The organism is Pedobacter sp. Leaf41 (assembly GCF_001422545.1).
Lineage (GTDB): Bacteria > Bacteroidota > Bacteroidia > Sphingobacteriales > Sphingobacteriaceae > Pedobacter.
This window is the reverse complement of the sequence record NZ_LMLE01000012.1, coordinates 1-57,671: the sequence shown is the minus strand read 5'-3', so window position 1 is coordinate 57,671 and position 57,671 is coordinate 1. Positions and strand designations below refer to the sequence as shown.

At 37.2% G+C, this 57,671-nt stretch carries 54 protein-coding genes (1 of these 54 running past the window's edge); 27 read left to right on the top strand and 27 right to left on the bottom strand.

What is annotated here, in order from left to right:
• From kbl to ASE92_RS19815, 4 genes are all read left to right on the top strand, one after another.
• Positions 1 to 175, top strand: the 3' portion of a protein-coding gene (gene kbl, locus ASE92_RS19830; RefSeq protein WP_056851870.1) for a glycine C-acetyltransferase. 1,013 nt of this gene lie to the left of the window's left edge; only the last 175 of its 1,188 coding nucleotides appear in the window; the start codon falls outside the window, past its left edge; the stop codon is at positions 173 to 175.
• Positions 176 to 324: 149 nt separating this feature from the next.
• On the top strand, positions 325 to 1,365 hold the full coding sequence (gene pheS, locus ASE92_RS19825; protein WP_056851869.1) for a phenylalanine--tRNA ligase subunit alpha: 1,041 nt from the start codon (positions 325 to 327) through the stop codon (positions 1,363 to 1,365).
• A gap of 2 nt (positions 1,366 to 1,367) precedes the next feature.
• Entirely contained in the window at positions 1,368 to 1,775 is a 408-nt protein-coding gene (locus ASE92_RS19820; protein WP_056851868.1) for a hypothetical protein, read from the top strand.
• The gene (locus ASE92_RS19815) at positions 1,775 to 2,350 is read left to right on the top strand and encodes a TetR/AcrR family transcriptional regulator (RefSeq protein ID WP_056851867.1); all 576 of its coding nucleotides are present in this window, start codon (positions 1,775 to 1,777) and stop codon (positions 2,348 to 2,350) included. Before ASE92_RS19820 ends, ASE92_RS19815 begins: the two co-directional genes overlap by 1 nt.
• Here ASE92_RS19815 and ASE92_RS19810 read toward each other — a convergent pair.
• The 4 genes from ASE92_RS19810 to carA all read right to left on the bottom strand — a co-directional run bounded on the left by ASE92_RS19810 (position 2,347) and on the right by carA (position 6,481).
• Positions 2,347 to 3,027 carry a hypothetical protein gene (locus tag ASE92_RS19810; protein ID WP_056851866.1) on the bottom strand — a complete coding sequence of 227 codons (681 nt, stop codon included), beginning with the start codon at positions 3,025 to 3,027 and terminating at the stop codon, positions 2,347 to 2,349. The two genes, ASE92_RS19815 and ASE92_RS19810, sit on opposite strands and share 4 nt — an antisense overlap.
• A 156-nt stretch (positions 3,028 to 3,183) precedes the next feature.
• Positions 3,184 to 4,260: an ABC transporter permease gene (locus ASE92_RS19805; protein ID WP_056851865.1), complete on the bottom strand. Its 1,077-nt coding sequence runs from the start codon at positions 4,258 to 4,260 to the stop codon at positions 3,184 to 3,186.
• Between the two features lie 143 nt (positions 4,261 to 4,403).
• Entirely contained in the window at positions 4,404 to 5,168 is a 765-nt protein-coding gene (locus ASE92_RS19800) for an ABC transporter ATP-binding protein (protein WP_056851864.1), read from the bottom strand.
• A 200-nt stretch (positions 5,169 to 5,368) separates the two neighbouring features.
• Positions 5,369 to 6,481, bottom strand: coding sequence for a glutamine-hydrolyzing carbamoyl-phosphate synthase small subunit (gene carA / locus ASE92_RS19795; RefSeq protein WP_056851863.1), 1,113 nt, complete (start codon positions 6,479 to 6,481; stop codon positions 5,369 to 5,371).
• Positions 6,482 to 6,790: 309 nt separating this feature from the next.
• On the opposite strand from carA, the gene panB reads away from it, so the two are divergent.
• The 3 genes from panB (at position 6,791) to ASE92_RS19780 (ending at position 8,997) form a co-directional block, all read left to right on the top strand.
• Entirely contained in the window at positions 6,791 to 7,606 is an 816-nt protein-coding gene (gene panB / locus ASE92_RS19790) for a 3-methyl-2-oxobutanoate hydroxymethyltransferase (RefSeq protein WP_056851862.1), read from the top strand.
• 136 nt (positions 7,607 to 7,742) lie between these two features.
• Positions 7,743 to 8,429 (top strand): RluA family pseudouridine synthase, encoded by a 687-nt coding sequence (locus ASE92_RS19785; RefSeq protein ID WP_056851861.1) that lies wholly within the window; start codon positions 7,743 to 7,745, stop codon positions 8,427 to 8,429.
• A gap of 151 nt (positions 8,430 to 8,580) precedes the next feature.
• Complete coding sequence (locus ASE92_RS19780) at positions 8,581 to 8,997, top strand: hypothetical protein (RefSeq protein ID WP_056851860.1); 417 nt, start codon at positions 8,581 to 8,583, stop codon at positions 8,995 to 8,997.
• A gap of 47 nt (positions 8,998 to 9,044) precedes the next feature.
• Here the strand turns inward: ASE92_RS19780 and ASE92_RS19775 are convergent, their stop codons facing one another.
• The 9 genes from ASE92_RS19775 to ASE92_RS19735 all read right to left on the bottom strand — a co-directional run bounded on the left by ASE92_RS19775 (position 9,045) and on the right by ASE92_RS19735 (position 21,962).
• Positions 9,045 to 9,509 (bottom strand): hypothetical protein, encoded by a 465-nt coding sequence (locus tag ASE92_RS19775; protein ID WP_056851859.1) that lies wholly within the window; start codon positions 9,507 to 9,509, stop codon positions 9,045 to 9,047.
• 119 nt (positions 9,510 to 9,628) lie between these two features.
• The gene (locus tag ASE92_RS19770; RefSeq protein ID WP_056851858.1) at positions 9,629 to 11,071 is read right to left on the bottom strand and encodes a glycoside hydrolase family 30 beta sandwich domain-containing protein; all 1,443 of its coding nucleotides are present in this window, start codon (positions 11,069 to 11,071) and stop codon (positions 9,629 to 9,631) included.
• Between the two features lie 151 nt (positions 11,072 to 11,222).
• Positions 11,223 to 12,647: a RagB/SusD family nutrient uptake outer membrane protein gene (locus tag ASE92_RS19765; RefSeq protein ID WP_056851857.1), complete on the bottom strand. Its 1,425-nt coding sequence runs from the start codon at positions 12,645 to 12,647 to the stop codon at positions 11,223 to 11,225.
• A gap of 11 nt (positions 12,648 to 12,658) precedes the next feature.
• Complete coding sequence (locus ASE92_RS19760; RefSeq protein ID WP_235527403.1) at positions 12,659 to 15,514, bottom strand: TonB-dependent receptor; 2,856 nt, start codon at positions 15,512 to 15,514, stop codon at positions 12,659 to 12,661.
• 349 nt (positions 15,515 to 15,863) lie between these two features.
• Complete coding sequence (locus ASE92_RS19755) at positions 15,864 to 17,765, bottom strand: 7TM diverse intracellular signaling domain-containing protein (RefSeq protein ID WP_056851855.1); 1,902 nt, start codon at positions 17,763 to 17,765, stop codon at positions 15,864 to 15,866.
• A 61-nt stretch (positions 17,766 to 17,826) separates the two neighbouring features.
• The gene (locus tag ASE92_RS19750; protein WP_056851854.1) at positions 17,827 to 19,131 is read right to left on the bottom strand and encodes a HAMP domain-containing sensor histidine kinase; all 1,305 of its coding nucleotides are present in this window, start codon (positions 19,129 to 19,131) and stop codon (positions 17,827 to 17,829) included.
• Positions 19,132 to 19,236: 105 nt separating this feature from the next.
• A complete protein-coding gene (locus ASE92_RS19745) occupies positions 19,237 to 19,914 on the bottom strand; it encodes a response regulator transcription factor (protein ID WP_056851853.1) in 678 nt (225 codons plus the stop codon).
• A 108-nt stretch (positions 19,915 to 20,022) separates the two neighbouring features.
• Positions 20,023 to 21,222, bottom strand: coding sequence for an aspartate aminotransferase family protein (locus ASE92_RS19740; RefSeq protein ID WP_056851852.1), 1,200 nt, complete (start codon positions 21,220 to 21,222; stop codon positions 20,023 to 20,025).
• Between the two features lie 29 nt (positions 21,223 to 21,251).
• Positions 21,252 to 21,962, bottom strand: coding sequence for a LytTR family DNA-binding domain-containing protein (locus tag ASE92_RS19735; protein WP_056851851.1), 711 nt, complete (start codon positions 21,960 to 21,962; stop codon positions 21,252 to 21,254).
• 254 nt (positions 21,963 to 22,216) lie between these two features.
• On the opposite strand from ASE92_RS19735, the gene ASE92_RS19730 reads away from it, so the two are divergent.
• The 4 genes from ASE92_RS19730 to ASE92_RS19715 all read left to right on the top strand — a co-directional run bounded on the left by ASE92_RS19730 (position 22,217) and on the right by ASE92_RS19715 (position 26,718).
• Complete coding sequence (locus ASE92_RS19730; RefSeq protein ID WP_157255802.1) at positions 22,217 to 22,513, top strand: hypothetical protein; 297 nt, start codon at positions 22,217 to 22,219, stop codon at positions 22,511 to 22,513.
• A 60-nt stretch (positions 22,514 to 22,573) separates the two neighbouring features.
• On the top strand, positions 22,574 to 23,326 hold the full coding sequence (locus ASE92_RS19725) for a GLPGLI family protein (RefSeq protein ID WP_056851849.1): 753 nt from the start codon (positions 22,574 to 22,576) through the stop codon (positions 23,324 to 23,326).
• Entirely contained in the window at positions 23,327 to 24,085 is a 759-nt protein-coding gene (locus ASE92_RS19720) for a GLPGLI family protein (protein ID WP_082455137.1), read from the top strand. It abuts the gene before it with no gap.
• A gap of 68 nt (positions 24,086 to 24,153) precedes the next feature.
• Positions 24,154 to 26,718 (top strand): TonB-dependent receptor, encoded by a 2,565-nt coding sequence (locus tag ASE92_RS19715; RefSeq protein WP_056851847.1) that lies wholly within the window; start codon positions 24,154 to 24,156, stop codon positions 26,716 to 26,718.
• 31 nt (positions 26,719 to 26,749) lie between these two features.
• Here ASE92_RS19715 and ASE92_RS19710 read toward each other — a convergent pair whose 3' ends face one another.
• From ASE92_RS19710 to ASE92_RS19670, 9 genes are all read right to left on the bottom strand, one after another.
• Positions 26,750 to 27,190: a hypothetical protein gene (locus ASE92_RS19710; RefSeq protein ID WP_056851846.1), complete on the bottom strand. Its 441-nt coding sequence runs from the start codon at positions 27,188 to 27,190 to the stop codon at positions 26,750 to 26,752.
• A 6-nt stretch (positions 27,191 to 27,196) separates the two neighbouring features.
• Positions 27,197 to 27,847 carry a hypothetical protein gene (locus tag ASE92_RS19705; RefSeq protein WP_056851845.1) on the bottom strand — a complete coding sequence of 217 codons (651 nt, stop codon included), beginning with the start codon at positions 27,845 to 27,847 and terminating at the stop codon, positions 27,197 to 27,199.
• A 33-nt stretch (positions 27,848 to 27,880) separates the two neighbouring features.
• Positions 27,881 to 28,441, bottom strand: coding sequence for an RNA polymerase sigma factor (locus ASE92_RS19700; protein WP_056851844.1), 561 nt, complete (start codon positions 28,439 to 28,441; stop codon positions 27,881 to 27,883).
• Between the two features lie 156 nt (positions 28,442 to 28,597).
• Complete coding sequence (locus ASE92_RS19695) at positions 28,598 to 29,557, bottom strand: transketolase family protein (RefSeq protein WP_056851843.1); 960 nt, start codon at positions 29,555 to 29,557, stop codon at positions 28,598 to 28,600.
• Positions 29,558 to 29,629: 72 nt separating this feature from the next.
• Positions 29,630 to 30,475 (bottom strand): transketolase, encoded by an 846-nt coding sequence (locus ASE92_RS19690; protein WP_056851842.1) that lies wholly within the window; start codon positions 30,473 to 30,475, stop codon positions 29,630 to 29,632.
• Between the two features lie 57 nt (positions 30,476 to 30,532).
• A complete protein-coding gene (gene bcp, locus ASE92_RS19685) occupies positions 30,533 to 30,997 on the bottom strand; it encodes a thioredoxin-dependent thiol peroxidase (protein WP_056851841.1) in 465 nt (154 codons plus the stop codon).
• A 352-nt stretch (positions 30,998 to 31,349) separates the two neighbouring features.
• Positions 31,350 to 33,083: a M23 family metallopeptidase gene (locus ASE92_RS19680; protein ID WP_056851840.1), complete on the bottom strand. Its 1,734-nt coding sequence runs from the start codon at positions 33,081 to 33,083 to the stop codon at positions 31,350 to 31,352.
• A gap of 3 nt (positions 33,084 to 33,086) precedes the next feature.
• On the bottom strand, positions 33,087 to 33,698 hold the full coding sequence (locus ASE92_RS19675) for a fumarylacetoacetate hydrolase family protein (protein WP_056851839.1): 612 nt from the start codon (positions 33,696 to 33,698) through the stop codon (positions 33,087 to 33,089).
• 72 nt (positions 33,699 to 33,770) lie between these two features.
• Positions 33,771 to 34,301, bottom strand: coding sequence for a T9SS type A sorting domain-containing protein (locus ASE92_RS19670; protein ID WP_056851838.1), 531 nt, complete (start codon positions 34,299 to 34,301; stop codon positions 33,771 to 33,773).
• 179 nt (positions 34,302 to 34,480) lie between these two features.
• Here ASE92_RS19670 and ASE92_RS19665 point away from each other — a divergent pair, with 179 nt between their 5' ends.
• Together ASE92_RS19665 and ASE92_RS21240 are read left to right on the top strand one after the other, a co-directional pair.
• Positions 34,481 to 36,439 carry a KUP/HAK/KT family potassium transporter gene (locus ASE92_RS19665; RefSeq protein WP_056851837.1) on the top strand — a complete coding sequence of 653 codons (1,959 nt, stop codon included), beginning with the start codon at positions 34,481 to 34,483 and terminating at the stop codon, positions 36,437 to 36,439.
• Between the two features lie 3 nt (positions 36,440 to 36,442).
• A complete protein-coding gene (locus tag ASE92_RS21240; protein ID WP_157255801.1) occupies positions 36,443 to 36,601 on the top strand; it encodes a hypothetical protein in 159 nt (52 codons plus the stop codon).
• Between the two features lie 57 nt (positions 36,602 to 36,658).
• Here the strand turns inward: ASE92_RS21240 and ASE92_RS19660 are convergent, their stop codons facing one another.
• Positions 36,659 to 37,207, bottom strand: a complete 549-nt coding sequence (locus ASE92_RS19660; RefSeq protein WP_056851836.1) for a transposase — start codon at positions 37,205 to 37,207, stop codon at positions 36,659 to 36,661.
• Positions 37,207 to 39,153 carry an amino acid permease gene (locus ASE92_RS19655; RefSeq protein ID WP_056851835.1) on the bottom strand — a complete coding sequence of 649 codons (1,947 nt, stop codon included), beginning with the start codon at positions 39,151 to 39,153 and terminating at the stop codon, positions 37,207 to 37,209. Before ASE92_RS19655 ends, ASE92_RS19660 begins: the two co-directional genes overlap by 1 nt.
• 283 nt (positions 39,154 to 39,436) lie before the next feature.
• Between ASE92_RS19655 and ASE92_RS19650 the strand changes: the two genes are divergently transcribed.
• Complete coding sequence (locus ASE92_RS19650; RefSeq protein WP_056851834.1) at positions 39,437 to 40,660, top strand: MFS transporter; 1,224 nt, start codon at positions 39,437 to 39,439, stop codon at positions 40,658 to 40,660.
• A 524-nt stretch (positions 40,661 to 41,184) separates the two neighbouring features.
• Here the strand turns inward: ASE92_RS19650 and ASE92_RS19645 are convergent.
• The 3 genes from ASE92_RS19645 to yihA all read right to left on the bottom strand — a co-directional run bounded on the left by ASE92_RS19645 (position 41,185) and on the right by yihA (position 44,527).
• Positions 41,185 to 42,891 carry a M3 family oligoendopeptidase gene (locus tag ASE92_RS19645; RefSeq protein ID WP_056851833.1) on the bottom strand — a complete coding sequence of 569 codons (1,707 nt, stop codon included), beginning with the start codon at positions 42,889 to 42,891 and terminating at the stop codon, positions 41,185 to 41,187.
• 91 nt (positions 42,892 to 42,982) lie between these two features.
• The gene (locus tag ASE92_RS19640) at positions 42,983 to 43,840 is read right to left on the bottom strand and encodes a UbiA-like polyprenyltransferase (protein WP_056851832.1); all 858 of its coding nucleotides are present in this window, start codon (positions 43,838 to 43,840) and stop codon (positions 42,983 to 42,985) included.
• 63 nt (positions 43,841 to 43,903) lie between these two features.
• Entirely contained in the window at positions 43,904 to 44,527 is a 624-nt protein-coding gene (yihA, locus tag ASE92_RS19635; protein ID WP_056851831.1) for a ribosome biogenesis GTP-binding protein YihA/YsxC, read from the bottom strand.
• Between the two features lie 251 nt (positions 44,528 to 44,778).
• Between yihA and ubiE the strand changes: the two genes are divergently transcribed.
• The 13 genes from ubiE (at position 44,779) to murI (ending at position 56,696) form a co-directional block, all read left to right on the top strand.
• Positions 44,779 to 45,510 carry a bifunctional demethylmenaquinone methyltransferase/2-methoxy-6-polyprenyl-1,4-benzoquinol methylase UbiE gene (gene ubiE, locus ASE92_RS19630; RefSeq protein ID WP_056851830.1) on the top strand — a complete coding sequence of 244 codons (732 nt, stop codon included), beginning with the start codon at positions 44,779 to 44,781 and terminating at the stop codon, positions 45,508 to 45,510.
• The gene (locus ASE92_RS19625; RefSeq protein ID WP_056851829.1) at positions 45,507 to 46,304 is read left to right on the top strand and encodes an outer membrane beta-barrel protein; all 798 of its coding nucleotides are present in this window, start codon (positions 45,507 to 45,509) and stop codon (positions 46,302 to 46,304) included. The genes ubiE and ASE92_RS19625 overlap by 4 nt, the downstream gene beginning before the upstream one ends.
• A 93-nt stretch (positions 46,305 to 46,397) precedes the next feature.
• The gene (locus ASE92_RS19620) at positions 46,398 to 47,159 is read left to right on the top strand and encodes an SDR family oxidoreductase (RefSeq protein WP_056851828.1); all 762 of its coding nucleotides are present in this window, start codon (positions 46,398 to 46,400) and stop codon (positions 47,157 to 47,159) included.
• A gap of 88 nt (positions 47,160 to 47,247) precedes the next feature.
• The gene (locus ASE92_RS19615) at positions 47,248 to 47,694 is read left to right on the top strand and encodes a GatB/YqeY domain-containing protein (RefSeq protein ID WP_056851827.1); all 447 of its coding nucleotides are present in this window, start codon (positions 47,248 to 47,250) and stop codon (positions 47,692 to 47,694) included.
• A 195-nt stretch (positions 47,695 to 47,889) separates the two neighbouring features.
• A complete protein-coding gene (locus ASE92_RS19610) occupies positions 47,890 to 48,654 on the top strand; it encodes an alpha/beta fold hydrolase (protein ID WP_056851826.1) in 765 nt (254 codons plus the stop codon).
• A complete protein-coding gene (locus ASE92_RS19605) occupies positions 48,654 to 49,316 on the top strand; it encodes a CBS domain-containing protein (protein WP_056851825.1) in 663 nt (220 codons plus the stop codon). Before ASE92_RS19610 ends, ASE92_RS19605 begins: the two co-directional genes overlap by 1 nt.
• 7 nt (positions 49,317 to 49,323) lie before the next feature.
• Positions 49,324 to 50,205 carry an NAD kinase gene (locus ASE92_RS19600; RefSeq protein WP_056851824.1) on the top strand — a complete coding sequence of 294 codons (882 nt, stop codon included), beginning with the start codon at positions 49,324 to 49,326 and terminating at the stop codon, positions 50,203 to 50,205.
• A gap of 2 nt (positions 50,206 to 50,207) precedes the next feature.
• On the top strand, positions 50,208 to 51,011 hold the full coding sequence (locus ASE92_RS19595; protein WP_056851823.1) for a DUF6089 family protein: 804 nt from the start codon (positions 50,208 to 50,210) through the stop codon (positions 51,009 to 51,011).
• Positions 51,012 to 51,030: 19 nt separating this feature from the next.
• Complete coding sequence (locus ASE92_RS19590; protein WP_056851822.1) at positions 51,031 to 51,771, top strand: isoprenyl transferase; 741 nt, start codon at positions 51,031 to 51,033, stop codon at positions 51,769 to 51,771.
• A gap of 153 nt (positions 51,772 to 51,924) precedes the next feature.
• The gene (gene bamA, locus ASE92_RS19585) at positions 51,925 to 54,468 is read left to right on the top strand and encodes an outer membrane protein assembly factor BamA (protein ID WP_056851921.1); all 2,544 of its coding nucleotides are present in this window, start codon (positions 51,925 to 51,927) and stop codon (positions 54,466 to 54,468) included.
• 99 nt (positions 54,469 to 54,567) lie between these two features.
• Positions 54,568 to 55,098 carry an OmpH family outer membrane protein gene (locus tag ASE92_RS19580; protein WP_056851821.1) on the top strand — a complete coding sequence of 177 codons (531 nt, stop codon included), beginning with the start codon at positions 54,568 to 54,570 and terminating at the stop codon, positions 55,096 to 55,098.
• Between the two features lie 58 nt (positions 55,099 to 55,156).
• A complete protein-coding gene (locus tag ASE92_RS19575) occupies positions 55,157 to 55,735 on the top strand; it encodes an OmpH family outer membrane protein (protein WP_056851820.1) in 579 nt (192 codons plus the stop codon).
• 142 nt (positions 55,736 to 55,877) lie between these two features.
• On the top strand, positions 55,878 to 56,696 hold the full coding sequence (murI, locus tag ASE92_RS19570; protein WP_056851819.1) for a glutamate racemase: 819 nt from the start codon (positions 55,878 to 55,880) through the stop codon (positions 56,694 to 56,696).
• Positions 56,697 to 57,671 lie beyond the last annotated feature (975 nt).

The following is a 57,671-nucleotide window of genomic DNA, read 5'->3' as shown; positions in this document are numbered from 1 at the left end:
GTTTGCGGCAAAAATGTTGGATGAAGGCATTTATGTGATCGGATTTTTCTATCCTGTAGTTCCACAAGGTAAAGCCCGGATTCGTGTGCAGCTCTCAGCAGGTCATGAGCAACACCACTTGGATAAAGCCATTGCTGCTTTTACAAAAGTTGGTAAAGAATTAGGAGTGATTTAACTTCTATAAGTTTTATATGATTTAAGAAAGCTGCTTAATTGCGGCTTTTTTTGTTTTGAGTTCATTTTCTTTTATAATGATATTGTAAACTGATTATTTGAACCCGTTATCACTTAAAATTTTAGATTATTTGCCGTATATTTGAAGCCATGTTGCAGGATAAAATAACACAATATTCGGAAAAGATAAATGCTTTCGTAACAGAAAAGGCTGACGAACTGGAGCAATTTCGTATCAAATATTTGGGCAGTAAAGGAATTATCAAAGAAATTTTTGAAGAATTCAAAACTGTCTCAACTGAAGAAAAAAGATCATTAGGAAAAGTTTTAAATGAGTTTAAACAACTTGCCGAATCTAAATATCAAACTTTAAAAGAATCTACAGAAAGTAATAGCTCAAAAACTGAAGACGTTAGTCTTGATTTGACGTTACCAGGTGAAGGATTTGAAATCGGATCTCGTCACCCGCTGGCTTTAGTGCGTAGGGAGATTGTAGAAATTTTTGCTAAACTAGGTTTCACCGTTGCCGAGGGGCCGGAGATTGAGGATGACTGGCACAATTTCTCTGCCTTAAACTTTCCTGAAGAACACCCTGCGAGAGATATGCAGGATACGTTCTTCATTAAGAAAGGCGGCGAAAAAGGTGATATCGCTTTACGTACACATACTTCATCTGTTCAGGTGCGGATGATGGAACAAGGGCAACCGCCTTTCCGTGCCATTATGCCAGGAAGAGTTTACCGTAACGAAGCCATTTCTGCAAGAGCGCATTGCTTTTTTCACCAGATTGAAGGTTTGTATGTAGATGAAAATGTGTCGTTTGCTGATTTAAAGCAAACCTTATTTTATTTCGTTCAGGAATTGTACGGTGAAGGTACTCAGGTACGTTTCCGTCCGTCATATTTTCCATTTACTGAGCCATCTGCCGAAATGGATATCTCTTGTACCATTTGTAAAGGTGCAGGTTGCAATATGTGTAAGTACAGCGGTTGGGTAGAAATTTTAGGTTGTGGAATGGTAGATCCAAATGTATTGGAAAACTGTGGCATCGACTCGAAAAAATACAGTGGTTTTGCCTTTGGTATGGGAATAGAAAGAATTACCAATCTGAAGTATGTGATTAAAGATTTACGTCTTTTTTCAGAAAACGATGTTCGCTTTTTAAACCAGTATAAATCTGCCTTGATTTAATTATGAGGTATCTGTTTAGTATTGTGTTCGTGTGTTTTCTGTTTGTAAGCTGCGGCAAAGAAGAAAACTTTATTCCCGATGTACCGGTTAATTATAATGTTACCCTGGTAGAATTCGGAATAAAAGCAGTGAACAATGTACTATTGGTTCCAAATAATGGAATAGCAGGTTTGGTGATCGTTAGAACTCCACTTGGTGGTTTTGTAGCTTTCGATCGTTGTAGTACCGTAAATCCCGATAGCAAATGTAAAATTGTTCCCGATGATAGTGGTTTAACAGCTACCGATCCATGTTCGGGTGCAAAATTTTCTCTTCTCGATGGTACGCCACAAAAAGCACCAGCCGAGAAGACTTTAAAAACATATAGTGTGTCTTTACAAGGCAATACTACAATTAACGTCAGAAATTAATGGAAGCTGAAAAAATTAAAGAAACAGTAAAAAAAGCTGCCAAAGAACTTTTTAGGAAATATGGTTATCACAAAACAAGTGTTAACGAAATTGCCAAAAAAGCAAGGATAGCAAAAGCAACCATTTACAAATACTTTGAAAGTAAGGAGCAGGTTTTAGATAGCATCTTAATGGATTATCTGGATCAGAACCTGCATGAAATAATCAACAATAAGGTAAGCTACGGCTCGGAAGAGGAGCACCTTAAAGCGTTGGTGATGAAAACCAGCAGGCTTTCATTCACTGCCTGCAATGAATTTATCGGTTGGGATTTTGTACGGGAGAATGCCAATTCGCAAGAGTTTTTAAAGCATTTATCTGATCAGCTGGAGGCACTTTTATTAGCAGCTTACCTGGAGCTTGAGACCTTTAAAAACAATCCTGCAAGGAGAGAGGGTTTAGCATTTCTACTTAAAGCGAGTAAAAGCATTGTTTTCTCTTTCGCTTTTACCTCGGTAAGCGATTCTGATGTTCGCAAAAACTTTGTTAGTTTTCAAAAAGAAATACTTCCATTTTTGGTTAAGGCAGCACTCTAGTTTACTGAATAGTAATCCTTGGCTTTATATTTCTGTACAGTGCGTTGTGTTTTGCCATTCACTACTTTCGTTGTAATTACGGTAACGTCATCGCCAATGCTAGAATCTTCAATTACCGACGAAACTTCGGTGACAAGGTTTTTTTTATCAATGCGGTAACTGATCGTTTGCTGGTAGCAGCAACCGTTTTTCTGCTCAACGCTGAGTAGCTTATCTTTCTTATCAATACCAAACATTCCCAGGTTTTCACTCGCCAGCTTGGTTAATTCTTTACTTAATAAGAATTTGTTGTTGGTCGCCAGATAAATATCATAAGATGGACTCATGTACAGCCCTTTACTTCCATTTCGTATCGCTAAATCTTCAATGCCATCGAAATTAAAATCACCAAAAATCAGCGGACTTTGATACTTTCCCAAATCGAGCCAGCCTATTTTTGCGTCTTGGTTGCCATTGAGGCTAAAATCTAAATCAGGAGAGCGAAATGTTTCCAATTCTTTATCTGATATTTTATCATATAAAATGATGGTTGCCTTGCCTCCGCATACATCATTTTCGCATTCAGCAACAAAAATTTTAGCTTTGTATTGGTTAGAACTATTGTTAGCCAGGAATTTAAATTGAGCGCCTGCTTGAAAAGAACTCAGGAAAAGGCAAAAAATGAATAGGTTTTTCATAAAGCAATTTTGCCAAAAATACGCTATTGCTAAGTGCTTAAAAGTTAAAAAAGGTTAAGAGGATGTTCTCCTAATCTTTCATCAAAGGCAGCTGAGTAAATTTTCGTTCACTATGAAAATAGATAGCTTATTAAGAAATGTGATCTACCTCTAATTTTATTCCCACTTAAATACCTTCACCGCTATTGCATAAATTACAATTCCCCAAATCAAAAGAATCATAATCTGGAATTTCACATCCCATAAACCAGCGCCTTCAAAAGCTACCTTTCGCATTGCATCATTCAGATACGTTAAAGGCAGCGCCCTGCTGATAGGTTGCAACCACGTTGGAAAGGCTTCGATGGAAAAAAATGTTCCTGATAGCAAAAATTGGGGAAGGGTAACAATGTTAGAAATAGGAGGCACCATGCTTTCGCTTTTGGCAATGCCTGAGATGATAAAACCAAAACCCATAAATACAATGATGCCCATGGTAGCTAATATGAGCATATTGACGACTGTGATCGCACCATGAACCAAGGTGAAGCCAAAAAAGAAATGGCCCAATAATATGATAAAAACTGCACCAATTAGCGCAAAACCTATCCTTGCAATCCCTTCGCCAATAACGATGCTCGATCTTTTAACAGGGGTAGCAAAGAAACGTTTAATTACAAGTGTTTGGCGTAAACTTAAAAATACGAATGCCGTTCCGAAAACTCCTGTGCTTAACAATGAAAAGCCTAACTGCCCCGGCAAAATAAAATCGATGGTTTTATATTCTCGCCCGGTGATGGTGCTTTCTTTTATTTCGGCTACTGTGGGTTTTAAAGTTTTATCGTAAAAAACATTATTTAATACCGATTTTAAAATGCCACCTTTATCTCTTGAAGCTGATGTATATACCACATTCACGGAGTATGCTGCGCTGTTCACTTTTCTGTGAACATCAATCATGGCATCGATATTTCCCTTCTCCAGTAATTTATTAAAATCCTCTTGGGATTTGTCTTTGACCAGTCTGATCATGCCTGTCTTTGCAAGCATTGAAATAACGGGATTATCAACGTCCGATCCCGGATTAACCCCGACATCTATTCTCGTTCCACCACCGCCTAAAAACCCAAATACCAAAATAAAAATCAAAGGAAAGGCAAGGGTAAAAACCACCGCAGATGGACTCCGCATAATGGAACGGAAACTTGCTTTCGCTAATGCTAAGGTAGCAGTAGTATTGCTGTATTTTTTCATTTACTATTTATGATTAATAGTGATTTTACTATTTTTCTTAAACCCGATTTTAGTGGCAGCTCCCGATGAAAATCGGGATTAAAACGTAAAAAGGGAGTAACATTAATTTGATTACTGTAATTTCTTTACAAAAAAAAATATTATTATTCTCTCCACTCTTTTCCAGTCAGGTTGATGAATACATCTTCCAAATTGGCTTTTTTAACTTCCTTTTTACGCTCGAAACCACTGTTCACCAATTGGTCAATTAAGTTATCTGGTGTGTCCAAAGCGATTATCTGCCCTCGTTCTACGAAAGCTACACGATCGCAAAGCTGCTCAGCCTCATCCATATAATGGGTGGTGATGACTACTGTAGTTCCGGCATCTCTGATTTCCGTGATCAAATCCCAAAGATTTCTCCTCGCCTGAGGATCCAGGCCCGTGGTAGGCTCATCAAGAAAAATAATTTTTGGCTGATTGATCAGCGTTGTTGCAATGGAAAACCTTTGTTTTTGGCCCCCAGATAAAGCTTTGTATTTCGCTTTTGCTTTATCCTGAAGGTTTACTTTTTCCAGCATTTCCATTGGTTTAATATTTGCACCATACAAACCAGCAAAAAGCTCTATCAACTCAATAAGGTTCAGGTTTGGATAATAACCTGCCGCCTGTAACTGCACACCAATAATCTGCTTTATTTCCTGTGGATTTTTATCAACTGAAAAGCCATCAACTACAATTTCTCCTGAGGTTTTAGGTCTTAAGGTCTCAATGATTTCCAGCGTTGTTGTTTTACCAGCACCGTTTGGTCCAAGCAAACCGAAAATTTCATTTTCATAAACTTCAAAACTTAATCCCTGAACGGCCACGAAATCATCATACTTTTTTACAAGATCTGTAACCGTGATGATGGCTTTTTTTGTTTCCATATTGCGAATGTAAGGAGCTTTAAACGAATTAGAAATGAATTTTTAAGAACTTTTTGTAAAATGTTTCCAGGATAATGGAACAACCCAATGCGGGTTCCGTTAAAAGCAAATCTGCGAATCTTCAGCTTTAATTTGAGCCGCAGATTCGCAGAATTTAATATTTCGCTATAGTCTTTAAGCTTTTTCTTTTCAGCTTTAAGCTACCAGGTTAACTCACCTTTCATTACGTTTACAAAATCATCAAATAAGTAGCGGGAATCATGTGGGCCTGGAGAAGATTCTGGGTGATATTGTACCGAAAATGCCTTCTTCCCTTTTACACGAATCCCCTCAATAGATTTATCGTTCAGGTTTACGTGTGTAATTTCTACTTTATCTGAGTTTCTCACTTCATCCGGAATTACACCAAAACCATGGTTTTGAGAAGTTACCTCGCAGTGATTTTTAATAATGTTTTTAACCGGGTGGTTTAAGCCACGGTGGCCGTTAAACATTTTCATGGTTCCGATTCCGTTCGCTTCAGCCAATAATTGGTGACCTAAACAAATACCAAACAATGGTTTATCTTCTGTTAATATTTCCTGAATTGTTTCTACGGCATAAGGCATTACTGATGGGTCGCCAGGGCCGTTTGAAATAAAATAACCATCCGGATTGAATTTTTCCATTTCAGCAAACTTAGTTTTAGCAGGGAAAACCTGAACATAAATATCACGGTTTTCGAAGCTGCGAAGAATGTTTTTCTTAATACCAAGATCAAGAGCAGCAACTTTTAAGCTTGCCTCTGGATTTCCGTAGAAGTATGGCTCTTTTGTACTTACCTGAGAAGAAAGCTCTAAACCTTCCATAGATGGTACTTCCGATAATTTCTTTTTTAATTCATCAAGATCTGTAATTTCTGATGAGATAATGGCATTCATTGCGCCTTTATCACGAATGTGGCGAACCAAAGCACGGGTGTCAATATCAGAAATAGCTACTAAATTGTCGTTCTGGAAATAATCCTGAATAGATTCTGTAGCTTGTTTACGACTGTAAACAATATTATAGTTTTTGCAAACCAAACCTGCTATTTTAATAGAGTCCGATTCAATTTCCTCTCTTTGGATGCCGTAATTACCAATGTGGGAATTAGTGGTTACCATGATCTGGCCAAAGTAACTTGGATCAGTAAAAATCTCCTGGTATCCTGTCATCCCGGTGTTAAAACAAATTTCGCCAGTAGTGGTGCCAATTTTTCCAGCAGCTTTGCCGTAAAAAACTGTGCCATCGGCCAGTAATAAAATCGCAGGTAACTTGGTGTAGTTAGTCATGGTAATTACAATATGGATTTTGATTTAAAAAAGAGTTGAAAAAAGGATGTCTCTCGGCAATTGAGCCGTATTTGCTTGGGGCAAAAAAAGATGAATAAATCCCTTTCATTTCGGGGTACAAAGATAGGGTTTAACATTGTAAATGTAAAGAAAAATATGAAATAGGTTTGAGGTGTAAAGTTGAGAACGTAAAGCTTTGGGCACAACTACCGGCCAGCTTTCATTTCTCGCAGCTTTGGTCTTTTAGCTTTGCGCTTCGGCCTCTTTTTAAAGAAAAAACGATACTTTTGAAACAGCAAAATAAAACCAATGTCAGTACATAAAGAAATCAAAAGAATAACCACGCACATTTTGCAGGAAATGAAACAGCGTGGTGAAAAAATATCAATGCTTACGGCTTATGATTATTCCATGGCTACCATTTTAGATGATGCCGGATTGGACGTACTATTGGTTGGAGATTCTGCTTCTAATGTAATGGCCGGGCATGAAACAACTTTACCCATTACGCTAGATCAAATGATTTATCATGCCGCATCGGTAATCAGGGCTGTTAAACGTGCTTTCGTAGTGGTAGATCTTCCTTTTGGTTCTTACCAGGGCAATTCTAAAGAGGCCTTAAATTCTGCGATCAGAATCATGAAGGAGTCGGGTGCACACGGTGTGAAGCTGGAAGGGGGCGAAGAAATTATCGAATCCGTTCAACGCATTATCACTGCAGGAATTCCGGTTATGGGGCACTTGGGTTTAACGCCTCAATCTATTTATAAATTTGGAACTTACACCGTGAGAGCCAAAGAAGAGGAGGAAGCAAATAAATTAAAATCTGATGTATTGGCGCTTCAAGCAGCTGGTTGTTTTAGTATTGTTTTAGAAAAGATTCCCGCTGCACTTGGTAAGGAGGTTTCTGAAAGTTTACATATTCCTACTATTGGTATTGGTGCAGGTTCGCATTGCGATGGCCAGGTTTTGGTCGTTAACGATATGATTGGTTTAACCAAGGGTTTTAAACCACGTTTCCTGCGTCAGTATCTAAATCTATACGAAGAAATTTTAGGTGCCGCACAATCCTATATCCGCGATGTAAAAGCTAACGATTTTCCTAACGATAAAGAACAATATTAAGTTCGGATTTGGGCGTTTTGAGTTTTGAGTTCCAGCTTCAAACAATTAAGCAGCTAACCGATTAACTAATAAATTTTCGCAATAGACGATTTGCTTATCAAATGAACTAATGACGGATGAACCAATGAACTAGCCGATGCCAATCACTGAAAAAGACATACTTTTTGAAGATAACCATCTCATTGCCATTAATAAACGAGCAGGAGATATCGTTCAGGTGGATGAAACCGGCGATGAACCCCTGGATGAACAGGTAAAGAAATACATTGCAAAAAAATATAATAAGCCGAACGGTGCCTTTTTAGGTGTGGTGCATCGTTTGGATAGACCGGTTAGCGGCGTAATTTTATTTGCCAAAACCAGTAAGGCTTTAGAGCGCATGAATGCTGCTTTCAAAAATCGCGAAGTAAAGAAAACTTATTGGGCCGTTGTAAGAAATAAACCCGAAAAGGAAGCTGCTACGCTAATTCACTGGCTGATTAAAAATCCACAGAAAAATGTGGTTACTTATTATAAAAATGAAGTAGCCAATAGTCAAAGAGCAGAACTTTCTTACCGCTTAATTGGAAATTTAGATGGTTATTATCTTTTAGAAGTTGATCCAATTACGGGCCGATCGCACCAAATCAGGGTTCAGTTATCTTCGATGGATTGCCCGATTGTAGGGGATAACAAATATGGTTATCCACGAGGTAGTCGCAAAGGAAGCATCTGCCTTCATGCACGCAGGTTACAGTTTTTGCACCCTGTAAAAAAGGAGCCGGTAAACATTTTCGCTAAATTACCTGTTGACGGATTTTGGGAACGTTTCGAAAATATGTAATTCAGTATTGGTATTTTTTTCCCCATTTAAGGTCACGAAATCCCCATGATATTTTATTGTCATTGCCAATAGCTATTCAAAGCTGCCTTAGGAAGTTTAAAATGTTTGGCATTGTTTTTTGCATAGGTTATGCAAAGCAAAACCAAATAATATGAAAAAAACATTTTTATCAATTGCGGCAGTTGGCCTATTAGCTGCAACGCTTGTTTCATGCGAAAACACAACCAAAACAACAAAGAGCAGCGATACTATGGTTGTTCGTGGAGATACAACAGTAAAAACAACAGTTAAAACCGAAGAACTAAAATCTGATGTTCCATCTTTTTCGAGTGATGAAGTGAATAAGGGTTTAGCGGAATATGCTAAGCTGAAAGATGAATATATTGGCGCATTAAAAAGCAAAAACGAAACACAGGTTAAGGATTTAACTATAAAATATTCTACCTGGGCTCAAACAGCATCTACCTGGGCAACCAAACTGAAACCAGATGAAGTTCAAAAATATACCGACTACATGACTAAAGTTAGCAAAGAGTGGGGAGCTGCCGCAAAAGAAGCTGTAAAATAAACGACTTTAGTAAATAAAAAATGGGCTTGTTTTTACAAGCCCATTTTTTATTTACAATCGATTTTATTAAAAATAAGAGACTTACCAAAGCCCAGTTTTCCTAAGTCTTTAAATTGAGTTTTTCCATCAACTTCTTCTACATCTCCAAAACCTTCAACTAACTGGTTATTTTGTTTTAACCATACCACCTGACGGGTAGAGGTAGTCCCTTCAGATTGAAATGTATAATCGGCAATGATGGTATCACCTTTCACTATTCCAGAGATTACTCCGTTATTTTTATCCTTTTCGAATAGATTATAAGATAAAGAGCCGGTTACTTTCTCATCTTCCACATTTAAAGATAGATTTGCCGTATCTCTGTTTTTTATGGATTGATAACATTGCTTTGACTGGTCAATTTCTTTAGAATTGGCCGAAGTTGAATCTCCAGCATCGGAATCGGTATTTTTAGATTGGCAAGCAGCCATTAAACAAATGGCAATGCTGAGGGTAGGGATTAATTTTTTCATTTATTAAGGATTGATGAATAAGTTAATGCAAACAGCCTGCCAAGATTTGATGAGAATAAATATCCGGTAAATAGAAAACCCCGCTTTAGCGGGGCTATCTAAACAATTAAACAAAGTTTTTACCATTTATAAGTTCCAACGGCACCTTTATCCAAAGTACTCGTTATTATTTTTCCATCAAAACGAATATTAAAGGTTGTTTCGTTATTATTGTTATTACAAACGATCAAGACTTTTTTGCCATCTGGTGTTTTAAAGGCTACGTTTTGAAGGTTATTGGTAATGTTTGATGCTATCCGAATAGAACCAGCTGGAACAAATTTAGCCGCATGAGCAATAACATAGTAAGCAACATTTCTGCTAATCGCAGGTGCAATGGTAATGGCCCCTAAACAAGATGTACAGCCGCCCTTATCGGTATGTGGATTGTAGTTCGGATCGGCAGCCAAATTCCATTCTAAAACATTCCTGCTCCAGTTACGGGTAGCGCCAATAATTAAGGTTGAAACATGCCATTTCAAATCCTCTCCAAAATTACTTGGCCCGCCAACCCATTGCTCTGTAAAATAAACATTCTTATCTGGATGCGCATTATGGACTTGTGTTAGCGCAGAGATTGGCCCAGCATATAAATGAAATGCCGAACCGTCGATATACTTCTTGGCCTCAGCATCGTTTAAAACAGTAATCGGGTATTCTGGCTTATCGGCATTATGATCATAAATAATGATTTTTGTAGCAATACCACTGCTTTTAAATATTGGTCCTAAAGCGGTTTTAATAAAGCTGGCTTGCTCATCTGCCGACATGTACATACTTGGGTTATTCCCAGGATGTAGGGGTTCATTTTGTGGCGTAATGGCATCAATTGTAATACCTTCGGCTTTCATTGCCTGGATATATTTAACCAGATACTTCGCGTAAGCTTGATAGTATTCTGGTTTTAAATTACCTCCAATAAAACTTTTATTGCCTTTCATCCAGGTAGGAGCAGTCCACGGAGAACCCAAAATCTTAATCTTCGGATTAATGGCTACAATTTTTTTCAAAATCGGGATTAAATCCGTTTGTTCTTTTGCGATGGTAAATTTTGTCAAGGTTTCGTCGGTTTCGCCATCACCCAAATCGTTATAAGTAAATGGGTAGGCACTTAAATCGGATGCCCCAATGCTTACCCGGATATAGTTTACAGCAATTGCATCATCAGCTGAAGCGAAAAGTTCATGTAGTAGTTTATCTTTCTCGGCTGCGGGCAGTGCATTAATTAAACTTGCGCTTCCACCCGTTAAGGTATAGCCAAACCCATCAATTTCCTGGAAAGTTGTATTTTGATCCACTTCGATGGTGGGATTAGAATTTGTGGATTCGCTAAAGTTGAGCGCCACATCCTGTTTGCTCAAGAGCTGAGACTGGTCTCCCTTGGTCAGCCAAAAACCCACTTCGGTTTTAATGGGATCGGAATTGGTTGGCTTTTCTTGATTGGCTGTAGTGGTATTTTTTCTACAGGCACAAGCTGCGAAGAATAGACTTACAGCAAGGCTAATATTGTAGATAGATTTCATTAGCTTTTCGGTTTTTATACAATAGGGTAGGATGATATAAAGGAGCGAAGCTTTTATAAGCTCCGCCCTTTAAATTTGATTTGTGTGTGATAAAATTTTCTGATCAACGCTTATCCATAGAATTGTGCTGATCAAATGCATTACTGGTCTTCTAGCGAATATTCGGATTTCTATCCCATTCTGCCTGAGGGATCGGGAACAATAATTTTCCCGCAGTAACATTATAATTTAGGTTAGCGCCGCTACCATTTTTTTGATTATTCATCACTGCAACCGCTCTATTTGTTCTTAATAAATCGAACCAGCGATGACCTTCAAAGGCCAACTCTAAACGTCTTTCTTTTTCGATTGCTAAACGCATATCAGCCTGGTTTGCAGCTGGGGTAACACCTAACTTCACACGACCGCGAATTTCATTTACAATTGGAGCTGCTGCTGACCAACCAGATGCGCTTAACTCATTTAAAGCTTCTGCCTTTAATAATTTAATGTCGGCCAAACGAATAATATAAGAGTTAGCCAAATCATCATTTCTGTATTTGTTAATGAAAGGATAATTGGATTTCGACCAATAATCATCAGACCAGCCTTCTGTAGATACATTTTTAAAACTAATGCTCGAATTTTTACGGATCACATCACCTTCGGAATCAAACGCAGCCACTAAATCATTTGTTGGTGTACAAAAACGTTTCCATCCTGTGCCGACAATAACGCCTGTCATCCAGTTACCACGACCAGAAGGACCACCCCAGCCATCGTACTGCATTTCCCAGATCGACTCGCTATTGTTTTTGTGTGCGCCATCAAACAGTTGATCAAAAGAACCAATTAATGAATAACCTCCGTTGATGGTTGCATCAGCATATTGCTGCACCTTTGTCCAATCTGGATTAGGTTTTGAAGCGTAAACTTTAGCTAATAATGCGTTTACGATACCTTTTGTGATGATTCCTTTGTTTGGAGCGCTTGTGCGTACCAGTGGCAAGGCATATTCTAAATCTTTAATAACCTGAGCATACACTTCATCAGCAGAAGAACGGGATTTTTGCATTTCTTCCAAAGTAGTTGGCGATTTTAGCACCAAAGGAACACCGCCCCATAAGCGTACCAAATGGAAGTAAAAATAAGCCCGCAAGGTGGCTGCTTCTCCCAAAATCTGACCTCTTCTACCATTGGCATCTAAAGCTGGATCTTGAATGTTAGGTACATTTTCCAACACCTCATTTGCATTTTTAATGTTCGAATATAGTCCACTCCAATCCCGGCCAACGTTTCCGTTAGTGGAGTTTGTGGTGAATAAATCTATTTGAATATTAGCTGGGTTATCGCCGCCTGCATAAGCATTATCAGAGGTTACATCGCCATTTACCATGTAATCCCAAATATGGTAGTCATTGTACATGCCTCCATAAGTACCCGAAATTAATTTCTCTGCTCCAGCAGCTGTTGTAAACGCCACATCGCCAGTAACCTGGTTAAATGGTTGTTTATCAAGGAAATCTTTTTTGCAACCGCTTTGCATCGTAATAGTCAGTGCTGCTGCGGCTACTAATGAATATATTTTTAGTTTCATTTTCTTAATTCTTAAAATCCAATATTAACACCGAACAATATACTTCTAGATTGAGGATAGGTACCAAAATCAACGCCCATGTTTGGACCATTTGCATCGCTCACATTTACCTCTGGATCTAAACCAGAATAGTTAGTGAAAGTAAGCAAGTTGTAACCTGTTGCAAACAAGGTAATTTTGCTCATTTTTAATTTTTCTAAAACTGACTGACCAAAGCTGTAAGATAACGTAGCTGTTTTTAAACGTAAGTAAGAGGCATCTTCAACAAAGCGGCTAGACGTTAATGAATTTTCTGAACTGCTTCTTAGTGCCTTCGGAATATTTGTAATCTGGCCTGGGGTTGTCCATCTGTTCAACACCACAGCAGATTGATTTTTAGAATCAAACATTCCTTCTAAGTCAATTCTGGTTGCATTAAACAATTGGCTTCCCTGTACACCCTGGAAAAAGATATTCAGATTCCAGTTTCCGTAAGTTAAATTATTGGTCATTCCGTAGATAAACTTAGGTTGGGCAGAACCGATAAAAGTTCTATCACCTGGATCAGCAGAACCAGTTACACCGTTGTTATTGGTGTCAGCATACATCGCCGCACCTGTAGCCGGATTAACACCTGTGAATTGATATCCGTAAAAGCTTCCTAATGGCATTCCTGTAACTACTCTTACAGCTGCGTCACGCTCATAAATACCCGCAAAATCCAAAGATTGTGTTGTAGAACCTAAATCGGTAACCTTGTTACGGTTTAGTGAGAAATTTAAATCGGTAGTCCATTTGAATTTTTCACGATCGAAGTTTTTTGTGGATAAAGTAAACTCTAAACCCTTATTTTCCATTGAGCCAACATTATAAGCCTGGCTGCCAAAACCAGATGATGGAGGCAATTGGACGTTGATCAATAAGTCATTTGTCTTCTTCAAATAAGCATCAGCGCTAAAGGTAATTCTGCTTTTAAACATGGTTAAATCCAAACCGATGTTGGTTTGAGTTGTTTTTTCCCAGGTAAGTGCATTATTAGCCGGATTTTGAAGATTGTATTCGCCTTGTGCATTTACGCTATATAGTTTTAAGTAAGCGTAATCTCCAATACCTTCATCGTTACCCACTTTACCCCAACTACCACGAAGTTTTAAATCATCAATGGTTTTGCTTTCTTTCATAAAGTTTTCGCCAGAAATTCTCCATCCAGCAGAAACCGAAGGGAAATAACCGAAACGGTTTTCTTTAGCAAATCTTGAAGAACCATCGGCCCTAAAATTTGAGCTGAACAAGTATTTGCTATCGTAAGCATAAGTTACACGTGCCAAATAAGATTGTTTGCTCCATTGCGCTCTTTGAGGAATAGTTAAGGCTACAGATGGTGCTGTCGGATTCCCTGATACATCATAAAAACGGGTAGATTCATTGTTGTTGTATTTCCAATCTGATGATTGAATGGTATAACCACCTGTTGCTGTGAAAGCATTTTTGCCCACGTTCTTAGTGTAGTTTAAGATATTTTCATTCAACCAAACCCCTTCTCTGGTTGTATTATCACGTACAACACCTCTTTCCTGGCGACCATAAGTTGTCAGGAAATTATCTGTAAAATAGCGATAGAAGTTTCTGTTATTATTGGTGCTGATGGTAGATTTCAAATATAGATCTTTAGTGAAATTCAATTGTGCACCGAAAGCGCCAATAAATCTAAAGTTTCTAGTTCTATTATTAGAACCGAATGCTAGTGCAAGAGGGTTATCCCAACCACCGGCATTTGGAATAGTAGTGTATTGTCCGTTTGGTTCGAAAATACCGATAGTAGGAGGAGTTGTTAATGCGCCTAAGATAACACCACCACGAGAAACACTGCTATTATCGCCAACATCGATAGAGGTGCTGGATGTTAATACTGCATTTCCAGTCAATTTCAACCATGGTGTGATGTTTTGCGTACCGTTGAAGTTAGCCGTCAAACGATCTAATTTCGCTGGTGCAACAACACCCTGATCTTGCTGGTAGCCAGTCGAGAAATAGTATTGACCACTTTTAGTGCCGCCAGAGAGGGAAACCTGATATTGATTTTGCTTGCCTGTTCCAAAGGTTTCTTTCTGCCAATCGGTATTATTGGTGCCGCCAAAAGAGGTATAGCCTAATTCTCTCATTAAACCAACGTATTGATCGCTGTTCAAAACTTCTTGTTCTTGCCAGAAATTAGAAAAACCTGTAAAAGCATTGAGCGCTACCTTTAATTTGCCTGCAGAACCTTTTTTGGTGGTAATCAAAACCACACCGTTTGCACCGCTTGAACCATAAATGGCAGCTGCAGATGCATCTTTCAAAATCGTCATCGACTCAATGTCGTTTGCATTTACAAAACTTGCAGTTCTTGAAGTTACTCCATCAATAACATATAGGGGGCTATTAGATGCAGTAATTGAGGTATTTCCCCTGATGCTGATGGAAATTCCTGCACCAGGTTTACCCGATTGAGAACTCACCTGTACACCAGCCGCACGACCTTGAATGGCTTGCAACGGATTGGTAATTGGCTGATTTTCGAGATCTTTTGATGATACCGAAACAACAGCCGTGGTTAAATCTTTCTTTGTAGTAGTCCCATAACCAATTACTACAACTTCGTTTAACTGTTGGTTATCATCAGATAACGTCACATTAATTGTTGTACGGTTATTCACTGTTTCTTCAACGGCTTTGAAACCGATAAAAGAAAATTCTAATGTTGAATTTTGTGGAGCAGATATGGTGTATGTTCCATTATCTGCGGTTGAAGCACCTTGGTTAGTTCCTTTAACTTTTACAGAAACTCCAGGCAGAGGCAGACCTTTTTGATCTTTTACCAGCCCTTTTATAGTTATATTCTGTGCCATACTCAAAGAGATTCCGCATAGAATACATACCATAAGCAATGTAAACTTTTTTCTCATAATTTTTGCTCTTGCTAATTGTTATAGGATGTAAAGTTACTATTCATTTAATGTTAAAAGCAAGTTTTTAAGAGATTAAATTTTCTGTAAGTTACTGATAATTAGTTATTTGTGTTGTTTTTGATACGCTTAAGTACCATACTTAAAATTTAGGTTTTTGCGTTGATTATCAGCACGTAAGCGAGTAGGTTAAGCATGCTGTCAGCGAGAAAATGATACGCTTAAATACCTTAACTTTTTGTTAAGATTTTGTTGTTAATCCAGAAGGAAAATAGCGGAATTCGAGGTCGATTTACTCGATCACCAATTGGCTCCACCCATTTTTCCCACCTTTTTTGAGCGTTTTCTTACGGTCATCCATCACTTTTTTGATTCTAGTACCAAAGGTCCAGCAGGTGCTTTGCCTAATGGAAAGCAATTCGGAAAGCTTGTGAGAAGAAATTTTTCCTTTTGAAGAATAGATCAGGAAGATCATGTAGAAGGCTTTATTGATCGGAATTCTTGTGTTGTGAAAAATGGTATAAGTAGTAACCGATTCTTCATAGCCGCATTTGCTACAGCGGCGACTGTGTAAAATATGGCCGGAAAAATAATGGTCGTTGCTGCATTTACGGCAGTGATAGCCTTTGTTCCATTTCAGTTCCGCCAAAAATTCGTAACAGGTTTCCTTGTCAGGATAGATTTTGCTGAATTCCTCAAAGTCGACCTCGGTATTCATCACCCGATCACGCGTTACTTTCTCTACACTGGTTTGAAGTTCTTCATTATCCTGTTCCAGCAGTACGTTCATTCTCGAAATTTCTTCAGCCTGTTTTTGCAGTAGAGCGTTCGCTTCTTCTAAAGCCTGGTTTTTACTTTCGATAATGATTGATTTATGGTAAACCTCCCGCGTGCGCTCTTCTACTTTGCTCTCTAGTTCCTGGTTAACAGTGTCTTTCAATTTTGCATTAATTGCCATCTGTCTGATGATTTTTTGCTGTGCTTTATCTTTTTTTAGTTTCAGCAATCGAACTTTATCGCCAATGGCAAACGATAAAAAGACCATTTCCAATACGAAACAAAAGCTCAAACTATAATAGCTTACTACTCCAAAATTCAGCCAGCTAAAACCTAGCATGATCAAAAATTTCATTGCAAAGCCAAGAAACAAAAAGCTATAACCCAATACAAAAAAACGTGCCGGCTGATAACCATTTTTATAAATGTAGACACCAGTAAAAAATGCAACAGCAAGTGGAATAGCCTCAATGAATTTGAAGCTGAAAAGCGTTTGGTCGAAGAGGTAACAGTAAGCAAAAAAGATTAACCGCATTACAATTACACCAACAATGAGCTGATTTAATTTCGGTGCTTTGGCTTTAACAAACAATAATTCTCGTGTAAATAGTAAGGCAAAAATGCTGGTTGCACATAGTGCGAACGCATAAGCCACCTGGTTCCACACCGGAGAATTTGGCCACAGATACTGATAGGCAATGCCATCACTGCTCATTTCGAAAAAGCCAACACTCAAATTATAAAGAACATAATATAAATACTGTTTCTGCCGAATGGCGATGAACATAATGAGGTTATAAAAACTAAAGACCAAAATCATCCCATAGAATATTCCAAAGTAGAAATACTCATCCAGGGCATAAGAGATAAACCATTCTGCTGATCTTAGCACTATAATTACATCCGCAATTTGGGAAGAACTGATCTTGAAATAATAAACCTGAGCATCGTTACCATCATTTTGAATAGGGACTTCAAAGTTTTTATGGTGAATCAGGCGCTTATTAAAAACGTTCGCATCTCCAAGATTTTCGATTTTATAACGTTGATCGCTTTGAGGGATATATGCCGTAATCTGATCAATCGTTTGATCGAAAAATTCTAACAGAAATGGCTTCCTTGCCTTTTCATTGTTCTTAATTTTAATCCTGAACCAATAGGTTTTGTTTAGATTTTTAGTTTGTGGCGTGCTGGATATGCTTCCTTTAAATTTCTGATCGAATTTTTTACTTTTTATCTGTTCAAACGTAAACTCGTTTTTTGCATCTTCAAAAAATTCTATTTCTTTAAACGTGAATATATGCTGCGGAATGCTGTCATTTATCTCCACAAGTTTTTGCGCTTTTAAGCCGGAAATAGCCAGCAGCAAAGTGGTAAAGGATAATAAAAATATTTTCTTCAGAAACGATAATTGCATTAATACAAAGGTAACGATTTGCTTAAGCAGTTAGCAATAAGCGTATCAGTGCAATTTCATTTTAAAAAATAAGAGAAATGCTTGTGCCTTTATTTTCCTCAGATTGAATTTCGACTTCAATATTGTGAAATTTGGCTATACTTTGCACAATTGCCAACCCTAAGCCGAAACCATTTTCCTCCGTATTTCCCCGCTTAAAGCGGTCGAAGGCGTTTGTTAATAGTTCTTTATCCATGCCCACACCACCATCACCTATGGTCAGTTTGTAATGAGGATGCCAAGTTTCGCCTGTGATGTTAATAAAACTACCGGCCACATTATATTTTATTGCATTATTAATCAGGTTGTTTAATAATATATGGATGAGTGCTTTATTGCCCAAAAACTTGAAATCCTGTGTAATGGATAAATCATAGCGGATATTCTTATCGGAAATTCTATCTTCCAGATCTTCATAAATATCATTTATCTCCTGTTTCAGGCTAATTTTTTCAGTTTTCAAATATTGATTATTCTCCACTTTGGATATTAATAGCAGACTGTTGATAATCACCTTTAATCTATTTAGCGTTTTCAGGGAAGCGTAGATTTTGTTTTCATGCTCCTCCGGAATATCTGGTGTATTTAGCATATTCTCGAAACGAGTGCTTAAAACAGAGATTGGGGTTAATAACTCATGAGAAACATTGGCTATAAACTGCTTTTCTAGTGCAAATAGCGTACTAATTTTTCTCATCAAAGAATTTATACTGTTATCTAGAATTTTAAAATCATCCGTGCTGGTTGGAATGTTATCGTAATTGTAATGAGCAGGATCGTTAACGAGGTTTATCTTTTTGTCGATGATGGTATAAAAAGGTTTCAGCAAATAATTGGAAAAGAAATAATCGGTCATCAAGGTGATGATTAACGCAGCGAACAAAACCATTAACATATAAAATCTAATGGTATTTTTAATTGACGAAAGCGCTGTCATCGATTCCCCGATCTCTAAATTGTACCAATTAGTGTGGTACGAAAATTTATAATTCAGAATTCTGTACACCTCAACATCGCCTTCAATTTCACGTTTTTCGGTAATTATTTTAGCTGAAGCTTTTTTTTGATTATCTGATATATCTGTCAAGACGATAAATTCTTCTTTTAGAATATTATAATCTGTAAACGATTGTTCTTTGTTTAGCAGACTGTCAATCTCGTTTTCGTTGAGGTGCTCAATAATTCGATTCTTCTTTTTTATTAACCGGTTATCAAAATGGTTAAAGGCAATGTTATCTAAGGAGAACAGTATAATCCCTCCCAATACTACAATGATTGCAATTTTAGTGATGGCATTATACAAAGAAAACTTAACTTGTAACTTCATTTGGTTGGTTCAATAGTTCAATGGCTCATTTGTTCCTTGGTGTATTTGTGAAATAGGCTTCAAACACGCTTCAAACTTTCATCGGACTTCACTCTCCAGACTTGATCAACAATTGATCCTATAACCAATACTTCTCACTGTTTCAAACCAATCTATCGGGCTAATCGCAATCAGCTTTTTTCTTAGGTTTTTTACATGCACATCCACAAAGTTCGAATCAGAGTTGACTTCTAAAATATCGCCCCACACATGTTCAGTCAAACTCATTCTTGAAACTACCCGGTTTTTATTTAGCACCAAATAATTGAAAATTTCAAATTCCTTTTTAGTGAGGTTTAGCCTTTCTTCGCCAAAAGAGACCGTTCTATTTTGAATATTCAGCAAGAAATCGTGAATGTTGATTTCATTTTTCTCTAATTTGTGCTTTCTTCGGGTGATGGCATGCATGCGGGCTAAAAGCTCATTCAGCGAGAAGGGCTTTGGTAAATAATCATCTGCACCTTCATCCAAACCCTTAATTCGGTCATCTACTGCGCTTCTGGCGGTCAAAATAATCACGGCGTCATCACGGTCTTTTAACCCTTTTAACTGTTTCAAAACCTCAAAGCCATCACCATCTGGCAAGCCTAAGTCAAGTAAAATGAAGTCATAATTGTTTACAAAAATCTTTTCCTCGGCGGATGACTTTTTCCAGGCATGCTCTACAATGAAACCCTCTTTGCTTAGAAATTCATCCATTTCGAGCGCCAGGCCTTTTTCATCTTCAACTATGAGTACGTTCATATGAGTATTAAGTATTTAGTAGCGAGTATCAAGATTGGGTGTAAAGAATATGTGTTTTATTGATTTCGAATTTACAAATCAGTTTTAAACCTAGTTTTTTGTTGGTCTTTAGTCTTTCAGCTCAACAACTAAGTTAATATTTTTTAAAATGATCTGGCAGGCTTCTTCTATTTCCTCTTTTGTAATGATTAAGGGAGGGGCGATGCGCATAGAATTACTACAATGTAAGAACCAATCTGATAATACGCCATCCAAAATACAGGCATCTATAATTTTTTTGTTGATTTCGAAGCATTCAAACTCTACAGCAAGCATTAAACCTTTGCCTCTTATTTCTTTAATGGCTTTATGTTTCAGCAACGACTTGAAAAGTTGACCTTTTTCTTCTACTGCCTCTACTATATTATTGTCTACCAATGTTCTTAAGGTAGCCAAGCCCGCTGCACAGCAAACCGGATGGCCACCAAAGGTTGTCATGTGGCCTAATATTGGCGTGTGCGATAGTACCGACATGATTTCCAACGAGCTGATGAATGCACCAATAGGCATTCCGCCGCCAATTCCTTTAGCTAACAGTAAAACATCAGGAACAACGTTATAATGTTCGAAAGCAAACATTTTTCCACTTCTGCCAAAACCCGACTGGATTTCATCGAAAATCAAAAGTGTTTTGGTTTCGGTACATTTTGCCCGTAAAGCCTGCATGTATGCTAAATCGGCAACGCGAATTCCAGCCTCACCCTGAATGGGTTCGATAAAAACAGCGGCTATCTCGTCTGTTATTTTGTCAAGATCAGCTAAGTTATTGTGTTCAATGAAGCTTACATTTGGTAAAAACGGTCCATATCCCGAAGAATAGAAATCGCTCTCCATTAAACTTTCTGCTCCCTGTGTACTGCCATGATAAGCATTTTTACAGGCGATAAATCCTGTCCTGCCCGTATAACGTTTAGCCAATTTCATAGCGCCCTCAACCGCTTCCGTCCCCGAATTTAAAAAGTAAGTACAGCTTAAATTTGTGGGTAAAACATCGGCCAATGCCTTTGCAAAATTTACCTGTGGCGTTTGTACATATTCGCCATACACCATTAAGTGCATATAGGTTTCGGCTTGCTCTTGTATGGCTTTAACCACCGCTGGATGGCAATGGCCCACATTACTTACGCCAATGCCGGCAATAAGATCTAAGTGTTTTTTATCGGATGAGTCGTAGATGTGAACCCCTTTTGCTCTTACAAATTCGAGCATTAAAGGTTCGGGAGAGGTTTGTGCATTGTGTTGTAAAAACAACTGACGTTGGGTAAGCATGGCACAAAAGTACGGAAATGATGTTTATTCTACTTTTTATTTGCCATCATATCATAAAAATCAGCATACTTTCTGCCAATTGAAATTCTCAAATCATTGTAAAGTACTATATAAGAACGCTCCAGGATTTTGATCTGGTTTTCGGCAACGATAAAAGAACGATGAACTTTTGAAAATCTTTTTTCATGATCAAGTAAGGCTAACATTTCTGCTAAACTTGAATTGGAATTGATTAGCCCTCGGGTCGTGAAAATCTTTGTTGATCGCTCTTGTGCTTCCACTGCAATAATATCAATGATTTTTACTTTAATAAATTGATTGCGTTGTTCTGCACTTTTGACCAGGATAAATTCTTTTATGCTTTCTGGCGTAACCTCTATAAGGCTTTTAAATAATTTTTTAGTGCATTGCTGAAATCTTGAATTGGAAAACGGTTTTAGTAAAAAGTCATCTGCATCTAAATCATAAGAATCGACCGCATAAGTCGCATTTGCCGTAGTAAATACTAACTTCTTAATTTTATGTCTAATGCGTTTAGCTAATTCTAATCCATTCATTTCTGGCATTTGGATGTCTAAAAAAGCAATATCAAAGGGTTTTGCCGATTTTTCTATAGCCGTTAATGCAAATAATGGATTGGTATAAGTTTTTAATAATTTAAGTTGAGGAACCTCGGCGATATAATCGGTTAACAGCTCTAAAGCTGAAAATTCATCATCAATGGCGATGCAAGTAAACATATCTTATCCTTAATTGAGCGTTAAAATTTGGGTGTATTAATTAAGGAATGATTGTAACAAAACTATATAAATAACTTGCTATTCCAAAATAAAAATACTTGAGAAAGATATTTGAAAGTTAAAAACTGTCGTTCATGTCGCCTCGTTTGTTGTTCATGTCGTTTCGTTGGTTGTTGGTGCCAAAAATTTTATTTTAGTTTTTAATAAATGAGGTTTGAGGTAATTATTTAATGTTAAACCTTAAACAAAAAGCAATGAAAAAATTATTATTTATTGCGATGATGTGCGTAATGAGCGCAGTGACTTTTGGAAGAGATTTAGTAATTACAAGTCAACTCTCGATGAGGTCTTGCCTTGCAATTATATCTGTGAAAAATTCCGGTGGCTTGGTTGTAGCCTACTATAGAGGTTATGGGTCGACCTGTGCGCAAGCTATGGCGAATGCAAAGGCTCAAATGCCTATCTTATCTACACCTATTTTAGAGGAGAGTACGACAGATGATAGTGATGAAGAAGTAGTTGAAGAACCAGCAATTGTTCCTGTTGGATAAATTTGGAGTAGGAAATATTTTATATAATAGTTCCTACTTTTTACATAAATAAAGAACGTGATGAGAAGTTGGTATAAAATTTTGCTGATAGCGCTGGTAGTATATAATGTACAAGCGAATGCTCAGATTAAAGGGATAATTAATTATAAATTTACGATTAGTGATAAGGAATTTCCTTCTAATAGTGTGAACTACATTGTTTACTTGAGCAATAATAAGTCGATCGAAATTGCCACTGCGAGTGCAATAAAAACTCAAGACATTGATGAAAGAACACGTACCGTAGTTATTAAGGGGAAAGAAGGTTTTGTTTTTAAAGATTTCAAAATAAAAAAAATGATCCTTGCCGACTATCTGGGAATTAGAACACAGTTAATAACTGATACCCTTCAAAATTTTAAATGGACGATTACTAGAGAAAAAAGGAAAATCTCCAAGTTCAATTGTATTAAAGCAACGACTAAGTTTAGAGGGAGAAACTATATTGCCTGGTTTACAGAAGATGTTCCTGTTCAAAATGGACCATGGAAATTTTGTGGCTTGCCAGGATTAATCGTTAATTTAAATGATAATGAACTAATCTTTAATTATGAGCTAACTGGAATAAATTTGAAAGCTAAGTTTAATGATAATATAGTTTCTATACCATATGAGTATACAAAAGACAAAGCTATCTCTCATAATCAATTTATTAAACGCTATCATAGAGCTGTTTTGAATAATAAGAAAATGGCAAACGTAGTTGAAACAGGAAACGATGGAAGTGTGTCTTCTGGAGAAATAGTACTACCTATCAAAATGGAAAAATTCTAAATGAAAACAGTGCTACTAAATTTCCTCTTATTATCTGTTTTCATATCCTCTTTTGCACAAAACAGCGGGGTCTTAAAATATAGCGTGACCATCAAAACAACTTTTGGATACAACAAGATTGATAAAATTATCTACTTCGGTAATAATAAATCTATAGAGTTTTTTATTCCCAAGAAAATAATTCCGACAATTACACAAAAATCAGAAACAGAGGTTATCGAAACAAGGGTTATCAATACCAAGAAAAGACCTTTTCTATTTAAAAATATAGCTAATCAACAATTAATCTTGAGTGATCATATTGGTTCTAAAAATTATTTAATAACAGATACCTTAAATAATTTTAAATGGAAAATAACTTCAGTACATAAGCGTATTTCGAATTATGATTGTATTCAGGCTACTGCAAGCTTTAGAGGTCGAAATTACATTGCTTGGTTTGCAGAATCTATTCCGATTGCACTAGGTCCGTGGAAATTCGGAAACTTACCTGGGTTAATCATCAAAGTTAGCGATAGCCAGGAAAAGTTTGTTTATGAACTAACAGCTATTGACTTAAAGGCAAAGTTTAATTCCAACTTGTTAACAATTCCCATGGAATATAAAGACGAAAAATTATTAACACATCACGAATTTTTTTATATCTACAATAAAAAAATAGCCGATTATGAGAAGATGTCAAAGGTTGTACATACCTATGCAAATGGTGCTACAGGTACAGTAACTATCATCTTATCAGAAGCACAAGAAAAGTTTTAATGACAAGATATTTCTTTCTCTTAATATGTTTTTTTATTTGCGAGCTTTGCCAGTCCCAATCCATACAATTGAAAGGAAGAATAGCTTCTAAATCCCAAGAACTATCGTCTGCATCCATTCAGCTTAAAACCTTAAAAGATCAGGATTTACTGATGTATGGTTTTTCTGATGAGCAAGGGAATTATATTCTTAACGGCCAAATTGATCATTCAGATCGATTTGTATTAATTGCCGCTTACATTGGTTATAAACGAGATACACTCCTCATTACTCGCAGCGAACTACTAAAACAACCTATATTCATTCACAATTTCAATTTATCAGAAGATAAAAAACAGCTTGATGAAATTTATATAAAAGCACCTCCATCCGTTGAGGTAAATAACGATACAACCAAATACAATGTACAAAGATTTACTAGCCCCGAAGACCGTAACTTGGAAGATGTGATCAAAAAAATGCCTGGTATGGAGGTAAACAAAGACGGAACCATATTTTTTAAAGGCAAAAAAATTAGTAAAGTTTTACTGGAGGGAGATGATTTAACTGGTGAAGGGTATAAAGCCATCACTAAAAACCTGAAGCCTGAATTTGTAGAAGAAGTTCAGGCTTTAGATCATTATGTGGAAGATAACTTGCTAAAAGGAATAATCAACAGTGATGATATTGTTTTAAACTTAAAAGTAAAAAACAAAAAAGCGAAGAAAATAATTGGTAGTGTTGATGCGGGTTTGGGCACAATAGATAGGCGTTTGCTTTCTACCAATCTCATTTCTTTTATTAATAAAACCAAAGCTTTTGCTTACGGGAGCCACAGTAACCTAAATATCGAATCGAATACTAATATTTTAGATTTAGTTGATGAGAACCGGCAATTTACGGGAAATAATAAGATTATTAGACATGAAATTGGAACTTACAATCCTTTCGATGCAACGCTATATACTATAAATAATAAAACCCAAGGTAGTTTAAATGCCATTACAAGGATTACTGATCGATTTAAAATTAACTATTCGCTTTTTTACTCGTGGAATAAATTATATGGGCAAACCTCTATGCAAAACACCTATTTTCCGCCAAATTTAATTTATACAGAAGACAATGATAACCGCAACAGCCTCGGAAAAACATTTAAATCTGATTTTAGTGCAGATTACTTGGTGAAAAGTAATGCTCGTTTTTGGGCAAAATTTACTTACAAGCAAGAGCCAAAAACATTTAACAGTTTCGCTTTCTCCAGTTTTAATAATATGAATGGAGATAGCGTGCTCCAAAATCAAACTGATTTAAACAGAAATTTTAACGGACAATTAAAATATACCATTAAAGCAGATAAAGCTACAGCTTACCTATTCTCTGCCAGAGTATTAGTGGATGATGTTAATCAAGTTTACTCGACTAATTCTCAACTTTATCAAAGTATACCAATGTTTAATGGGGCTAGTGGTTTGGTTCAAAATGTTCAGAACAATAACTTTAAGCTGAAACTTCATTTCGAAGGATTGAAAAGGTATGACAAAAGTTTCCTATACTTAAATGTGGGGAATGAAGTCAATCATTTTAAAATAAACTCCAATTTAACTGGCGTAAATCAAAACCCAATTGGAAATGATTTTGTTAATGATAATTTATTCAAGGTTAACCAAAGTTATATTACAGGTAAGTATGTTTATGATGATCAGCCTATTAAAGTAACGGCTCAACTTAAAACCACGTTGCAGTTATTAAAAAATATGGGTAAAGATAGCACCTATTTAATTTTGGAGCCTAGTCTTTCATTTGCCTACAAGCCCGATCAAGTTCAAAATATTTCAATGACTTATAGTTACAGAAATAATAACCCTCAACCTATTGAGTACTATGAAAATTATATTTTAACTGATGTTCGGAATTTTAATAGTGGATTAACAAACTTTTATAATTACAATAACCATTCTATTGGTTTAAACTATGGATATAACGATTTCTTTAACAGTTATTTTAATTCCAATATTTCTTTAAATGGTAGCTATAGTAAATATGGTTTTTTATATACTAACTTTTTTGAAAATACTTTAAACTATTCCAATAAGCAGCCATTTAAGGGAATTAAAACTTTGAATGCGAATGTCAATGTAAAGAAGTTTATTCCAGCCTTGTCATTTACATTTACCGGAAGTTATGCTCCATCAATTAGTAATTACTACAGTCAGTTTGGAGCTGGCGCAAAAAAATATACTTCGGTAAATCATTCTATCAATGCCAAAGTTAATACTGGTTTTGATCTGCCAATCAATTTCGGAATTGGTAGTGAGCTGATGCTTAACAGGACGAGTAGCGAAGGCGCTTTGATTGCTAAAAGCAATGCTTACAAATATACTTTAGAATATCGTTATAAAATCAGTGATAAAATATTCAACTTTTCAGCTTACAATATTTATAGGATGAATGGACAGAACTTCAACTTAATTGATACGGAAATCCAATTCAACCCAGTGAAGGGAAGCTTTAAATACAGCTTGCAAGGGAAAAACCTGGCTAATTTGAAAGCTTTTACTAACTTAAATATTAACGAAGTATCATCTTCCAATTTTTCTTCTTCAATACTTGGAAGATATGTGATGTTAAATGTTTCGATGTCGATAAAATAAAAAAGACCTGCATTTTCTGCAGGTCTTTCAATTAATTTTTTGGTCCACCTTTGAAGCGATTGAGCAACTCTCGCTTAAAACCTTCTTGAGCTCTGTAAAATTTTCCAACCACTTTGATAGGTAGATTGGATTTTAAACGGTTGTAGTATTTTTTATCTAGGTTAAGATCTCTTTGTTTAAAATCAAACTCGCTTGTTATTAAACTTTGTACCTGAGCGTCACTTAAATTATCGATTTCGGTAGTCTTTCTGTAGGAGATCATTTTTTGCATCCTTTCCTTACGTAAAGCATTTTGCTCTGCTTGCATATCGTTATAAATCGGCCAGAATATTTTAGCTTCTTCGGGCGATAAATCTAGTTTTTGAGTAAAAAAAGCAATTTTCAATGATTCTATTTCCTCATTTTTTGGCCTTTGTGCCAAAAGGCTAGTGGGTAATAAAAACATTAAAGCAACAAATAATAAATTCTTCATTTTTAATTAATTATTTAATTCATGAGTTAAATCACTCGAAGAGAAATTACTCAATATGTAGTTTTCCATTTCTGTATCTGAGGCAGAAGTAGTTTTTGAAGCTGTCGTATTTTGTGCTTCTAAATGTTCAATAATTGTACTTTCATCTATATCATACAACATTTGTTCGCTCGAAAGATCGGCTGGTTGGGTTTGAGCAACAGGAATAGAACTGCTGTTTTGATAAAAGTAAGCACCGAATGAGGCAATTAAAACGAAGCAGGCTGCACTGGCATATTTAACCAGGCTCCTTCTCCAAAGCGGAACAATTTTCGCAACTTTTTGTGGTGCTTCAGATGCAATCCTATCCGAAATTCTGTTTTGTAAAGTGTCAAAATAATTTTCGGGAACATCGAAGGTATTTGCTGCTTTGGGCAGTTCCGTTATTCTGATATGTGTTTCAATACGTTCCGTTAAATCTTCAAAGTAATCCTGCGGAACTGCAAAGTCGCGATTATTGATCTTTTCTTTCAGTCCATCTAAAAAAATGTTTGAATGCACTATCTCCTCTACACTGTCGAAATAATTATCCGGAACAGTAAAAGGATTGTTTTTGCCAATTGCTGCTAAGCTTGGTGCATCCCTTTTCCAATCGTTATCTTCTATATTTTCGTTCATCACAGATATATGATTGAATTAAGATGAAAAGGTTTAAAAATCAATTTCATCATTTGTGATAATTGCTTCAATTTTTTTTGCTGCGATATGAAATGATGCTTTTAAGGCGCCAACTGATGTGCCTAAAACTTCCGAAATTTCTTCATATTTCATATCATCAAAATATTTCATGTTGAAAATGATCCGTTGTTTTTCGGGCAGGGTTAGAATAGCTTTTTGTAACTTAAGCTCGAGTTTATCGCCATTAAAGTAGGAAGAGGCAACCAGGTTATCAGCCAATTCAGATGATACTTCATCCAATGGCGTGTTGTTTCTTTGCTTTTGCTTATTTAAAAATGTAATAGATTCATTGGTAGCGATGCGATAGATCCAGGTATAAAGTTGAGAATCACTTCTAAACTTATCAAGGTTTTTCCAAACCTTTACGAAGACTTCTTGCAATAGATCATCGCAATCATCGTGGTTGAGCACTAACCTGCGAATGTGCCAATAAATTTTCTGCTGATATTTTTTTAATAACAAGTTAAAAGCTTCATTTCGTGTTTTCTCGACGGCGAAAAGGGCAAGAATTTCTGAATCTTCAACTTGTTTCATCTATTTTTTTAGGAGAGGTGATCGTGGTAAGGAGGGTGCGAATAGTATAAAAGAGAATGGTAAATAGGAAATAGGGAATGGGTGTTTAAAGATAATTTTGCATTACCAAACTCATCTATTTTCCCGTTCTCTATTTCCTTTTTTAAACTAAAAACTTTATGCTTTTTTTCTGCCGATTACTTTTTGAACCGCTTCAACAATGTTTACAGCATCTAAGCCATATTTCGACATCAATTGATCTGGTGTTCCGCTTTCTCCGAAAGTATCGTTCGTAGCTACAAATTCCTGTGGTGTAGGTAATTCAGTAGTCAATAAGCGGGCAACACTTTCGCCCAAACCACCAAATTTATTGTGCTCCTCGCAAGTCACCACGCAACCTGTTTTCTTTACTGATTTTAAGATCGCTTCATCATCCAAAGGTTTAATGGTGTGGATATTGATAATTTCCGCATCGATACCTAATTCTGCTAACTTTTCGCCAGCTTCGATTGCTTTCCAAACCATGTGGCCAGTTGCAATGATGGTAACATCAGTTCCTTCGTTAACCATCCAGGCTTTACCAATCTCAAATTTTTGATCAGGATCTGTAAATACCGGAATTACCGGGCGACCGAAACGTAAATAAACCGGACCTTCATATTCCGCAATGGCCATAGTTGCCGCTTTGGTCTGGTTATAATCGCAAGGATTGATTACCACCATGCCTGGCAACATTTTCATTAAACCTATATCTTCTAAAATTTGGTGTGTTGCACCATCTTCACCCAAAGTTAAACCAGCGTGAGATGCACAAATTTTAACGTTTTTATTCGAATAAGCTACCGATTGACGAATCTGATCGTAAACACGACCTGTAGAAAAGTTAGCAAAAGTTCCGGTAAAAGGAATTTTGCCGCCAATAGTCATACCTGCTGCTATACCAATCATGTTTGCTTCGGCAATACCAACCTGAGTAAAACGCTCTGGAAAATCTTTGATAAAAGCATCCATTTTAAGCGATCCAACTAAATCGGCACACAATGCTACAACGTTTTCGTTCTTTTTTCCTGCCTCATGTAAGCCAGCACCAAATCCCGAACGTGTATCTTTTTTTTCTGTATAAGTGTATTTTTTCATTATATCTTAGATATGAGATTTTAGACATCAGATATGAGACTCACATCTCACATCTCACATCTGCAATCTGATTTAATAATCCCCTAAAGTTTCTGGTAATTGCGCTAAAGCTGAAGCCAATTGCTCATCATTTGGAGCCGTACCATGCCATTTATGTGAGCCAACCATATAATCTACACCTGCACCCATTTGAGTGCTCATTAAATTTAAAATTGGTTTGCCTTTTCCGGTTAATGTTTTTGCATAATGTAAACCTTCAACAATCGCTTGCATATCGTTACCATCAGTATTAATTACATGCCATCCAAAAGCTTCAAATTTTGCCTGTAAATCATCTAAAGCCAAAACTTTACTTGTTGGTCCGTCAATTTGCTGGCCATTGTAATCTACTGAAGCAATTAAATGATCAACTTTGTTGAAAGGGGCAAACATCGCAGCTTCCCAGTTTTGTCCCTCTTGCAATTCGCCATCACCTAATAAAGCAAAAATGTGAGAATGATCACCGTTTAGTTTCTTAGCTAAGGCAGCGCCAATAGCCACTGATAAACCTTGACCTAATGAACCCGAAGCGATGCGGATTCCCGGTAAATGCTCATGTGTGGTTGGGTGACCTTGCAATCTTGAATCCAATTTACGGAAAGTAGCCAATTCACTTTTATCGAAATAACCAGCGTGTGCCAATGTACTGTACCAAACTGGTGAAATATGTCCGTTAGATAGGAAAAACAAATCTTCTCCTTTACCCTCCATGGTGAAGTCTGTTTTGTGGTTCAATACTTCAAAATATAAAGCGGTAAAAAAATCTGCACATCCTAGCGAAGCGCCCGGATGGCCAGATTGGCAGCCGTGAACCATTCTTACGATATCTCTTCTGATTTGCGAGGCAATATCTTCTAGCTCTTTTATTGTATGTTTCATTAAAATAAGAGGTTGTTGTTACATAGCAAAGTTAATATTTTAACTGCTATATCATAATTAGTTATTGATTAAATCGAGTACTTGTTGAGTAGCGTTTTTAGTGTCAACTTTTTTGATGATGTGGGCAATTTTGCCATCACCACCAATAATAAAAGTAGTGCGAACAGTACCCATGTATTTTTTGCCATACATGTTTTTTTCTGCCCAAACCCCATAATCAGTCACAATTTTCTGCTCAGTATCTGCCAGTAAAGTAAAAGGCAGGTTGTGTTTAGTTACAAATTTCTGATGAGATTTTTCGTCATCAACACTCACACCCAAAACCACTATTCCCTTAGCTTGCAAACCCTGGTAATTATCTCTAAAATCGCAGGCTTCGGCTGTACAGCCAGGTGTATCGTCTTTCGGATAAAAATACAGTACCACTGTTTTGCCTTGGTAATCGCTCAACGAAACCGCGGTTCCGTTTTGATCTTTGGATGTAATTGAAGGTGCTTGATCGCCTTCCTTTAATTCGGCCATATATAAATGATTTTAGATGTAAACTGACTATTTTGAGATTGCAATTTAAACAGTTTAACCTGTTATAGTGTTCAATGAATGTTAAAAGATGACATTATTAGGGTTCAGATTTTTGATTTAGCCGGAAATTCACCTAAACATTCACTTATTAATTCTTTGTTTTGGAGCGCAATTCTGTACGCTACACCTCCATTCTTCCCGTGTTACGCTTGTACGCCTCGCATCGTCGGTGCCCTCCTTGCTGCAGTGTACCGCTGCACCCGGGGCTAAGTGGCTAACTAGATGCTATTTTGAATGTGTTGGGCCGCAAGATCGCAGCATTCCAAATCAACTTCAACGAAGATTGATACAACTATCTGAAAAATGAAATGGCATAACGCTTCACATTCTCTTTACCGTCTGTTACCACCAACTCAAAAGTGTGTTTGCCAGATGCTGTTCTATCATCAAAGCTGTGCCATAGGGTTGCTGTTTTTGTATCAAATTCCATTAAAACCCATTTGCCATCAATGTAGCCGCTAAAACTTTTTATTCCAGAAAGATTATCACTGATTTTGAAAGTCATTTTTGATAACCCTGCCATACTTTTTCCATCGGTAATATTAGTAGGGACAATTCTGGGCGCTATCGTATCAACAGCAATATAAAAACTGCCGAAATTCTTTGGTGTCGCTTTTAAGTAGCCGTTATCGAACGAACCGCCTTGTGATGAACCACCCGTGCTTACTATCAAAGCTTTATCACGTAAACTTTCGGGAAGGGCATCGGCTTTTATCCATAAATTAAACCCGATATGTAGCGGGGTAAATCTATTATGAATTTGATGTATGGCAGAAAAAGCGTTTCCAGCTGGTTTAGGCAATTTTTTATACACAAAATTTAAGTCGTTATATAAAGTGCCTTGCGGAATAACGACTTTGATTTCATCGCTATTAAATTCACTTGCTTTATTATAAGGAAAATTTAAACCCGCTGGGATAACAGGAGCGGCGAAAGAAGCTGTTCCAGCATTTACCGTAAAAGGCAATATTGATGCGTTTCCTTTTGAATCGGTTATGATATATCGAAGCTGGTGCGTTGCGCCATCATTAAAGTTAATTCTTCCGCTATTCACTAACCCACTATAAATTTTCAGGGGATTTCCAGGATCAACAAAACTTTTTTGAATACTTCTTTTCGTATTGATATAAGTTGGATAATCAATGTGTGAATTAATCGCTTTGCTGTTCTCAAAAGAAAAACGTTCTAAAGCAGACGTATAAATCATTTTGCCATCAAGCTCCAGTTGGATAGAATAAACGCCATTTGTGCCAGATAAACCATTATGTCTATCGGTTACCACAATGCCAAAACCAACTTCACCGGTTAAGCTAACCGGAGCAGCTGCTTTGTAACTGCCAGCTGCACCACTAATGCCAATGGCTTGTTTCGGCGTCGATTCGTTAAAATTTTTTCCATTTAAACGGTAAGCATATAAACCGTGAATTACCGGCGGGATATTATCAGGAATGTTAATGCCGAAAAATTGCGGGTTTATGGTTTCTTCTGTTTTGGTATCTCTAATTTCAAAATGTAAATGCGGCCCTCCGGAACTCCCTCGGTTACCCGACCAGGCAATTACTTCACCTTTACGAACAGGAATAAGTGTGGCTTCAGGAAACTCATCAATCTCGAATGATTTTTTTTCGTACTCCAGATCTTTTACAATGGTTGCTATTTTTGGAGAAAAGCGTTGTAGGTGGCCATAAACAGTGGTAAATCCATTTGCATGATTGATGTAAAGCGCCAAGCCGAAGCCACTATTTTGAACTCTAAGGCGGGAAATGTATCCGTCTGCAACCGCATAAACCGGATACCCTTCTCGTTGATTTGTCCGGAAGTCGATCCCAGAGTGGAAATGGTTTCCACGAATTTCCCCAAATGATCCCGCCAGGGCAGGAGGAGTAATATCCAAAGGCTGTCGAAAATCGGTTATCGGATATTTATTGGTGCTAAATATTTGTTGCGCCTGTGCGAAATGAGCTAATAAAGAAAAACAAACAAGGAAAGAGGTCTTGAACAAGTTGCGGATCGGGATTTTTATCATTCTTTATTTTACATCAAAATTCAACAGTTGCTTTTCTTCTAACCATGCTTCCAGTTTATCGCCCTGATTAATTTTTCCTACCCCTTCAGGCGTACCTGTAAAAATTAAATCGCCTTTTTTTAAGGTAATGTATTGTGAAACAAAACTGATTATCTTTTCAAACGAGAAGAGTAAATCTTTGGTATACCCTTTCTGACGAGTTTCGCCATTGATTTTTAACTCGAAGTTTAAATCATATAAATTTTCAAAATCAGATTTAGGCAAGAAGATGCTGATGGGGGCAGAGCTATCGAAACTTTTTGCAAGTTCCCATGGCAAGCCTTTTTCTTTGTGCTTACTTTGAATGTCACGGGCTGTAAAATCAATTCCTAAACCAATTTCGTCATAATAATTTGCCGCAAATTTTTCAGCGATATGTTTACCCTCTTTACAGATTTTTAACACCACTTCTAATTCATAATGAACGTCGTTAGAAAATTCTGGCAAATAAAAAGGTTTATTCTCCTTCAATAATGCCGTATCGGGTTTCATGAAAATTACGGGCGTTGTAGGAATGGGATTATTTAATTCTTTTGCATGTTCGGCATAATTGCGACCAATAGCGATGATTTTCATACTAGATTAATTTTATGAGGTATTTTTTCGGAAATGGTTCCCGAAGAGTCAAAAATAGAAAAGAAATTGTGCTTATAAAACAGAGATGCGTTTTACTTGGCTTTCTGAGCCCGCCATTACTCTTAAAAAATAGATGCCAGCATTTAATCGGCTCGGGATATTAAAGGTTCTGGTTTGTTCACCTGCATTCAGCCTCTCGTTGGAAAGCGTAACCACTTCATTGCCCAATAAATCAATAATTTTAACCGTAGTCTGGGTTCCGTCTTTTCCTATAGATAAAATAATATTCAGCTGATCTTCAACTGGGTTAGGATAAATTTTAACTATCGTGAGTAATTTATCTTTCGTTGCAGCAATATTGGCAGGCTTTGCACTTCCAGAATAAGTGTTAAACATTCCTGAATTACCTAAGGTTCCAAACAATGGTCGGTAAGGCTGAATATTTGCTTTAATCTCCGGAACTCTGCTTGTTTTTTTGACTCTGTTTTTCAGGCTAATATGAATACTATCAGCTTGTTGGGCCCAAGAATTAACACTGCACAACAAAGCGATGCATAAAATGCATGCAAGTTTTGTGAGCAACGTTAGTGGGTAGAGTTTCATCAAATTTGTTAAGCAAATGTATTAATTAAAAACAAAGAAATTAAACATTTTATGGTTCTGTTATAATTTAACACAATTTAACAATTAATTTTGTTTTTCATAGTGTGAAAATTACACAATATTATGGTTGTTAATTTGTTATAGTTAGTTTACTTTTGACGCACTAAAATATAAACGAAGTGTCAAATCATAAAAATGTTAATGCATTAACTGCCGGGGGTGTTTTAATTAGCCTCGGGATTGTTTTCGGCGATATTGGTACCTCTCCGCTTTACACCTTAAATGCTATTTTTACTACAATTTTAGGAGGGAGGCAAAATATTAATCCTGAAAATGTTTTAGGTGTACTTTCTTGTATCATCTGGACCTTAACGCTCCAAACCACTATCAAGTACGTAATCATTACGCTTAAAGCTGATAATAAGGGTGAAGGTGGAATCTTTTCTTTGTTTTCTCTTGTTCGTAAAAAAGCGAAGTGGCTCGTGGTTCCTGCCGTTATTGGGGGTTGCGCCCTGCTGGCTGATGGAATTATAACGCCAAGTATTACTGTTACCTCAGCAATTGAGGGTTTGACCCGAAAATTCGATTTCCAGGTCATCCCAGTTGTGCTTATTATCTTAACTATTCTATTTGTTATTCAGCAATTTGGTACCAATTTAGTAGGTAAGCTTTTTGGTCCTGTTATGTTCGTCTGGTTTGCAGTATTGGGCATTCTAGGTATTTCTTTTATCATCAAAGATTTTGGTATACTTAAAGCCTTTAATCCTTATTGGGCCATACACCTGCTGATAACTAATAAACTTGCCTTCCTTATTTTGGGTGGGGTTTTCCTTTGTACAACGGGTGCTGAAGCGCTTTATTCAGACTTAGGACATTGCGGCAGGAATAATATCCGCATCAGTTGGATTTTTGTAAAGCTTACGCTGATATTGAATTATCTTGGACAAGGCGTTTGGATTTTGCATAACAGTACAACCTATATCCCTGGCGCAAAATCGAATCCTTTCTTCCAGATTGTGCCCGAGCAGTTTCAGATTCCGATGGTGATTCTGGCAACAATGGCAGCAGTAATAGCCAGTCAGGCTTTAATTAGCGGCTCTTTTACCTTAATTTCTGAAGCAGTACGACTGAACTTGTGGCCGAAAATTAAGATTGTTTATCCATCTATGACGAAGGGACAACTTTACGTTCCATCTATAAACTGGATGCTTTGGATCGGGTGTTGTGGGATCGTCCTGTTATTCCGAAAGTCGGAGAGTATGGATGCAGCTTACGGTCTGTCCATCACCATTGCCATGTTAATGACTACTATTTTGGTAAGTTTCTACTTAAGAAGTAAACGCTTTCCAAAATATTTGATCGGCATATTTTTCTTTACATATTTAATAATAGAGGGAACATTTTTAATAAGTAACCTAACTAAATTCTTACACGGAGGATGGGTAACTGTACTTATTGGCTCGCTTCTTTTTACAATTATGTGGAGTTGGTTTATTGCCCGTAAAATCAAAAACAGGTTTGTTAAATATGTCGAAATTGAAGATTACTATCAAATAATAAGTGAATTGAGTAATGATGAAACGGTTCCAAAATACTCCTCACAATTGGTTTACCTCACCAGTGCAAATTTTAAAACAGAGATAGAGTCAAAAATTATTTATTCTATCATTCAAAAAGAGCCAAAACGTGCCGATGTTTATTGGTTGGTTCACGTGGATGTTATGGATGAGCCTTATACCTTAGATTATAAGGTGGAGTTTTTGATTCCCGGAAAGCTTATCCGTATTGATTTCCGCTTAGGTTTCAGGATAGAGCAAAGGGTAAATTTGCTGTACCGTAAAGTGGTTGAAGAGCTGGTAAAAAATGGGGAAATTGATATCACGAGTCAATACAAATCTTTAAATAAGCATAAAATTGCGGGTGATTTTAGGTTCGTTCTGTTGGAGAAACACCTTTCTAAGTTTACAAAACTGAGTTTTTATGAACGTCAGATCATGGACTATTATTTCATATTGAAGAAGATGAGTTTATCAGAAGAACGAAGTTTTGGTTTGGATAGCAGCTATGTAGATGTAGAGAAAGTGCCTTTAATTTTTGTAACTCCTGACGATATTGAACTCAATAGATTACCGGTTTAATCCATGAGAACTGCAATTTTAATACTTGGCATTTGTCTTTTTATTTCCGGTCCGGCTGCTAAAATCTACCACCTTAAGTCTGGTAATACTTTTATGATTGCCTCTGCTTTAGGATTAGTGATGATTACGGCACTGGCTTTTATTAAGAAAAAAGAAAATTAGATTTGATTCCTAATCAGGTCAGTAACCTATTTTATTCGTTAGAATAAAATGGGTTTTTTATTGAAATTTATCTTCATCCCATTTTTTAGGGTTATTCAAAATATAATTGGAGATATTATTATAAGCATTTTCATCCCGGATTACATGTTCGTAGTAATTCCTCTGCCAGAATTTTCCCATAGTTTTGTTTTTTAGCTTGAACAGGTCTAAGCAAGAGTTAGAAACAATTGATTTATACGCTCCGACTATATCGGATATTGTCGGGGCAACCCTTGCGGTTGCCCTTGTTTCACTTTCTTTTTGGGCAACCGCAAGGGTTGCCCCGACAACTATTTCATCAGACAAAACTATTATTCCATGCATGTGATTCGGCATAATTTGAAAAACATCCAGCTCGAAATTCAAGAATCTTTCAGCTAAATTATGCCACTCATTGTATGCAATCATTCCGCAATCATTCAAAATCATCTCGCCGTCAGTTACTTTTCCAAATCTATGTAACCTATCTTCGCAACAAATTGTAATAAAATATGCTCCTGCGCTAGAATAATCAAATCCTTTTAACCTAATGGATCTGCGATGATGTAATAAAGGATCATAACCCATTAAACCTCTTGTGCCAACTTGCTATGCTTATATCCGTACGCAAAATACACCACTAAGCCGACAACCAGCCAGATACCAAAACCAATCCAGTTGGAAATTCCCAATTCACACATCATGTATAAGCAGCTTATAAGCCCCAGAACCGGAATTAGAGAAAGGTTATGTGTAATGCAGTAATAGCAGATAATCAGACAAATGATCAAGAAGATCCACATCGGTATTTTGTGTTTGAAAAGGCTCCAGCCACTTTCATACTTTTTGTCGAATGAAATTTTAGAAGCGGAGATAAATTGTTCGTAACGATCTACAGGTAATGCGCTCAAATAAGACTCAGCGTCAACTTTATCTGCCAGCATAATCTGTGGAGCCGCATTTTTTACAATTTCTTCTCTTACAATTTTAAGTTCCTCTCCGTTTAAGGAAGTCACAAAATTAACCGTGGTAACGGTTTTAGGAGAGTTTAAAAGGAACGCTTTTGTTTCCTTACCGTATTGTGTGAAAGCGAATGCTACTGCTGCAATAAAAGCAATTGGCACAATAAACTTGCTATTTAAATAAGGGATTTTAAACTTACCACGTTGAACATCCGGACGGTTTTGCAATACCAAAACCCCTGCACAAACCAATACAAAGGCAAATAAAGTTCCTATCGAACAGAGATCCGTTACAATGGTTAAGTTCATAAATAACGACGGAACAGCCACAACGAAGCCGACTACAATGGTCGCGAAGGATGGTGTTTTGTATTTCGGGTGGATTTTTGAAAAAGACTTTGGTAACAATCCATCGCGACTCATGCTCATCCAAATACGTGGTTGCCCCATTTGAAACACTAAAAGCACACTCGCCATTGCGAAAACAGCACTTACGGCAATGATGCCACTCATCAATTTTAAATTAATTTGATCGAAAACAAAGGCAAGTGGATCGCCTACTGCAAGCGTATCAGATTTTACGATTCCTGTTAAAACCAGGGCAATAGCAACATATAAAATTGTACAGATAATAATTGCCCACATCATTCCACGGGGCAAATCACGTTGTGGATTTTTACATTCTTCGGCTGTTGTAGAAATAGCATCGAAACCGATATAGGCGAAGAAAACTGCCGAAACACCTTTCAAAACACCTGAAACTCCATTTGGTGCAAAAGGGTTCCAATTGTTGGTATCAACATAAAATATACCAACTGCAAGCACCAATAGAATAACAGCCAGCTTTACCACCACCATTGCATTGCTGGCATTACGGCTTTCTTTCATTCCACGGTAAATTAACCAGGTAATCAAAATAATAATTCCTAGGGCGGGAATATCTGCAACCAGGTGAAAACCTCCAATTTGTGGAGCGGTTAACCAGGCGTTATTCGCTAAAGCTGTAGCCGAATCCAAATCATTAAGGTTTTTGCCTGCCGCCGATAAAGCTTCAGCAATTTTATGTCCATTATAAGCACTCAAATAATCCATAGTTGCCCAATCGGGAACATGAATGCCGTTGATATTTAAGAATGGTATTTTAATAGAAGAGAGTAATCCGGTAAAGTAATCAGACCAAGAAATGGCTACCGTGATATTTCCTATCGAGTATTCCATGATGAGCGACCAGCCAATAATCCAGGCCACCAACTCGCCAAATGCTACGTAAGAATAAGTGTATGCACTGCCCGAAACCGGAACCATTGAAGCAAATTCGGCATAGGCGAAAGCCGCAAAACTACAAGCAACCGCAGTAAAAATAAACAAAAATATCACCGCCGGACCACCATCTGCACTGGCTTTACCAATAGTACTAAAAATACCAGCACCAATAATTGCCGCAATACCAAATGCAGTTAAATCTCGTACCCCTAATGTTTTATGAAGCGTATTTTCATGATCACCATAGCCGCTTGCCGCATCTTTTAAAATTTTGGAGATAGATTTCTTTCTAAATAGCTTTTCGAACATTTTTGCCTGGTTGTTGTATTCTTCAAACTTAAAAAAATATCAGTTAAAAACGTTTAAAGCGAGATATAAATTTCTCTACATTCATTTTCAGAGATTTTTTACTGTAAAAGAAGGTGCTTTAGTTTATAAAATCCTTCAATTATTCTGTTTCAAAAGTAAAAATACCACTGTTTTGTAATCTAGATGTGTTTATTGGCTAACGGATAAATTGACATTGTGATAAAATACTACTTTTGCCGCATTATTTATTGGTGGTTTCAAATATCCATTCAATTCCTCAACAATGACATCTTCTATTACTCAACAACCGGCGATAAAAGAAAAAAATCAGGGCATAGCCACGCTTTTGGCATTCACCCTAATTCCGCTCTCTGGTTTCGCTACAGATATTTATATTCCATCGCTACCTACAATGGCAGGCGAAATGAACATCAGCAGTGTTCAGGTTCAATTGACATTAAGTATTTTTCTGATCAGCTACGGCGTTGCTCAACTTTTTGTAGGAAGTTTGCTCGATAGTTTCGGACGGTACAAAATTGGGCTATACAGCCTATTGATATTTGCGGCGGCGAGTATAATTATTGCCATCACCCATAATATCTACCTTATTTATTTAATGAGGATTGTTCATGGTCTTTCTGTGGGTGCAGTAGTTGTAGCTAAACGAGCATATTTTGTAGATTTATTTACAGGCGATAAATTAAAGCATTATTTGAGTTTGTTTTCCATTATTTGGTCTACCGGACCAATTATAGCGCCGTTTGTAGGCGGTTATCTACAAACGTCTTTTGGCTGGGAATCTAACTTTTACTTCCTTGCGGGTTTCGCTTTAGTTTTTGCCTTCTTGGAATTTTTGTTTAGTGGAGAAACGCTGACACATTTTACTGATTTCCAACTGAAAAAGATTAGCAATATTTATTTGAGTATGGTAAAAACAACCAGTTTTACACTTGGTATCGTAATGCTTGGCCTTGCCTACTGTATGGTAATGGTTTACAACATGACCGGACCTTTCATAATTGAACATGAACTGCATTATTCGCCGGTTGTTGCAGGTTATAGTTCTTTGGTTTTAGGCTTCGCCTGGATGGTTGGAGGTTTTATAGGAAAAGCAACAATCAATAAGCCGTTTTTTAAAAGATTAATGCTCAATTCGCTACTTCAAGTGGTGTTCGTAGCCTTAATGATCGTTAGCTTAAATTTCGTATCGAATTTATTTTCACTGATTTTTTTCGCTTTCATTATTCACATTGGTGCTGGTTTTACTTTTAATAATTATTTCACATTCTGCCTAAGCAAATTTCCTAAAAATGCGGGTATAGCTGGGGGTTTAACAGGCGGAATTACTTATGTAATCGTTTCCTTTCTAAGTTATGGCATCGTGAATTTGTTCCCGGCAAAAGATGAGCGGAATTTGAGTTTCAGTTATTTGGTGATGATTGTGATTTCTTTAGCGATAATGGTTTTAATTATGAAAACCAGAAAGAAGGATGGGGTTACTTCTTAGCTAATTAGTATTGTCTTTGAATCAACGGGAAGTTTATACGCTTTATTTTTCTCCCGCAGATTACGGAGAAATCCGCAGATTTTTGTTTCTCGCAAAGCTTAAGCGAACCGCTACGACTAAAATTTCGATATTGATAATTTGCTCTGCGGAAATCTGTGAGATCAGCGGGAGATCTATTTTAGTTTTCTATAGCGTATTGGCGAACGTTACAACGATAATCAGCTGGACATTTCTTGGAATTAGTTTTTCTCCCACAGATTAGGGAGAGGTTCGCAGATTTTTTGCCTCGAATATTCGTAGCCAGATAATATAACTAGCATTATATATTCTGATTGGTTTGAGCGATCAGTCGTAGCGAGACGCTACGACTAGCATCAGGATGGCGGTCGCTTTAATCAACCCAATATCAAAAAGAAAGTCGCAGCAAACACTGCGACTTTCTTTTATTCAAAACTGATTTAGGTTTAACGAATTCTCCCTAAACCCTAAACCCTAAACCCTAAACCTAACCCCTAAATCTCAATCTATCCTAATTTCTCTAGCTCTTCTTTTACAAAAGCAGCCAACTCTTTAACATATTCAGCACTAAAATCAAACTTGATTCCTGCAGTCTCGTAAATCTCATTCATTGGTTTGGTATAACCTAGAGAAAGTGCAGCCAAATACTGTTCGAGCGCTTTTTCAGGATTTTCCTTATAGTTTTTCCAAACTGCAATGGCACCTAACTGCGCAATTGCATATTCAATATAGTAAAAAGGAACCTCAAATAAGTGCAACTGTTTCTGCCAAACATTCCCAAATTGTTGATCCAAATCTGTCCAATCGGCGAAGCCTGCACCAAAACGGTTGTAAATCTGCTTGAAAGTTTCTTCACGATCAGCAGCAGTATGATTTGGGTTGGTGTAAATCCAATGTTGAAACTGATCAATTACTGCAACCCAAGGCAACGTTTTTAAAACATCAGCCAATTGCTCTTTTTTTGCACGAATCAAATCTTCCTCATTGTCGAAATAAACATTCCAATTATCCATTGAAATCAATTCCATACTCATTGATGCCAGTTCAGCAACTTCAGAGGGGCAATGCTTAAAATCATTTAATTCTAAGTTTGCCGTTAGGAAAGTATGGATGGCGTGGCCACCTTCATGAACCATGGTGGTTAAATCGCGAAGAGAATTAGCCGAATTCATAAAAATAAATGGTGCACCGGTTTCCGCCAAAGGATAGTTGTAACCACCTGGCGCTTTACCTTTTCTGCTTTCTACATCAAAAAGACCATTGGCTTTCATTGTAGCTAGCTTTGTACCCAACTTTTCATCAATGGCGTTAAAACAGGCGATACTTTTATCAATCAATTCAGCACCGTTGTTAAAAGGTTTCAATGCAGGTTTTCCGCTTACACTAACTTCCATATCCCAAGGTCTAAGCGTTTCTAAGCCCAATGCCTCACGGCGTTTTTCGGCTTGTTCCTTTAAAATGGGAACGATTTCCTTTTCAATCGCATTGGCAAAATCGTAGCAATCTTGTGGTGTATAATCAAAACGGCCCAAAGCCTGAAACATATAATCGCGATAGTTCTCAAAGCCAGCATTCAAAGCAACCTGGTTACGCAATTTAATCAGTTCATCAAACAGCATGTTTAAATCATCTTTATCGACTAGCCGGCGCTGTTGAATGGTTTTCCAAGCATTCTCCCGCACCTCGCGATTTAAATCCTTTATAAAAATGGAAGCCTGTTCCATTGTATATTCCTGCCCATTAATTTCAACACTCATGGCACCAGTAATGCCTTGATATTTCTGTTGTTTAACTTGCAATTGCGTAAACAGTTCGATGTTTTCCTCGCGATAAATTTCCAAAGCCTTTTTAATCGCTCTGCTGTAAACAAAAAACTTTTCTTTGTCTAGATCATCCATAAAAGGACTATCGACAAACTTTTTGTTCAACTCATTTGATAATGGTGAAATCTTCGGTTCAATTTCCTCTGCGAAATACTGGAAATTTTTAACCAATTCTTCATTTGCCGTATCACAACTCATCTTTATGTATCGCCAGGCGAAATCTTCTTCCAAAGCGGCCTCCAGTTCGGAGCGATCTTTTAACCACTGTTCCAACTCATCTACATTGTTAATTTCGCGGTTTTGTAGTTCGGTAAAAAGTGGTGCTAAGCTTTCCCAAGTGATGGCTAAATCTTGAGGAATATATGTTCTGATTCTTTTTTCTATAATCATATTTTATTAATTATTGAATTTTGAATGATTGATTGATAGAATGGGTTAAAGCATATTGCAGAACATTCTATCATTCAAAACTCATTTATTGTTATTTGGTCCTAATGTAAGCGTCGATTAAAAAGCAAATAGCAAACACTACTGATGCATATCCGTTTAAAGTTTGAAACGCTCTGTTTACTTTACTAATATCATTTGGTTTTACTAACAGGTGCTGATAAATCAGCATCGAACAGAAAAATACAATCCCAACATAATAAACCCAACTAAACTCGGTAAAAAACACCGGTAGGATCACACAGATTGCAGAAAGTACATGCAATAAAACCGACACATTGAGTGCATTTTTTATGCCAAGTGCAGACGGAATAGAGTGTAATTTTTCTTCACGGTCGAAATCTTCATCCTGTAAGGCATAAATAATATCAAATCCACTTACCCAAAAAAGAACTGTTAAAGAGTATAAAACCGGCACCAAAGCAAAATGTCCGGTTACTGCGATGTAGGCGCCAATAGGGGCTAGTGATAAGCCTAAGCCTAAAACAAGGTGACACAATGCAGTAAATCTCTTGGTGTAGCTGTAAAATAAAACGACAAAAAGCGCCACAGGCGATAGATAGAAGCAAAGGGGATTGATAAAGTAAGTGGTAATGGCAAAAAATACGCAGTTTGCAATTACAAAAATTAAGGCCTCGTTAGCAGATACTTTTCCCGCTGGAATATCCCGCATTTGGGTTCGTGGGTTTTTGGCATCAATGTTTCTATCCAAATAGCGGTTAAACGCCATTGCAGCATTTCTGGCGAAAACCATACAAAGCAATACTAAAATTAATTTATACCACGAAAATGGATTTTCGGTAGTGGTAACGCCCAAGAAAAACCCAATCATTGCAAACGGTAAAGCAAAAACCGAGTGAGCGAATAATACGAGTGAAAAGTATTTTTTCATTTACTGATATACGAATATTGTTATGTTAAGATCTCAAACTTCTTTTTGAAAACTGCGAAGTGCCTAAAACTTTTTATAGTCTGATGGAACCACAAAATCTTGATTCACCTCTGTAATGAAATTTAAAACTTCATCTTTCCCGTTCCCTTTTTCGGCTGATGTAATAAAGGTTGCGGGGATCTCTTCAAAAAACTCACCTAACTTTTTCTTAAAAGCAGCTACATTTTTTTGAGTGGTCGTCATACCTTGTTTATCTGCCTTAGTGAAAATTAACGAAAATGGAATTTGTTTTTCGCCCAACCAATAGCAGAACTCAATGTCAATCTGTTGTGGTTCTAAACGGCTGTCTATCAATACGAAAACACATTGTAAGCTTTCTCTTTTAGTGATATATGCACGAATGAATTTCTCCCACTTTTCTCTACTGGTTTTAGAAACCTTCGCGTAGCCGTAACCTGGCAAATCGACAATATACCATTTCTCATTAATTAGAAAATGATTAATCAGTTGCGTTTTTCCGGGCCGCTGAGAGGTTTTTGCCAATCCATGTTGATTAACCAACATGTTAATTAAAGAAGATTTGCCCACATTCGACCGGCCAATAAATGCATACTCGGGCATTGTTGGTATGGGTAAAGCCGAAATCTGGGTGTTGCTGCAAACAAATGTTGCCGTTTTGATAACCATGTTGCAAAGGTAGGGTTTTGAGTCGGAAGTCCGAAGTCTGAAGCCTTTAGTCTAAATCTGCAATCTCTTGATATTGTAAAATTCGCTCAAGCATATAGTATATCTGCTCGCCAAAACTGCATTTAAAGTCATCTGTAATCCACCTTTGGTTTAATTTTCACTTTTTATCGCTTTTGATGTCTTTTGATACTTTGGACTTCCGACTATTGACTCCCGACTTCGGACTTTTTCCCTATCTTTGCCCCTATACCATGAATCAGAATATCACTCCTTATCAAGTAGAAGACGCGACCAAGAAAGAGCAGGTTGCAACCATGTTTAACAATATTTCGGGTACCTACGATTTTTTGAACCATTTTCTTTCTTTAGGGATTGATGTACTGTGGCGTAAAAAAGCAATTAAAGAATTGGTTTCCATTCAACCGAGAAATTTACTGGATGTAGCCACAGGAACAGGCGATTTTGCTTTCGAAGCGATTAAAAAACTCCATCCTGAGAAGGTTATAGGTGTAGATATTTCTGAGGGAATGCTGGACGTAGCTAAGAAAAAGATTAACGAGCGTAGCTTAAACGAAACTTTTACTGTTCAGTTGGGCGATTCGGAAGGCCTGCATTTTGAGGACAATACTTTCGATGCCATTACTTGTGCATACGGAGTTCGTAACTTCGAAAACCTCGAAAAAGGTTTAACAGATATGTACAGGGTGTTAAAACCCAACGGCAAAATGGTCATTTTAGAATTTTCAAAACCCCGTGTTTTTCCAGTAAAGCAACTATATAATTTTTACTTCCTGCATGTTACACCATTCTTCGGAAAGTTGTTTTCGAAAGATGCCAGAGCCTACACTTATTTGCCTGAATCTGTAGCCGCTTTTCCTGATGGAAGTGATTTTACAACCCTTATGGAAAAAGTTGGTTTCAAAAGTACCAAACAAAGAATTTTAACGTTTGGAATAAGTTCAATCTACGTCGGTACTAAATGATAAAAAAAATAAGCCTCATCCTTTCGTTATTCACAATTTCTACGGCTTGCCTGGCTCAGAACTGGGGTGGGGGAATTGACGATGAAGATTGGAGCTTTGGGTTTAATTTTCAGTATATTTCTGCAGAATACAAAATTCTTAAAAAAGAAAACTGGCGGGCGCCTTTTTACGAAGTTCCAAATTCTTTGGGCGTGTCTTATGATCCGAATTCGGGTTTGCCGGTTACAAATTCTTTGAATGCTATTTCAAGTCCACCATCGCAGGGCTTTGGTTTAGGTTTTGTGATGAACAGACGCTTGGCAGAGAATTTTGATATTCGTGCCACTCCATCATTGATTTTTAGTGATCGTGTGGTTTCCTATGAGTACTTACCTCTAGACCCCATTGATCTCGGTAATGGTCAAACGAAAAATTATCAAACCATAATCGATAAGAAGGTTCAGGCTACCATGTTCGAGTTTCCGATAGGTATAAAAGTTAAATCGAACCGAATGAATAATTTTAGGGCTTACTGGTTGGGCGGTGCTAAATATTCGATAGATATCGCTTCAAAAAAGAAATTCTTCGATGAAGGTGAAACACCGATAAACAAGTTGCTTAAAAATCAACGCAATTATCTATCCTATGAAACGGGAATAGGTTTTGACTTGTATTTCGAGTACTTCAAAATGTCGCCCGAAATTAAGGTGGCCTATTCAACCAATGATTTGCTTCAGCACGACGATACTGCTTTTGCTAATCCGATTGATAAGTTAAAATTACGTCAATTAACGTTCAGTTTAATTTTTCAATAGCCGTACAATTCAAAAAAACTTACCTTTGCCTGCGTTAATAAAACCAATTGCAGCAATGCTCCTGGTTAAACTGAAGCTAAATTATTCATAAACATGTCTAAAATTGCATTAATTACAGGCGCAACTTCTGGTATTGGCGAAGCTTGTGCGCACACCTTCGCCCAACAAGGTTATCACTTAATTCTACTTGCCCGTCGCGAAGATCGTTTAGCAAAACTTTCGCATCATTTGGCTGACAAATATGCCATCGAAATTAAGCAGGTTTTAGCTGATGTTCGAGACAAAGAAAGTTTATCAACAGTGTTGGAAAATTTACCCTCGGATTGGAAAAATGTTGATGTATTGGTTAACAATGCAGGTTTAAGCCAGGGCTTGGATCCGATCGATAAGGGCGATACCAATGATTGGGATACCATGATTGATACCAATGTTAAAGGATTGCTTTATGTTACCAAAATTGTTTCTAACTGGATGATTCCAAATCAATCTGGCCATATCATTAACATCGGTTCAATTGCAGGAAAGGAAGTTTATCCAAACGGAAACGTATATTGTGCCAGCAAACATGCGGTTGATGCATTAAGTAAAGGTATGCGGATTGATCTTTTGCCTCATGGAATTAAGGTGACTGAAATTAATCCAGGCATGGTGGAGACTGAATTTTCGGTGGTACGATTTAAAGGAGATGAAGACAGGGCTAAAAAAGTGTACGAAAACCTGGAGCCACTTATCGCCGATGATATAGCGGATGCGATTTGGTATGTAGTAAGTCGCCCGAAACATGTAAATATAAATGATATGCTGATTATGCCAACTGTACAGGCTACGGCAACGATTATAAATAGAACCCTCTAGCCCCTTAAAAGGGGAATTAAAAACTGGGCGTTGTATAAACCAAATAATAAAATTTTAGAATGGAGGCTCCTTTAGGAGTTTTGGGTATATGATATCAAACACAATAGACCAAGAAATAAAAAAAGCCATGCTGGCTAAAGATAATGCTCAATTAAGAGGATTAAGGGCAATTAAAGCGGCTTTACTATTGGCTAAAACCGAAAAAGGTTCAGCAGAGGAAATTACCGAAGAAACAGAATTGAAAATTCTTCAAAAGCTGATTAAGCAACGCCGTGAGTCGGCTGATATTTACAAGCAACAGAATCGTGAAGATTTGTTTCAGGTAGAGGAAGAAGAAATTGCGGTAATTAACCAGTTTTTGCCACAGCAGTTGGATAGGGCTGAGGTTGCAGTGATTATCGAAAACGTGATCAAACAATCTGGTGCCACGTCGGTTAAAGATATGGGGAAGGTGATGGGTTTGGCCAATAAAGAACTTGCAGGTAAGGCAGATGGCAAATTAATAGCTGAAATTGTAAAAGAGAAGCTCGCATAGTTACGTTTAAAGACTAAAGGCAACAGACCAAAGTAAAACGAATCCAGCCACTGTTTTGATACTTGATACTTGCATCTTCATACTTTAACAAAGGTGTTTATACCGTTATTGGTTTTATTTCAGAAAAATGGCATAGAAATGCGAAAATTTAATTTTACTCTACTAACTTAGTGCACAATACCACCTATAATATATATGACATACCAGATAATTGAAGAAGACGGATTTAAATACATTGAAGCTGGAAAAGGCGAAAAGTTGGTATTGCTGCATGGTTTAATGGGCGAATTGAGTAATTGGGAGCGTGTTATAGAGCAATTTAAAGATCGTTATCATGTAATTATTCCCATTCTACCTATCTACGATTTGCCAATTTTGACTTTAGGCGTTAAAGCACTTTCAAGGTATGTACATCGTTTTTTAAAATTTAAAGGATTAAATCAGGTGGTTTTAGTGGGTAATTCCTTAGGAGGTCACGTAGGTTTGGTTTTTACAGTTGCGCATCAGGAATTTGTTAAGGCTTTGGTTTTAACTGGTAGCTCTGGCTTATACGAAAATGCTTTCGGAGGTTCATTCCCACGACGTGAAAGTTATGATTATATTAAAGAAAAGGTAGAGTTTACTTTTTACGATCCGGCAACGGCAACAAAAGAATTGGTTGATGATGTGTTTAAGACCGTTAACGACCGATCTCGGGTGATTAGGATTTTAACGATGGCTAAGTCGGCAATTCGCCACAATATGGCCAAAGAACTTTCTAAAATAACCATCCCCGTTTCATTGATTTGGGGAAAGAATGATAAAGTTACACCCCCAGAAGTAGCAGAAGAATTCCATCAATTGTTGCCTAATTCTGAATTGAACTGGGTTGATAAATGCGGTCATGCCCCTATGATGGAGCATCCGGAGATATTTAATGGTTATCTGGAGAAATTTTTAGATAGAATTTTACTTAAATAATGTTTGCTGAAGAAATCATATCGAATGCTATTCCATCATTAAGAGCTGATGACACGGTGCAAAAAGCTTTAGATCGTATGAACGAATTTAAAGTGAAGCACATGCCAGTTGTTAGCGAAGCTTCTTTCTTGGGTTTAGTTTCCGAAGATGATTTATTAAATATCAGCAAGCACGATACAATTTTGACGGATTCTGGCGTTAATTTCTTAAACGTTTTTACCTTAAGCGACGCACACACATATGATGTGATTCGTTTGATGAGCCAGCTAAAACTAACAGCTGTGCCGGTTGTCGATCAGCAAAAAAACTACCTGGGCTTAATTTCAATTAACAACATGGTTGATGCCGTGGCCGAACAGTATGCTGTTAATGAGCCAGGGGGAATTATTGTGTTGGAAATCAGTAACAGAGATAATTCTTTGGCACATATCTCACAAATTGTCGAGGCTGATAATGCTCAGATCTTATCGTCTTATGTCAATACTTTTGATGATTCCACTCGTATGGAAGTGACTTTGAAAGTTAATAAAACAGAAATTACATCACTTGTGGCTTCTTTTGAAAGGTACGATTACCTGGTGAAGGAAGTTTACAACAACACACAAATCGATGATGGTTCTCAAGAACGTTATGATTCTTTCATGAACTATCTAAACGTTTAAATATTTTATGAGGATCGCAATTTACGGGAGGGATTTTAACGATACAGTTTTACCCTATGTGCAAGAGGTTTTTAATTTTCTGGCCACTCATAATATTCAACCCGTTTTATATTCTAAGTTTAAAACATCTCTTCACGGTAAAATCAAGTTGCCAGCCAACACGGTAATTTTTCATAACCACAAAGAGCTCAAAGATCATGCAGATGTGCTTTTAAGTTTAGGTGGAGATGGAACTTTGCTTGATACACTTTCGTTAATTCGCGATTCGAATATTCCTGTTATCGGGATCAATTTTGGTCGTTTAGGCTTTTTAGCCAGTATCAATAAAAACGAAATTGAATCGGCTCTTAACGCGTTGGTAAATAAAGAATATAGCTTAGATACGCGTTCACTTTTGGTTTTAGAATCAGATAATGGATTATTCGGTGAAGAAAATTTTGCGCTGAACGACATCACCATTCATAGGCGAGATAATTCGGCCATGATGATTATTCACGCATCAATGAATGATGAATTTATCAATTCATATTGGGCAGATGGATTAATTATTGCCACGCCAACAGGTTCTACGGCTTATTCGCTCAGCTGCGGCGGGCCGATTATTTATCCAGATTCAGAGAATTTTGTGGTAACGCCTATTGCTCCCCACAATTTAAATGTGCGACCAGTAGTGCTTCCCGATGATAATAAGTTGTCCTTCGAAGTGGAGGCCAGAGAATCTAAATTTTTGGTTTCGTGTGATAGTAGAACCGTAACGGTTGAGCGTTCAGTTAAAATATCAATAAAAAAAGCCGACTTTTGCATAAACCTTATTCGTCTTAACAATGAAACTTACTTAAACACGTTAAGGAATAAATTATTATGGGGCATAGATACCCGTAACTACTAAGTATGACGCTAAATAAACTCCTAATCATCATCTTATTTCTTATTACCGGAGGAAAAATATCTTTTGCTCAAGAGGGCAATTGGGAAATAGGGCTGATGGGCGGTGGCGCAGGATACCTAGGTGATCTTAATCAGAACCACCCTTTAAAAGTGAGTGGTATTTCGGCCGGAGTTTATGGAAAGAAAAACTTCAATCAATACTTAGGCGTAAGGTTAAACTATACTTACGGGCAGATTCAGGCTAAAGATTCAGAATCAAACAATGCACAGTTTAGAGAAAGGAACTTAAGTTTTAATACTTCCTTAAACGAATTGAGCGCCTTAATCGATTTCAATTTTTTTAATTTCAATTTGGGTGGCGGAACCCGTCAATTTACACCCTACTTATTTGCCGGTGCTGGTTTTGTTGTGTTTAAACCGAAAGTTAAATACGACGGTGAAACCTATCGTTTGGATCGACTGGCAACGGAAGGACAAGAGAATGGATATAAAAATGCCGTTTTAACCATCCCTTATGGCGTGGGTTTACGATACAACTATAAAGATACCTGGAGTGTTTTTACCGAGTTAGGCTATAGAACGCCATTGACTGATTATATTGACGATGTTAGTGGAAGGTATCCAGAAAGCGATAAACAGGTATTTGTTGGTTCAGATGGAAATCGCATCAATTTATCCGATCCATCTATCGGTCAGATTGGTGTTGCAGGAACCCAAAGAGGAGATTTTCGAAAAAGGGACACTTATCTATTTGTTAGTGTTGGCATATCTTTTACCTTTGTATCCTCAAAATGCTACTCGTTTTAAGCTGATTTTGACTTAATTAATGGATTTTAAAGAACAAATAGACTATAGCCGCCTGCCAAAGCACATTGCCGTGATCATGGATGGGAATGGAAGATGGGCAAAAGGCCAGGGAAAAGTACGTGTTTTTGGGCATGAGCAAGGTGTACTCTCTGTAAAAGATATTGTAGAAGGCTGTGTTGAAGTAGGTATCGAATACTTAACCCTTTATGCTTTTTCTACTGAAAACTGGAATCGTCCGAAGGAAGAGGTTGATGCTTTGATGCAAATCTTAATCTCAACAATTAACAGAGAAACCGAAACGCTCAACAAAAATAAAGTTAAGCTTAATGCCATTGGCAACATATCATCTTTACCAAAAGAGTGTATTGATGATTTGAAAGAAGCAATGGATAAAACCGCCCACAACGAAAAATGTACCTTAACGCTGGCACTTAGCTATAGTGCAAAATGGGAAATTGTTGAGGCGGCCAGAAAAATTGCTGAGGCCGTAAAAGATAATACAATCTCAATGGATGATATCGATGAGGATCTCTTTTCATCGAAACTTACAACCGTAAATATTCCAGACCCGGAGTTAATGATCAGAACAAGTGGCGAACATCGGATAAGTAATTATTTGCTTTGGCAAATGGCTTATACGGAGTTTTATTTCACTGAGGTTTTGTGGCCAGATTTTAGAAGAGAAGATCTCTTTGAGGCTATTGTTGACTATCAAAAACGCGAACGCCGTTTCGGAAAAATTAGCGAACAATTGAACTAATTTTTCTTTTAACACTTTTTAACAAGCGTTTAAACTAACTTAGCACCACTTTTATACGATAAATGAAACCATAATAAGGGAAACATGGCAAATGTAAATTTTGCTAAAAAAAACATTGTTACCTTCGTGGCCATTACTGAACAAATTATTTTAATGAAAAGAATATTTCAAGTTTTAATCCTAGTCATTTTAGCTGCTCCAGCCTTTGCGCAAATACGTCCGACAGGTAAGGCACCAGCAACCCCATCTTTAAAAGTTGGAGGCTTAGATCTCGATTATTTTAGTCCAAAAGAATATATCATTGGTGGCACAACCGTTACAGGAACACAATATCTTGATAAAGATGTATTAATCACCTTATCAAAATTAACAAAGGGAGATAAAGTTACCCTTCCTGGTGAGGCTACTTCTGATGCGATTAAAACGCTTTGGGCACAGGGATTGTTTGACGATGTTAAAATTAATATCGAAAAATTTGTTCAGGATTCTGTGTATTTCGAAATCGAAGTGGTTGAACGTCCTCGTTTAAGTTCAATCGATTTAAAGGGAATCAGTAAATCGCAAAAAACGGCTATTCAGGAAAAACTTAATGATAAAACCGGGAAAATTGTAAACGACAACTTATACAACACTACTTCGGCTATTGTAAAGAAGTACATGTTAGATAAAGGATATTTTTTCACTACAATAGATTACAAAACGCGTAAAGACCCAAATGCTGAAAATAGCGTGGTATTGGAAGCTAATATTAATAAAGGTAGCCGTGTAAAAGTTCAACGTATCGAATTTACCGGAAACAAAGATTTTAAAGCTGCTAAGCTTAGAAAGTACTTAAAAAATCCGAAGCAATTTGCATGGTGGCGTTTTTGGGGTTCAGGAAAATTCTCTAAAGAAAAATATGAAGAGAACAAAGTGAAGATGATTGGTAAGATGCATGAAAAGGGATACCGTGATGCTGAATTACTGAAAGATAGTATTTACCAATACAACAAGAAAAGGGTAAATATTAAAATGGATTTATATGAAGGAAAGAAATATTACTTCGGTAATATTACCTGGGCTGGAAATGCCATCTATCCTGATAGTATTTTAAATAAAGTTTTAACCATTGAGAAAGGTGATGTATTTAGTGAAGAAAGGTTAAACAAGAAATTAAACGGCGGTGGCGAAAATGGTGGCGACATCAACAGCATGTACACCGATAATGGTTATTTAACTTTCAATATTGATCCGGTACAAACCAAAATTTATGGCGATACGGTTGACGTAGAAATGCGTATGTATGAAGGGCCGCAATACACCAACAACAGAATTACTTTAAAAGGGAATACGATTACCAATGATAAGGTTGTGTTACGTGAGATTCGTACCAAGCCGGGACAAAAATTTAATAAAAGTGATTTAATCCGTACCATTCGTGAGATTGGTCAGTTAGGTAACTTTGATGAATCGAAGACAGTTCCAACTCCTCGTCCTAATCCTGCAGATGGAACGGTTGATATTGAATATGCTGTAGAAGAAAAACCTTCAGATCAGATTGAGTTATCAGGTGGTTTTGGTGGTGGCCGTATTATCGGTACCTTGGGTTTAACTTTTAATAACTTCTCATTAAGAAACCTATTCAACCTGAAAGCTTATAAGCCACTTCCAAAAGGAGATGGACAAAAATTAAGTTTACGTGGACAAACGAATGGTAAATACTATCAATCTTATAGCTTCTCTTTCTCTCAGCCATGGTTTGGTGGAGAAAAGCCAGTAAGTTTTGGTGTAAGTGCTTTTACCTCACTACAATCAAACGGTTTAAATTCAGACAACTCTCAGTTCCAGAAAATCCGTTTAAATGGTGTTACCGTGAGTTTGGGTAGAAGATTAAACTGGCCGGATAACTATTTCCAGTTAAGCCATGCTGTTAACTTACAGCAATATATTTTAAGTAACTACCCTGGTTATTTGTTTACTTCGGGTACTTCTTACAATTTAAACTTATCGCAAGAGATCAGCCGTGACTCAAGAGATTCGCCAATTTTCCCTAAATCGGGTTCATTTATTCGTTTCACTATTCAGGCCACGCCTCCATATTCGTTGTTTAATAAAGTGAATTATGCAACCGCACCTGATAAAGAGAAATATCGCTTTACTGAATACCACAAGTGGAAATTTGATTCGCAATGGTACCAACGCGTTGCAGGTAATTTAGTAATTAAAGCACAGGCACAATTTGGTTTCTTAGGGCAGTACAACAGTGCAGTAGGTCAATCAGCATTTGAGCGTTTCAAACTAGGTGGTGATGGTATGCAAGGATTTGATTTCTTACAAGGCTCAGAACTAATCGCGATGCGTGGTTATGCGAACAATACAGTTATTCCAGTAGGTTCAGATCCTCGTATTGCACAACAATCTGGTAGTCCGATTTACACTAAATACGTTTTAGAGGCCCGTTATCCTGTAATTGCTAGTCAACAAGCTACTGCTTTCGTATTGGCTTTTGCCGAAGGTGGTAATACCTGGAATAAGTTTAGTGATTTTAATCCTTTCAACGTGAGAAGATCAGTTGGTGTAGGGGCAAGAATCTTTCTACCGATATTTGGTTTATTGGGTATTGATTATGGTTACGGTTTTGATAACATTCCAGGATTGCCTGATTCGAACAAAGGCCAGTTCCACTTTAGTATTGCACAACAATTAGGTGGATTTTAATTGATAAAGTATAAAAATTTAACTAAATATGTAATAAAACGCCTTAAGTTGAGTTTATTAGAAGCTTAGGTTATAACGAATCATTAAATACACACACAAATGAAGAAGTATCTTTTTATCGCATTTTTATTATGCACAACCTTTGGCGCTTACGCCCAAAAGTTTGCTTATGTAGACACCGAGTATATTTTGAAACAGATGCCAGAATATAAGTCTGCATTAAGCCAATTAGAAGTAGCATCTAAACAATGGCAACAACAAGTTGACCAGAATTTTTCTGAAATCGACCGGATGTACAAAGCCTATCAGGCAGATCAGGTATTGTTAACTGATGATATGCGCAAACGCCGTGAAAATGAAATCATTGAGAAAGAAAAACAAGCAAAAGAGTTTCAACGCCAAAAATTCGGGCCAGATGGTGAGCTTTTTCAAAGCAGAGCAAAATTGATCAAGCCGATTCAAGAGAAAGTTTCTGATGTAATCAAACAGATTGCGAAGGCTAAATATCTTGATTTCATTTTTGACAAAAGCAGTGAAGCAACCATGATGATTTATGCAAGCAGCAGCTACGATGTTAGTAATGATGTAATTGTGAAATTAGGTTACAAGCCAGGGGCTGGAAAAAATTAGTATATTCGCCCCCTTAGATTTTAGAAAACAAAAAAAAATAAAAAAGTAAAATAGAACGATGAGAAAGTTAATTAACGTATTCTTTGTAGCAGCAGGGTTAATGTTTACAGCGAATATGGCAAGTGCGCAACAAAAATTAGGTCACATTAATTCAGAAGATGTGTTTGCAAATCTTCCTGAAGCTAAAGCGGCTCAAACTACCTTAGAAACTTTGGGTAAAACTAAACAAGCAGAAATTGATGCGATGATCAAAGAATATCAAACTCAATTGGCTGCAGCCCAAGCTAAAGAAAAAACTTTAAGCGAAGCAAATAAAGAATCAGTTGGTAAAGAATTACAAGCTGCTGGCCAAGCATTACAGGATTTAGAAAAACGCATTACTGATGCCCGTACTAAAGCATCTCAGGATGTTGGTACCAAACAAGGTGAGTTATTTCAACCTATTCAAGCTAAGGTAGCTACTGCAATTTCTGCTGTAGCGAAAGAAAAAGGTTTAGCTTACGTTTTCGATATCGCAAACGGACAAGGTGGTAATAACCTGGTTTTCTGGGAAGGTGGTGATGATATCACTTCAGCAGTTAAAACTAAATTAGGTATTTCTGCTACTGCAGCTAAAGCACCAGCTCCTAAGAAATAAGTCTTGAGTCATAAGTCTAGAGTCTCTAGGTTATGTGAAAAATATAAAGCGGAATCAAAGTAATTTGGTTCCGCTTTTTTTTGGTCATCATCCAACTTTCCAACCTCCCAATTTTCCAACAATAAATAATATCTTTACGGTGATGCAAAAAAGTTCGCCTATAGGTATTTTCGATTCAGGTTATGGTGGCTTAACTGTTTTCCGGTCGATAGCTGATCAATTGCCCGAATATAGTTACATCTACTTAGGCGATAATGCCCGTTCTCCTTACGGTGATCATTCTTTTGATACGATTTACAAATATACCCTCGAATGTGTGGAATGGCTTTTCGCACAGGGCTGTGAATTGGTTATCCTGGCTTGTAATACCGCTTCTGCAAAAGCTTTAAGAACTATCCAGCAAAAAGATTTACCGGTTAAGTATCCAAATAAAAGGGTTTTAGGGGTTATCAGGCCAACGGCTGAGGTCATCGGCAGCTTCACCTCCAGTGGCCATGTTGGCGTAATGGGTACTCGGGGAACTGTAAATTCGCAATCCTATTTATTGGAGATTAATAAGTTTTTTCCAGAGGTTAAGGTATATCAGCAGAGTTGCCCGATGTGGGTGCCCCTGATCGAAAACAATGAGCATTTGCAATCTGGTGCCGATTTTTTTATCGACGAATATTGTAATCGGTTAATGAAGCAGTCTGATGAAATAGATTGCGTTCTTTTGGCTTGTACACATTACCCGTTGCTTCTGCCAAAGTTAAAAAGGGTTTTGCCTGACTACATCAATATTTTAACTCAGGGAGAAATTGTAGCCAAAAGTTTGGTTGATTATTTAGGAAGACATCCTGAGGTAGAAACGAAGTTAAGTAAAGAAGGACTTAAATCTTTTTATACCAGTGGCGATCCGCTGGCTTTTGATGCCCAGGCTTCTATTTTTTTTGGTGAGGAATTGAAGTCAGGAAAGATGTAGTTTAAACTTGAAGTGAAATCAATGTGAAACTATCATCGGATGAATGTAGACCTGATGTCAATATTTATCCGATGGCTATTTTGTTTATTACAATCCGTCATTATTAATGACGGAAAGTTAAAAGCGGCAATGGTAACGCAGCTAAGAATCCTTACTAACAAAAGCATCTATTCTTCTATTAAGATCCTGGAATGAATTCAGGATGACGATCGTTCGTGTGTAATGTAAATCACATGGAGTAAACTTTTGGAGCTTGCTTTGTTCCTAAACCCCCGCCTGCGGCCAATGTCATTAAGTTAGGGATTTTCGTATGCTATCTTTTTGGTTTTTAATCAAATATTTATAAGACTAACTTTGGGGAAACTCCCCTCCCTATTTTCAAGGAGAGGCTCGCTGTGATTCAATGTGTTATTTTCTGCCTCTTGTACCGCTGCTCCTTTAACCACCGCCACAATAGCATTGTCCTTGATTCGGGAAAGATACCTATCGCAATCACCTCCTGTTCGGGAAATCTTTACCTGTTATAGTCCTTATCCTTACCTGATAGCACCTATCCAGCACCATGCAAGCACCATGTTAGGATCGGAATTCTTCCGCTTGAACTAAGGCATTCTCGAAGCAGACCTGAAGCATGCTGGGAGCAGGGTGCAAGCAGGTATGGACGGAAGGTGGATATAAGGTGGACTAATGGTGGGCTAAAGGTGGACTTGAAATGAAATTTAAATGATTTAAACGCAGAAATTTGCTGTATTGGATTGATCAATCCATTGATTACGCTAATATAAATAATTATGGCCAAATTAAGGGTTTTTTAGATTGCCGTATTTCGAAATGAGCTCTTCGTGATGGAAAAATCTTCTTTGGAGGTTTATTGGTAGGATGACGACCGTTCATTGTTGGTGGCTGTGTCTGTAGTTTAGCCAGTTCACTAGATCATCCCGTCATTCCCACGTAGGTGGGAATCTTAATGCGTTG

Excerpts from the sequence above, each read along its gene's own strand:
- ASE92_RS19620 (WP_056851828.1), top strand. The coding sequence starts at position 46,398 with ATGTCTAAAATTGCATTAATTACAGGCGCAACTTCTGGTATTGGCGAA.
- ASE92_RS19615 (WP_056851827.1), top strand. The coding sequence starts at position 47,248 with ATGATATCAAACACAATAGACCAAGAAATAAAAAAAGCCATGCTGGCT.
- ASE92_RS19595 (WP_056851823.1), top strand. The coding sequence starts at position 50,208 with ATGACGCTAAATAAACTCCTAATCATCATCTTATTTCTTATTACCGGA.
- ASE92_RS19670 (WP_056851838.1), bottom strand. The coding sequence starts at position 34,301 with ATGAAACTCTACCCACTAACGTTGCTCACAAAACTTGCATGCATTTTA.
- ASE92_RS19740 (WP_056851852.1), bottom strand. The coding sequence starts at position 21,222 with ATGCTTACCCAACGTCAGTTGTTTTTACAACACAATGCACAAACCTCT.
- ASE92_RS19610 (WP_056851826.1), top strand. The coding sequence starts at position 47,890 with ATGACATACCAGATAATTGAAGAAGACGGATTTAAATACATTGAAGCT.
- pheS (WP_056851869.1), top strand. The coding sequence starts at position 325 with ATGTTGCAGGATAAAATAACACAATATTCGGAAAAGATAAATGCTTTC.
- ASE92_RS19655 (WP_056851835.1), bottom strand. The coding sequence starts at position 39,153 with ATGTTCGAAAAGCTATTTAGAAAGAAATCTATCTCCAAAATTTTAAAA.
- panB (WP_056851862.1), top strand. The coding sequence starts at position 6,791 with ATGTCAGTACATAAAGAAATCAAAAGAATAACCACGCACATTTTGCAG.
- ASE92_RS19645 (WP_056851833.1), bottom strand. The coding sequence starts at position 42,891 with ATGATTATAGAAAAAAGAATCAGAACATATATTCCTCAAGATTTAGCC.
- ASE92_RS19780 (WP_056851860.1), top strand. The coding sequence starts at position 8,581 with ATGAAAAAAACATTTTTATCAATTGCGGCAGTTGGCCTATTAGCTGCA.
- ASE92_RS19800 (WP_056851864.1), bottom strand. The coding sequence starts at position 5,168 with ATGGAAACAAAAAAAGCCATCATCACGGTTACAGATCTTGTAAAAAAG.
- bamA (WP_056851921.1), top strand. The coding sequence starts at position 51,925 with ATGAAAAGAATATTTCAAGTTTTAATCCTAGTCATTTTAGCTGCTCCA.
- ASE92_RS19770 (WP_056851858.1), bottom strand. The coding sequence starts at position 11,071 with ATGAAATCTATCTACAATATTAGCCTTGCTGTAAGTCTATTCTTCGCA.
- yihA (WP_056851831.1), bottom strand. The coding sequence starts at position 44,527 with ATGGTTATCAAAACGGCAACATTTGTTTGCAGCAACACCCAGATTTCG.
- ASE92_RS19705 (WP_056851845.1), bottom strand. The coding sequence starts at position 27,847 with ATGAACGAAAATATAGAAGATAACGATTGGAAAAGGGATGCACCAAGC.
- ASE92_RS19675 (WP_056851839.1), bottom strand. The coding sequence starts at position 33,698 with ATGAAAATCATCGCTATTGGTCGCAATTATGCCGAACATGCAAAAGAA.
- ASE92_RS19590 (WP_056851822.1), top strand. The coding sequence starts at position 51,031 with ATGGATTTTAAAGAACAAATAGACTATAGCCGCCTGCCAAAGCACATT.
- ASE92_RS19820 (WP_056851868.1), top strand. The coding sequence starts at position 1,368 with ATGAGGTATCTGTTTAGTATTGTGTTCGTGTGTTTTCTGTTTGTAAGC.
- ASE92_RS19690 (WP_056851842.1), bottom strand. The coding sequence starts at position 30,475 with ATGAAACATACAATAAAAGAGCTAGAAGATATTGCCTCGCAAATCAGA.
- ASE92_RS19695 (WP_056851843.1), bottom strand. The coding sequence starts at position 29,557 with ATGAAAAAATACACTTATACAGAAAAAAAAGATACACGTTCGGGATTT.
- ASE92_RS19600 (WP_056851824.1), top strand. The coding sequence starts at position 49,324 with ATGAGGATCGCAATTTACGGGAGGGATTTTAACGATACAGTTTTACCC.
- ASE92_RS19785 (WP_056851861.1), top strand. The coding sequence starts at position 7,743 with ATGCCAATCACTGAAAAAGACATACTTTTTGAAGATAACCATCTCATT.
- bcp (WP_056851841.1), bottom strand. The coding sequence starts at position 30,997 with ATGGCCGAATTAAAGGAAGGCGATCAAGCACCTTCAATTACATCCAAA.
- murI (WP_056851819.1), top strand. The coding sequence starts at position 55,878 with ATGCAAAAAAGTTCGCCTATAGGTATTTTCGATTCAGGTTATGGTGGC.
- ASE92_RS19775 (WP_056851859.1), bottom strand. The coding sequence starts at position 9,509 with ATGAAAAAATTAATCCCTACCCTCAGCATTGCCATTTGTTTAATGGCT.
- ASE92_RS19815 (WP_056851867.1), top strand. The coding sequence starts at position 1,775 with ATGGAAGCTGAAAAAATTAAAGAAACAGTAAAAAAAGCTGCCAAAGAA.
- ASE92_RS19720 (WP_082455137.1), top strand. The coding sequence starts at position 23,327 with ATGAAAACAGTGCTACTAAATTTCCTCTTATTATCTGTTTTCATATCC.
- ASE92_RS19710 (WP_056851846.1), bottom strand. The coding sequence starts at position 27,190 with ATGAAGAATTTATTATTTGTTGCTTTAATGTTTTTATTACCCACTAGC.
- ASE92_RS19580 (WP_056851821.1), top strand. The coding sequence starts at position 54,568 with ATGAAGAAGTATCTTTTTATCGCATTTTTATTATGCACAACCTTTGGC.
- ASE92_RS19660 (WP_056851836.1), bottom strand. The coding sequence starts at position 37,207 with ATGGGTTATGATCCTTTATTACATCATCGCAGATCCATTAGGTTAAAA.
- ASE92_RS19810 (WP_056851866.1), bottom strand. The coding sequence starts at position 3,027 with ATGAAAAACCTATTCATTTTTTGCCTTTTCCTGAGTTCTTTTCAAGCA.
- ASE92_RS19640 (WP_056851832.1), bottom strand. The coding sequence starts at position 43,840 with ATGAAAAAATACTTTTCACTCGTATTATTCGCTCACTCGGTTTTTGCT.
- ASE92_RS19765 (WP_056851857.1), bottom strand. The coding sequence starts at position 12,647 with ATGAAACTAAAAATATATTCATTAGTAGCCGCAGCAGCACTGACTATT.
- ASE92_RS19725 (WP_056851849.1), top strand. The coding sequence starts at position 22,574 with ATGAGAAGTTGGTATAAAATTTTGCTGATAGCGCTGGTAGTATATAAT.
- ASE92_RS19575 (WP_056851820.1), top strand. The coding sequence starts at position 55,157 with ATGAGAAAGTTAATTAACGTATTCTTTGTAGCAGCAGGGTTAATGTTT.
- ASE92_RS19700 (WP_056851844.1), bottom strand. The coding sequence starts at position 28,441 with ATGAAACAAGTTGAAGATTCAGAAATTCTTGCCCTTTTCGCCGTCGAG.
- ASE92_RS19680 (WP_056851840.1), bottom strand. The coding sequence starts at position 33,083 with ATGATAAAAATCCCGATCCGCAACTTGTTCAAGACCTCTTTCCTTGTT.
- ubiE (WP_056851830.1), top strand. The coding sequence starts at position 44,779 with ATGAATCAGAATATCACTCCTTATCAAGTAGAAGACGCGACCAAGAAA.
- ASE92_RS19730 (WP_157255802.1), top strand. The coding sequence starts at position 22,217 with ATGAAAAAATTATTATTTATTGCGATGATGTGCGTAATGAGCGCAGTG.
- carA (WP_056851863.1), bottom strand. The coding sequence starts at position 6,481 with ATGACTAACTACACCAAGTTACCTGCGATTTTATTACTGGCCGATGGC.
- ASE92_RS19805 (WP_056851865.1), bottom strand. The coding sequence starts at position 4,260 with ATGAAAAAATACAGCAATACTACTGCTACCTTAGCATTAGCGAAAGCA.
- ASE92_RS19735 (WP_056851851.1), bottom strand. The coding sequence starts at position 21,962 with ATGTTTACTTGCATCGCCATTGATGATGAATTTTCAGCTTTAGAGCTG.
- ASE92_RS19760 (WP_235527403.1), bottom strand. The coding sequence starts at position 15,514 with ATGGCACAGAATATAACTATAAAAGGGCTGGTAAAAGATCAAAAAGGT.
- ASE92_RS19650 (WP_056851834.1), top strand. The coding sequence starts at position 39,437 with ATGACATCTTCTATTACTCAACAACCGGCGATAAAAGAAAAAAATCAG.
- ASE92_RS19625 (WP_056851829.1), top strand. The coding sequence starts at position 45,507 with ATGATAAAAAAAATAAGCCTCATCCTTTCGTTATTCACAATTTCTACG.
- ASE92_RS19755 (WP_056851855.1), bottom strand. The coding sequence starts at position 17,765 with ATGCAATTATCGTTTCTGAAGAAAATATTTTTATTATCCTTTACCACT.
- ASE92_RS19605 (WP_056851825.1), top strand. The coding sequence starts at position 48,654 with ATGTTTGCTGAAGAAATCATATCGAATGCTATTCCATCATTAAGAGCT.
- ASE92_RS19750 (WP_056851854.1), bottom strand. The coding sequence starts at position 19,131 with ATGAAGTTACAAGTTAAGTTTTCTTTGTATAATGCCATCACTAAAATT.
- ASE92_RS21240 (WP_157255801.1), top strand. The coding sequence starts at position 36,443 with ATGAGAACTGCAATTTTAATACTTGGCATTTGTCTTTTTATTTCCGGT.
- ASE92_RS19745 (WP_056851853.1), bottom strand. The coding sequence starts at position 19,914 with ATGAACGTACTCATAGTTGAAGATGAAAAAGGCCTGGCGCTCGAAATG.